Source organism: Kitasatospora sp. NPDC056531 (assembly GCF_042794375.1).
Lineage (GTDB): Bacteria > Actinomycetota > Actinomycetes > Streptomycetales > Streptomycetaceae > Kitasatospora.
Genome location: NZ_JBHTTU010000040.1, coordinates 1 through 55,891, shown reverse-complemented (window position 1 = coordinate 55,891; position 55,891 = coordinate 1). Strand labels below are relative to the sequence as shown.

Annotated in this window: 51 protein-coding genes and 1 pseudogene; 19 read left to right on the top strand and 33 right to left on the bottom strand. The window is 73.2% G+C overall.

Annotated elements, in window-relative coordinates; translation table 11 throughout:
- Nucleotides 1-29 precede the first annotated feature (29 nt).
- The 5 genes from ACFQ87_RS28285 (at nucleotide 30) to ACFQ87_RS28265 (ending at nucleotide 9,540) form a co-directional block, all read left to right on the top strand.
- Complete coding sequence (locus ACFQ87_RS28285) at nucleotides 30-1,121, top strand: patatin-like phospholipase family protein (RefSeq protein WP_380613664.1); 1,092 nt, start codon at nucleotides 30-32, stop codon at nucleotides 1,119-1,121.
- Between the two features lie 107 nt (nucleotides 1,122-1,228).
- Entirely contained in the window at nucleotides 1,229-1,738 is a 510-nt protein-coding gene (locus ACFQ87_RS28280; protein WP_380613663.1) for a DUF6912 family protein, read from the top strand.
- 116 nt (nucleotides 1,739-1,854) lie between these two features.
- Nucleotides 1,855-2,511: an HAD family hydrolase gene (locus tag ACFQ87_RS28275; protein WP_380613662.1), complete on the top strand. Its 657-nt coding sequence runs from the start codon at nucleotides 1,855-1,857 to the stop codon at nucleotides 2,509-2,511.
- A 171-nt stretch (nucleotides 2,512-2,682) separates the two neighbouring features.
- Nucleotides 2,683-4,308 carry an L-glutamate gamma-semialdehyde dehydrogenase gene (gene pruA, locus ACFQ87_RS28270; RefSeq protein WP_380613681.1) on the top strand — a complete coding sequence of 542 codons (1,626 nt, stop codon included), beginning with the start codon at nucleotides 2,683-2,685 and terminating at the stop codon, nucleotides 4,306-4,308.
- A 285-nt stretch (nucleotides 4,309-4,593) separates the two neighbouring features.
- Nucleotides 4,594-9,540, top strand: a complete 4,947-nt coding sequence (locus ACFQ87_RS28265; RefSeq protein ID WP_380613661.1) for an NAD-glutamate dehydrogenase — start codon at nucleotides 4,594-4,596, stop codon at nucleotides 9,538-9,540.
- A gap of 290 nt (nucleotides 9,541-9,830) precedes the next feature.
- Here the strand turns inward: ACFQ87_RS28265 and ACFQ87_RS28260 are convergent, their stop codons facing one another.
- The 3 genes from ACFQ87_RS28260 to ACFQ87_RS28250 all read right to left on the bottom strand — a co-directional run bounded on the left by ACFQ87_RS28260 (nucleotide 9,831) and on the right by ACFQ87_RS28250 (nucleotide 13,761).
- Entirely contained in the window at nucleotides 9,831-11,987 is a 2,157-nt protein-coding gene (locus ACFQ87_RS28260) for an RICIN domain-containing protein (protein WP_380613660.1), read from the bottom strand.
- Nucleotides 11,988-12,494: 507 nt separating this feature from the next.
- The gene (locus ACFQ87_RS28255) at nucleotides 12,495-12,932 is read right to left on the bottom strand and encodes a hypothetical protein (protein ID WP_380613659.1); all 438 of its coding nucleotides are present in this window, start codon (nucleotides 12,930-12,932) and stop codon (nucleotides 12,495-12,497) included.
- Between the two features lie 64 nt (nucleotides 12,933-12,996).
- The gene (locus tag ACFQ87_RS28250) at nucleotides 12,997-13,761 is read right to left on the bottom strand and encodes a sigma 54 modulation/S30EA ribosomal C-terminal domain-containing protein (protein ID WP_380613658.1); all 765 of its coding nucleotides are present in this window, start codon (nucleotides 13,759-13,761) and stop codon (nucleotides 12,997-12,999) included.
- A 345-nt stretch (nucleotides 13,762-14,106) separates the two neighbouring features.
- On the opposite strand from ACFQ87_RS28250, the gene ACFQ87_RS28245 reads away from it, so the two are divergent.
- Nucleotides 14,107-16,626: a cytochrome P450 gene (locus ACFQ87_RS28245; RefSeq protein ID WP_380613657.1), complete on the top strand. Its 2,520-nt coding sequence runs from the start codon at nucleotides 14,107-14,109 to the stop codon at nucleotides 16,624-16,626.
- Between the two features lie 43 nt (nucleotides 16,627-16,669).
- Here the strand turns inward: ACFQ87_RS28245 and ACFQ87_RS28240 are convergent, their stop codons facing one another.
- Nucleotides 16,670-16,813, bottom strand: coding sequence for a DUF6126 family protein (locus ACFQ87_RS28240; protein WP_380613656.1), 144 nt, complete (start codon nucleotides 16,811-16,813; stop codon nucleotides 16,670-16,672).
- 73 nt (nucleotides 16,814-16,886) lie between these two features.
- Nucleotides 16,887-17,231 carry an ArsR/SmtB family transcription factor gene (locus ACFQ87_RS28235; RefSeq protein WP_380613655.1) on the bottom strand — a complete coding sequence of 115 codons (345 nt, stop codon included), beginning with the start codon at nucleotides 17,229-17,231 and terminating at the stop codon, nucleotides 16,887-16,889.
- Nucleotides 17,232-17,660: 429 nt separating this feature from the next.
- On the opposite strand from ACFQ87_RS28235, the gene ACFQ87_RS28230 reads away from it, so the two are divergent.
- Nucleotides 17,661-18,377 carry a polysaccharide deacetylase family protein gene (locus ACFQ87_RS28230; protein ID WP_380613654.1) on the top strand — a complete coding sequence of 239 codons (717 nt, stop codon included), beginning with the start codon at nucleotides 17,661-17,663 and terminating at the stop codon, nucleotides 18,375-18,377.
- Between the two features lie 137 nt (nucleotides 18,378-18,514).
- On the opposite strand, the gene ACFQ87_RS28225 is transcribed toward ACFQ87_RS28230, so the two are convergent.
- Nucleotides 18,515-19,534, bottom strand: coding sequence for a glycoside hydrolase family 3 N-terminal domain-containing protein (locus ACFQ87_RS28225; protein WP_380613653.1), 1,020 nt, complete (start codon nucleotides 19,532-19,534; stop codon nucleotides 18,515-18,517).
- A 346-nt stretch (nucleotides 19,535-19,880) separates the two neighbouring features.
- Entirely contained in the window at nucleotides 19,881-21,359 is a 1,479-nt protein-coding gene (locus ACFQ87_RS28220; protein ID WP_380613652.1) for a PLP-dependent aminotransferase family protein, read from the bottom strand.
- A 28-nt stretch (nucleotides 21,360-21,387) separates the two neighbouring features.
- Here ACFQ87_RS28220 and ACFQ87_RS28215 point away from each other — a divergent pair, with 28 nt between their 5' ends.
- On the top strand, nucleotides 21,388-22,218 hold the full coding sequence (locus ACFQ87_RS28215) for a methyltransferase domain-containing protein (protein ID WP_380613651.1): 831 nt from the start codon (nucleotides 21,388-21,390) through the stop codon (nucleotides 22,216-22,218).
- Here ACFQ87_RS28215 and ACFQ87_RS28210 read toward each other — a convergent pair.
- Together ACFQ87_RS28210 and ACFQ87_RS28205 are read right to left on the bottom strand one after the other, a co-directional pair.
- Nucleotides 22,208-22,729 (bottom strand): hypothetical protein, encoded by a 522-nt coding sequence (locus ACFQ87_RS28210; protein ID WP_380613650.1) that lies wholly within the window; start codon nucleotides 22,727-22,729, stop codon nucleotides 22,208-22,210. The two genes, ACFQ87_RS28215 and ACFQ87_RS28210, sit on opposite strands and share 11 nt — an antisense overlap.
- Before the next feature lie 52 nt (nucleotides 22,730-22,781).
- Nucleotides 22,782-23,279 carry a MarR family winged helix-turn-helix transcriptional regulator gene (locus ACFQ87_RS28205; RefSeq protein WP_380613649.1) on the bottom strand — a complete coding sequence of 166 codons (498 nt, stop codon included), beginning with the start codon at nucleotides 23,277-23,279 and terminating at the stop codon, nucleotides 22,782-22,784.
- A gap of 111 nt (nucleotides 23,280-23,390) precedes the next feature.
- On the opposite strand from ACFQ87_RS28205, the gene ACFQ87_RS28200 reads away from it, so the two are divergent.
- From ACFQ87_RS28200 to ACFQ87_RS28190, 3 genes are all read left to right on the top strand, one after another.
- A complete protein-coding gene (locus tag ACFQ87_RS28200) occupies nucleotides 23,391-24,311 on the top strand; it encodes an EamA family transporter (protein ID WP_380613648.1) in 921 nt (306 codons plus the stop codon).
- Between the two features lie 47 nt (nucleotides 24,312-24,358).
- Entirely contained in the window at nucleotides 24,359-24,997 is a 639-nt protein-coding gene (locus tag ACFQ87_RS28195; protein WP_380613647.1) for an NAD(P)-dependent oxidoreductase, read from the top strand.
- A 160-nt stretch (nucleotides 24,998-25,157) separates the two neighbouring features.
- Entirely contained in the window at nucleotides 25,158-26,696 is a 1,539-nt protein-coding gene (locus ACFQ87_RS28190; RefSeq protein ID WP_380613646.1) for an alpha/beta hydrolase, read from the top strand.
- Between the two features lie 12 nt (nucleotides 26,697-26,708).
- On the opposite strand, the gene ACFQ87_RS28185 is transcribed toward ACFQ87_RS28190, so the two are convergent.
- Together ACFQ87_RS28185 and ACFQ87_RS28180 are read right to left on the bottom strand one after the other, a co-directional pair.
- Nucleotides 26,709-27,047: a hypothetical protein gene (locus tag ACFQ87_RS28185; protein WP_380613645.1), complete on the bottom strand. Its 339-nt coding sequence runs from the start codon at nucleotides 27,045-27,047 to the stop codon at nucleotides 26,709-26,711.
- Between the two features lie 92 nt (nucleotides 27,048-27,139).
- On the bottom strand, nucleotides 27,140-27,526 hold the full coding sequence (locus ACFQ87_RS28180) for a hypothetical protein (protein ID WP_380613644.1): 387 nt from the start codon (nucleotides 27,524-27,526) through the stop codon (nucleotides 27,140-27,142).
- A 573-nt stretch (nucleotides 27,527-28,099) separates the two neighbouring features.
- On the opposite strand from ACFQ87_RS28180, the gene ACFQ87_RS28175 reads away from it, so the two are divergent.
- The gene (locus tag ACFQ87_RS28175; protein ID WP_380613643.1) at nucleotides 28,100-29,572 is read left to right on the top strand and encodes a lytic transglycosylase domain-containing protein; all 1,473 of its coding nucleotides are present in this window, start codon (nucleotides 28,100-28,102) and stop codon (nucleotides 29,570-29,572) included.
- 88 nt (nucleotides 29,573-29,660) lie between these two features.
- On the opposite strand, the gene ACFQ87_RS28170 is transcribed toward ACFQ87_RS28175, so the two are convergent.
- Nucleotides 29,661-30,176: a GbsR/MarR family transcriptional regulator gene (locus ACFQ87_RS28170; protein WP_380613642.1), complete on the bottom strand. Its 516-nt coding sequence runs from the start codon at nucleotides 30,174-30,176 to the stop codon at nucleotides 29,661-29,663.
- A gap of 96 nt (nucleotides 30,177-30,272) precedes the next feature.
- On the opposite strand from ACFQ87_RS28170, the gene ACFQ87_RS28165 reads away from it, so the two are divergent.
- Nucleotides 30,273-31,199, top strand: coding sequence for an ABC transporter ATP-binding protein (locus ACFQ87_RS28165; protein ID WP_380613641.1), 927 nt, complete (start codon nucleotides 30,273-30,275; stop codon nucleotides 31,197-31,199).
- Nucleotides 31,196-32,848 (top strand): ABC transporter permease, encoded by a 1,653-nt coding sequence (locus ACFQ87_RS28160; RefSeq protein ID WP_380613640.1) that lies wholly within the window; start codon nucleotides 31,196-31,198, stop codon nucleotides 32,846-32,848. Before ACFQ87_RS28165 ends, ACFQ87_RS28160 begins: the two co-directional genes overlap by 4 nt.
- Nucleotides 32,849-32,930: 82 nt before the next feature.
- Here ACFQ87_RS28160 and ACFQ87_RS28155 read toward each other — a convergent pair whose 3' ends face one another.
- From ACFQ87_RS28155 to ACFQ87_RS28110, 10 genes are all read right to left on the bottom strand, one after another.
- Nucleotides 32,931-33,518, bottom strand: a complete 588-nt coding sequence (locus ACFQ87_RS28155) for a TerD family protein (protein ID WP_380613639.1) — start codon at nucleotides 33,516-33,518, stop codon at nucleotides 32,931-32,933.
- A gap of 183 nt (nucleotides 33,519-33,701) precedes the next feature.
- On the bottom strand, nucleotides 33,702-34,358 hold the full coding sequence (locus ACFQ87_RS28150; RefSeq protein WP_380613638.1) for a hypothetical protein: 657 nt from the start codon (nucleotides 34,356-34,358) through the stop codon (nucleotides 33,702-33,704).
- Nucleotides 34,355-35,002: a class I SAM-dependent methyltransferase gene (locus ACFQ87_RS28145; protein ID WP_380613636.1), complete on the bottom strand. Its 648-nt coding sequence runs from the start codon at nucleotides 35,000-35,002 to the stop codon at nucleotides 34,355-34,357. The genes ACFQ87_RS28150 and ACFQ87_RS28145 overlap by 4 nt, the downstream gene beginning before the upstream one ends.
- A 276-nt stretch (nucleotides 35,003-35,278) precedes the next feature.
- Nucleotides 35,279-35,848: a membrane protein insertion efficiency factor YidD gene (gene yidD, locus ACFQ87_RS28140; RefSeq protein WP_380613635.1), complete on the bottom strand. Its 570-nt coding sequence runs from the start codon at nucleotides 35,846-35,848 to the stop codon at nucleotides 35,279-35,281.
- Between the two features lie 130 nt (nucleotides 35,849-35,978).
- A complete protein-coding gene (locus ACFQ87_RS28135; protein ID WP_380613633.1) occupies nucleotides 35,979-36,749 on the bottom strand; it encodes a hypothetical protein in 771 nt (256 codons plus the stop codon).
- 114 nt (nucleotides 36,750-36,863) lie between these two features.
- The gene (locus ACFQ87_RS28130) at nucleotides 36,864-37,775 is read right to left on the bottom strand and encodes a hypothetical protein (protein ID WP_380613632.1); all 912 of its coding nucleotides are present in this window, start codon (nucleotides 37,773-37,775) and stop codon (nucleotides 36,864-36,866) included.
- A gap of 297 nt (nucleotides 37,776-38,072) precedes the next feature.
- The gene (locus tag ACFQ87_RS28125) at nucleotides 38,073-39,479 is read right to left on the bottom strand and encodes a family 2B encapsulin nanocompartment shell protein (protein ID WP_380613630.1); all 1,407 of its coding nucleotides are present in this window, start codon (nucleotides 39,477-39,479) and stop codon (nucleotides 38,073-38,075) included.
- A 555-nt stretch (nucleotides 39,480-40,034) separates the two neighbouring features.
- A complete protein-coding gene (locus tag ACFQ87_RS28120) occupies nucleotides 40,035-40,547 on the bottom strand; it encodes a hypothetical protein (RefSeq protein WP_380613628.1) in 513 nt (170 codons plus the stop codon).
- Nucleotides 40,548-40,721: 174 nt separating this feature from the next.
- Complete coding sequence (locus tag ACFQ87_RS28115) at nucleotides 40,722-42,176, bottom strand: PLP-dependent aminotransferase family protein (RefSeq protein WP_380613627.1); 1,455 nt, start codon at nucleotides 42,174-42,176, stop codon at nucleotides 40,722-40,724.
- Between the two features lie 160 nt (nucleotides 42,177-42,336).
- Nucleotides 42,337-42,750 carry a universal stress protein gene (locus ACFQ87_RS28110; protein WP_380613680.1) on the bottom strand — a complete coding sequence of 138 codons (414 nt, stop codon included), beginning with the start codon at nucleotides 42,748-42,750 and terminating at the stop codon, nucleotides 42,337-42,339.
- Nucleotides 42,751-43,034: 284 nt separating this feature from the next.
- Between ACFQ87_RS28110 and ACFQ87_RS28105 the strand changes: the two genes are divergently transcribed.
- The gene (locus tag ACFQ87_RS28105; protein WP_380613626.1) at nucleotides 43,035-43,469 is read left to right on the top strand and encodes a GNAT family N-acetyltransferase; all 435 of its coding nucleotides are present in this window, start codon (nucleotides 43,035-43,037) and stop codon (nucleotides 43,467-43,469) included.
- A gap of 7 nt (nucleotides 43,470-43,476) precedes the next feature.
- On the opposite strand, the gene ACFQ87_RS28100 is transcribed toward ACFQ87_RS28105, so the two are convergent.
- Together ACFQ87_RS28100 and ACFQ87_RS28095 are read right to left on the bottom strand one after the other, a co-directional pair.
- Entirely contained in the window at nucleotides 43,477-44,064 is a 588-nt protein-coding gene (locus tag ACFQ87_RS28100) for a pyridoxamine 5'-phosphate oxidase family protein (RefSeq protein ID WP_380613625.1), read from the bottom strand.
- A 107-nt stretch (nucleotides 44,065-44,171) separates the two neighbouring features.
- On the bottom strand, nucleotides 44,172-44,606 hold the full coding sequence (locus ACFQ87_RS28095) for a CBS domain-containing protein (RefSeq protein ID WP_380613624.1): 435 nt from the start codon (nucleotides 44,604-44,606) through the stop codon (nucleotides 44,172-44,174).
- 312 nt (nucleotides 44,607-44,918) lie between these two features.
- On the opposite strand from ACFQ87_RS28095, the pseudogene ligD reads away from it, so the two are divergent.
- Nucleotides 44,919-45,797 (top strand): annotated as a pseudogene (ligD, locus tag ACFQ87_RS28090) (non-homologous end-joining DNA ligase); the annotation flags it as partial.
- Nucleotides 45,798-45,935: 138 nt separating this feature from the next.
- Nucleotides 45,936-46,790, top strand: a complete 855-nt coding sequence (locus tag ACFQ87_RS28085; protein ID WP_380613679.1) for a DNA ligase — start codon at nucleotides 45,936-45,938, stop codon at nucleotides 46,788-46,790.
- Nucleotides 46,791-46,801: 11 nt separating this feature from the next.
- Here the strand turns inward: ACFQ87_RS28085 and ACFQ87_RS28080 are convergent, their stop codons facing one another.
- The 4 genes from ACFQ87_RS28080 to ACFQ87_RS28065 form a co-directional block, all read right to left on the bottom strand.
- On the bottom strand, nucleotides 46,802-47,389 hold the full coding sequence (locus tag ACFQ87_RS28080; RefSeq protein ID WP_380613623.1) for a type 1 glutamine amidotransferase domain-containing protein: 588 nt from the start codon (nucleotides 47,387-47,389) through the stop codon (nucleotides 46,802-46,804).
- 3 nt (nucleotides 47,390-47,392) lie between these two features.
- Nucleotides 47,393-47,689, bottom strand: coding sequence for a PRC-barrel domain containing protein (locus ACFQ87_RS28075; protein WP_380613622.1), 297 nt, complete (start codon nucleotides 47,687-47,689; stop codon nucleotides 47,393-47,395).
- Nucleotides 47,690-47,703: 14 nt separating this feature from the next.
- A complete protein-coding gene (locus ACFQ87_RS28070) occupies nucleotides 47,704-48,105 on the bottom strand; it encodes a hypothetical protein (protein WP_380613621.1) in 402 nt (133 codons plus the stop codon).
- Between the two features lie 66 nt (nucleotides 48,106-48,171).
- Nucleotides 48,172-48,615, bottom strand: coding sequence for an HAD family hydrolase (locus ACFQ87_RS28065; protein WP_380613620.1), 444 nt, complete (start codon nucleotides 48,613-48,615; stop codon nucleotides 48,172-48,174).
- A gap of 339 nt (nucleotides 48,616-48,954) precedes the next feature.
- On the opposite strand from ACFQ87_RS28065, the gene ACFQ87_RS28060 reads away from it, so the two are divergent.
- The gene (locus tag ACFQ87_RS28060; protein ID WP_380613619.1) at nucleotides 48,955-49,341 is read left to right on the top strand and encodes a VOC family protein; all 387 of its coding nucleotides are present in this window, start codon (nucleotides 48,955-48,957) and stop codon (nucleotides 49,339-49,341) included.
- 91 nt (nucleotides 49,342-49,432) lie between these two features.
- Here ACFQ87_RS28060 and ACFQ87_RS28055 read toward each other — a convergent pair whose 3' ends face one another.
- From ACFQ87_RS28055 to ACFQ87_RS28045, 3 genes are all read right to left on the bottom strand, one after another.
- Nucleotides 49,433-50,041, bottom strand: coding sequence for a GNAT family N-acetyltransferase (locus tag ACFQ87_RS28055; protein ID WP_380613618.1), 609 nt, complete (start codon nucleotides 50,039-50,041; stop codon nucleotides 49,433-49,435).
- Nucleotides 50,042-50,181: 140 nt separating this feature from the next.
- On the bottom strand, nucleotides 50,182-50,823 hold the full coding sequence (locus tag ACFQ87_RS28050; RefSeq protein WP_380613617.1) for a TNT domain-containing protein: 642 nt from the start codon (nucleotides 50,821-50,823) through the stop codon (nucleotides 50,182-50,184).
- 223 nt (nucleotides 50,824-51,046) lie between these two features.
- On the bottom strand, nucleotides 51,047-52,360 hold the full coding sequence (locus ACFQ87_RS28045; protein WP_380613616.1) for a geranylgeranyl reductase family protein: 1,314 nt from the start codon (nucleotides 52,358-52,360) through the stop codon (nucleotides 51,047-51,049).
- Between the two features lie 466 nt (nucleotides 52,361-52,826).
- Here ACFQ87_RS28045 and ACFQ87_RS28040 point away from each other — a divergent pair, with 466 nt between their 5' ends.
- Complete coding sequence (locus ACFQ87_RS28040) at nucleotides 52,827-53,831, top strand: LPXTG cell wall anchor domain-containing protein (RefSeq protein ID WP_380613615.1); 1,005 nt, start codon at nucleotides 52,827-52,829, stop codon at nucleotides 53,829-53,831.
- A 298-nt stretch (nucleotides 53,832-54,129) separates the two neighbouring features.
- On the opposite strand, the gene ACFQ87_RS28035 is transcribed toward ACFQ87_RS28040, so the two are convergent.
- Both ACFQ87_RS28035 and ACFQ87_RS28030 read right to left on the bottom strand, forming a co-directional pair.
- Nucleotides 54,130-55,233, bottom strand: a complete 1,104-nt coding sequence (locus ACFQ87_RS28035; protein WP_380613614.1) for a calcium:proton antiporter — start codon at nucleotides 55,231-55,233, stop codon at nucleotides 54,130-54,132.
- A gap of 91 nt (nucleotides 55,234-55,324) precedes the next feature.
- On the bottom strand, nucleotides 55,325-55,891 hold a 567-nt coding region (locus ACFQ87_RS28030; protein WP_380613613.1), incomplete at its 5' end, for a transglycosylase SLT domain-containing protein.

Sequence of the window (55,891 nt, the reverse complement as noted above, 5' to 3'; positions counted from 1 at the left end):
TCCGTTCCCGACGACGACGGGCGGCCGGGATGACGACAACCGGAATCACGACACGGACGGCGGCGGCCCCGACCGCCACCGCCGGGGGTGCGCCCCGGCGCGGCCTGGTGCTGGGCGGCGGCGGGATGCTCGGCGCGGCCTGGACGGTCGGCGCGCTGTGCGCCGTCGAGGAGGTCACCGGACGGCCGCCGGGCGGGGCGGACGTCCTGCTCGGCACCTCGGCGGGCGCGATCCTGGCCGCGATGCTGACCGGCGGCGTGCGCCCCGAGCAGCTGCGCGCCCACCAGTGCGGCCTGCCGATCACCGAGGGCCCGCTGGCCGGGGTGGCCTTCGACTACGGCACGGCGGTCGGCGGGCCGCTGCCGCCCCGCCCGCGGGCCGGGATCGGCTCGCCGGACCTGCTGCGGGACGCCGTCCGGCACCCGCGCGAGTACCCGCTGCTGACCATGGTCTCGGCGATGGCGCCGCACGGCCGGGGCTCGCTGGCGCCGGTCGGCGAGCTGGTGCGCGACCTGCTCGGCCCGGGCGGCTGGCCGGCCCCGGGAACGGCCGAGCCGGGCCCGGCCGCCTCGCCGCTGCGCGTGGCCGCCGTGGACTACCGCAGCGGCCACCGGGTGGTCTTCGGCGACCCGGACGCCCCGGCCGTCGCCGTCGCCGACGCCGTGATGGCCTCCTGTGCGATTCCCGGCTGGTTCGCGCCGGTCCGGCTGAACGGTTCGGCGTACGTGGACGGCGGCTGCTGGTCGGCCACCAGCGCCGACCTGATGCTCGGCCGCGGCCTGGAGGAGGTGTACGTGCTCGCCCCGATGGCCCTGCGGCTGGACCCGCGCGCCGAGCGCTCCGAGCGCGGCACCCTGACCGCGCTGCGCGAGTGGCGGGACCGGGACCGCCCGCGCGGCGTGCTCGCCCAGCTGGTCAGCCGCTACCGACGGGCCGTCACCCGGCAGCTGCTGCGTGAGGCCGCGCTGTTGCGGGCCGAGGGCGTGCGGGTGCGGCTGCTCGCACCGACCCTGGCCGACCTCGCGGTGATGGGCCCGAACATGATGGACCCGGCCCGTCGGGGCGAGGTGCTGGAGAGCGGCCTGCGGACCAGCCGGGAGGCTCTGCGGGCCGCACGCTGATCGGGGTGGAGGGTGATCACGGCCGGCCCGGCTGAGCTTATTCTTGGGGCGCTGGAGAAGCTGTGCCGCTGGACGAACCCCGCTGGACGAACCGGAGAGTGCCACCGATGCGCGTGTACGTGCCCACCACCCTGACCGGCCTGGCGGCGGCGCACGAGGGCGGCGCCCTGGAGCAGTCCGCGGCGTACGCCGTGACCCCCGCGCTGCGCGAGTGGTACGTCAGCGACGACCTGGAGGAGCTGGAGTACGCGGCGCTGAACCGGGCCGCCCAGTCCTCGCTGCGGCTGCTGGCCGCCGACCCGCAGGCCCCGCGCCGGCGGGTCGTGGTGGCGCTGGACGTGGCCGACTCAGCCGTGCGGCCCTTCCCCGGTGACGAGTACCAGGACCAGGCCTCGCTGGGCCGGGTGGTGCTGGCCGGCCCGCTGAAGCTCGCCAAGGCCGCCTCGGTGCACGCGGACGTCGCCGACGACGAGGTGGTCGCGGACGTCACGGCGGCGGTGGCGGCGGTGGCCGCGGCCGACGCGGGCGACCAGGACGCCCAGTTCACCGTGGACGGCGCCGAGGACCACGACCTGCTCTGGTTCGCGACCCAGGAGATCCCCTCGCTGCTGGCCTGAGTGAGCGAGCGAAGCATGGGGGTCCCCCCGGCCGAAGGCTGGGGGAGAACCACCGAGAGGTGCGCGTGAGCCCGGTCCTACCGGTGTGTCGTCCGTCCGGGTTACCGTTTGAACCCGTGCGCACTCACATTGTTTGGGACTGGAACGGCACCCTCTTCCACGACATGGACGCGGTCCTCGGCGCGAGCAACGCCGCGTTCGCGACCATCGGCGTCGGGCCGATGACCATGCAGCAGTACCGCGAGCAGTACGAGATCCCGATCCCGCGCTTCTACCAGCGGCTGCTCGGCCGGATGCCCTCCCAGGAGGAGTGGCTGAAGCTGGACGACGCGTTCCAGGACCGCTACCGCGAGCTCAGCCCGGCCTGCGGTCTGACCGACGGCGTGCTGGAGCTGCTGGAGGGCTGGCAGTCGGCCGGGCACAGCCAGTCCCTGCTGTCGATGTACACGCACGACAAGCTGGTCCCGCTGGTCGAGTCCTTCGGCCTGACCGGCCGCTTCCTGCGGGTGGACGGCCGCAGCGGCCCGTCCGGCGGCCAGAAGGCGGAGCAGCTGAGCAGGCACCTGACCGCGCTCCGGAAGCGGGTGGACCCGGCCCGTACGGTGCTGATCGGCGACGCCGCGGACGACGCCCTGGCGGCGCTGAGCGCGGGTGCCCACGCGGTGCTCTACACCGGCGGCTCGCACACCCGGGAGAAGCTGGAGCCGGTCGGCGTCCCGGTGGTGGACAGCCTGGCCGAGGCGGTCGAGCTGGCGGGCCGGTTGGCGGGCTGAGCCGCCGGCGGGCCGGACGGCCGAGCCGCTGTTCCGACGGCGGACGTGGCGGGCGCCACGTCCGCCGTCGGCGTGTCTGGACGGGCGGATCCGCCGGGCCCTGGTCAGGCTGGGGGTGACACCAGTGGAGAGACAGCCCGCAGCAGCCAGCAGGACGGAGCGGCCATGCCCATCGACGCAGTCACCGAGGTGCCGACCCCGGTCAACGAGCCCGTGCTGGCGTACGCGCCCGGCAGCCCGGAGCGGGAGCGGCTGGTCCGGCGGCTGGACGAGCTGGCGGCCGAGCAGATCCCGCTGCCGATGACCGTCGGCGGCGAGCAGCGCTTCGGCAGCGGCGAGCGGATCGACGTCGTTCAGCCGCACCACCACGCCGCCAAGCTGGGGGTGCTCGGCAACGCCACCCGGGAGGACGCCCGGGTGGCGGTGGACGCGGCGCTGGCGGCCGGGCGGCAGTGGCGCTCGCTGTCCTTCGACGACCGCGCGGCGGTCTTCCTGCGCGCCGCCGACCTGCTGTCCGGGCCCTGGCGGGAGACGCTCAACGCGGCCACCATGCTCGGCCAGTCCAAGACCGTGCAGCAGGCCGAGATCGACTCCGCCTGCGAGCTGATCGACTTCTGGCGGTTCAACGTCCACTTCGCCCGCCAGATCCTGGCCGAGCAGCCGAGCTCCTCCCCGGGCGTGTGGAACCGGGTGGACCACCGGCCGCTGGAGGGCTTCGTCTACGCGATCACCCCGTTCAACTTCACCGCGATCGCCGGGAACCTGCCCACCGCCCCCGCGCTGATGGGCAACACCGTGCTCTGGAAGCCCGCGCCGACCCAGACGCTGGCCGCGCACCACCTGATGCGCCTGCTGGAGGCGGCCGGCCTGCCGCCCGGGGTGATCAACCTGGTCACCGGCGACGGCCTGCAGGTCTCCCCGGTGGCGCTCGCCGACCCGGCGCTGGCCGGGCTGCACTTCACCGGCTCCACCGCCACCTTCCAGTCGCTGTGGCAGACCGTCGGCGCGAACATCGGCGGCTACCGCAGCTACCCGAGGATCGTCGGCGAGACCGGCGGCAAGGACTTCCTGCTGGCCCACCCCTCGGCCGACCCGGAGATCCTGAAGACCGCCATGATCCGCGGCGCCTTCGAGTACCAGGGCCAGAAGTGCTCGGCGCTCTCCCGCGCCTACCTGCCGCGCAGCGTCTGGCTGAGGATCAAGGACGACTTCCTGGCCGAGGTGGACGCCCTCACCGTGGGCGACGTCACCGATCTGTCCAACTTCATGGGCGCCCTGATCGACAAGCGGGCCTTCGAGAAGAACCGCATCGCGATCGAGCGGGCCAAGGCCGACCCGACCGTCGAGCTGGTGGCCGGCGGCCAGTACGACGACGCGATCGGCTGGTTCGTCCGCCCGACCGTCCTGGTCTCCTCCGACCACCGGGGCGAGATCTTCCGCACCGAGTACTTCGGCCCGATCCTCGCGATCCACGTCTACGAGGACTCCCGCTGGGAGGACGTGCTCGGCCGGGTCGACTCCGGTGCCCCCTACGGCCTGACCGGCGCGGTGATCGCACAGGATCGTTACGCCATCGCCCAGGCCGTGGAGGAACTGCGCTTCACCGCCGGAAACTTCTACATCAACGACAAGCCCACCGGCGCCGTCGTCGGCCAGCAGCCCTTCGGCGGCTCCCGGGCCTCGGGGACCAACGACAAGGCGGGTGCCGCCCAGAACCTGCTGCGCTGGACCTCGGCCCGCGCGATCAAGGAAACCTTCGTCCCGCCGACCCACCACGGCTACCCGCACATGGGCTGAGAGTGAACATGAGACTCCGGTTTGGACATGCTGTCCAGGACGGACCCGACATCCTTCGGGTTTGCGCCTCCCTGTCCCTGTGCACCTTCGATTGATCCGGTTAGGCTGGCTGGCGTCGTCGGGTGGCTTGCAGGACGAATGGGTCGTCCTACCCACTGTTAGGACGTTTCATGCGTGCCATGAGCCCCTTTCAGTCGGATGGTGCGGCAGGATTGCGGTGACCCGTCGGTGTACATCCACACACCACCGAGTCACGCAACGGCGCGCGACAGGAGCCAAGAAGTCATGCAGACCAAGCTGGACGCAGCCAAGGCCGAACTGCTCAAGAAGGCAGCCGCAGCCGCTGAGAACAGCCAGGTGGGGGGAGCGGCGCCGGGGGAGGGTCTGAGCAACGGTGCTCTGACCGCGTACCTGCACCACTACTACCTGCACACCGCGCCCGAGGACCTGGTCGACCTCGACCCGGTCGACGTGTACGGCGCGGCCGCCTCCCACTACCGCCTGGGCCTCAAGCGCCCCCAGGGCACCGCCGAGGTGCGGGTCTACACCCCCTCGGTCGAGGAGAACGGCTGGTCCTGCGGCCACACCGTGGTCGAGGTCGTCACCGACGACATGCCCTTCCTGGTGGACTCGGTCACCAACGAGCTGTCCCGCCAGGACCGCGCGATCCACATCGTCATCCACCCCCAGCTGGTCGTCCGCCGTGACATCACCGGCAAGCTGCTGGAGATCCTGGACGTCGACGCCTGCTCCCGCAGCCAGGCCGCCGGCACCGAGTGGCCCGCCGACGCGACCGTCGAGTCGTGGATGCACATCGAGATCGACCGCGAGACCGACCGCGACGACCTGCGCTCCATCGAGACCAACCTGCGCCGCGTGCTCGGCGACGTCCGCGAGGTCGTCGAGGACTGGGGCAAGATGCGCGAGAGCGCGCTGCGCCTGGCCGACGAGCTGGCCGAGGAGCCCCCGGGCGGCCTGCCCGAGCAGGAGGTCGGCGAGGCCTGGGAGCTGATGCGCTGGCTCGCCGACGACCACTTCACCTTCCTCGGCTACCGCGAGTACGACCTGGTCGAGCACGAGGGCGAGGAGGTCCTCAAGGCCGTCGCCGGGACCGGCCTCGGCATCCTGCGCTCCGACCCGCACAGCCACGACGACCGCCACCACGCGGTCTCCGAGGCCTTCGGTCGCCTCTCCGCGCCGGTGCGCGCCAAGGCCCACGAGAAGAAGCTCCTCGTCCTGACCAAGGCCAACAGCCGCTCCACCGTGCACCGCCCGGCCTACCTGGACTACGTCGGCGTCAAGAAGTTCAACGCCGCCGGCGAGCCGATCGGCGAGCGCCGCTTCCTCGGCCTGTTCTCCTCCGCCGCCTACACCGAGTCGGTCACCCGCATCCCGGTCGTGCGCCGCAAGGTCCAGGAGGTGCTGGACGGCTCCGGCTTCTCCAGCGAGAGCCACGACGGCCGCGACCTGCTGCAGATCATGGAGACCTTCCCGCGCGACGAGATCTTCCAGACCTCGGCCGCCGAGCTGCTCTCCATCGCCACCAGCGTGCTCTACCTGCAGGAGCGCCGTAAGCTGCGCCTCTTCCTGCGCCAGGACGAGTACGGACGCTACTTCTCCGCGTTCATCTACCTGCCGCGCGACCGCTACACCACGCGCATCCGGCTGCTGCTCACCGACATCCTCAAGGAGGAGCTGAACGGCGCCACCATCGACTACACGGTGTACGCCACCGAGTCGGTGCTGACCCGCCTGCACTTCGTGGTCCGGGTCGCCCCGGGCACCGAACTGCCCCAGCTCACCGACACCGACATCGAGCGGATCGAGAACCGCCTGGCCGAGGCCGCCCGGTTCTGGATGGACGGTTTCCACGACCAGCTGCACCTGGAGCTGGGCGAGGAGAAGGCCGCCGAGCTCGGCCACAAGTACGCCAACGCCTTCCCCGACGGCTACCGCGCCGACTTCCCGCCGCGCACCGCCGTCTCCGACATCAAGCAGATCGAGTCGCTGCACGGCGAGGGCGACTTCCGCCTGAACCTGTACCAGCCGGTCGGCGCCGGCGACGACGAGCGCCGCTTCAAGATCTACCGGGTCGGCGGCCCGATCTCGCTCACCGAGGTCCTGCCGGTGCTCCAGCGCATGGGCGTCGAGGTGCTGGACGAGCACCCGTACGCGCTGCGCCGCTCCGACGGCACCACCGCGTGGGTGTACGACTTCGGCCTGAAGCTGCGCGAGGCCACCGGGCTCACCGACGAGGCCCGCGAGCGCTTCCAGGAGACCTTCGCGGCCACCTGGACCGGCAAGGCCGAGAACGACGGCTTCAACGAGCTGGTCCTGACCGCCGGGCTGAACTGGCGCCAGGCGGTGGTGCTGCGCGCGTACGCCAAGTACCTGCGCCAGGCGGGCTCGACGTTCTCCCAGGACTACATGGAGGACGCGCTCCGCAACAACACCCACACCACCCGCCTGCTGGTCAACCTGTTCGAGGCCCGGCTGAGCCCGAGCCACCGTTCGGGCGCCCTGGAGCTGACCGAGGCCGTCCTGGAGGAGCTGGCCGGCGCGCTCGACGAGGTCGTCTCGCTGGACGAGGACCGCATCCTGCGCTCCTTCCTGAACCTCATCAAGGCCACCCTGCGGACCAACTTCTTCCAGCACGACGGCTCCGGTGAGTGGCACTCCTACGTGTCGATGAAGTTCGACCCGAAGGCCATCCCGGACCTGCCGGCCCCGCGCCCGGCGTTCGAGATCTGGGTCTACTCGCCGCAGGTCGAGGGCGTGCACCTGCGCTTCGGCAAGGTCGCCCGCGGTGGTCTGCGCTGGTCCGACCGGCGCGAGGACTTCCGCACCGAGATCCTCGGCCTGGTCAAGGCCCAGATGGTCAAGAACACCGTCATCGTCCCGGTCGGCGCCAAGGGCGGCTTCGTCGCCAAGCAGCTGCCGGACCCGTCGGTGGACCGCGACGCCTGGCTGGCCGAAGGCATCTCGTCCTACAAGACCTTCATCTCGGCGCTGCTGGACATCACCGACAACCTGGTGGCCGGCGAGGTCGTCCACCCGGCCGACGTGGTCCGCCACGACGAGGACGACACCTACCTGGTCGTCGCCGCCGACAAGGGCACCGCGACCTTCTCCGACATCGCCAACGGCGTCGCGGAGTCGTACGGCTTCTGGCTCGGCGACGCCTTCGCCTCCGGCGGCTCGGCCGGCTACGACCACAAGGGCATGGGCATCACCGCCCGCGGCGCCTGGGAGTCGGTCAAGCGCAACTTCCGCGAGCTCGGCGTCGACACCCAGACCGAGGACTTCACCGTCATCGGCATCGGCGACATGTCCGGCGACGTCTTCGGCAACGGCATGCTGCTCAGCGAGCACATCCGGCTGGTCGCCGCCTTCGACCACCGCCACATCTTCCTCGACCCGAACCCGGACGCGGCCGCCTCGTACGCCGAGCGCCGCCGACTGTTCGACCTGCCCCGCAGCTCCTGGGACGACTACGACAAGTCGCTGATCTCGGCCGGCGGCGGGGTCTTCCCCCGCAGCGCCAAGTCGATCCAGGTCAGCGCGCACGTCCGGGCCGCCCTGGGCATCAAGGAGAGCCGCCTGACCCCGGCCGACCTGATGAAGGCGATCCTGCAGGCGCCGGTCGACCTGTTCTGGAACGGCGGCATCGGCACCTACGTCAAGGCCTCCACCGAGACCAACGCCGAGGTCGGCGACAAGGCCAACGACGCCATCCGCGTCAACGGCGAGCAGGTCCGGGCCCGGGTCATCGGCGAGGGCGGCAACCTCGGCTGCACCCAGCTCGGCCGCATCGAGTACGCGGCCTCCGGCGGCCCCGAGGGCACCGGCGGCTGGATCAACACCGACGCCATCGACAACTCGGCCGGTGTGGACACCTCGGACCACGAGGTCAACATCAAGATCCTGCTCAACCAGGTCGTCACCGAGGGCGACATGACGGTCAAGCAGCGCAACGTCCTGCTCGCCGAGATGACCGACGAGGTCGGCCACCTGGTGCTGCGCAACAACTACGCGCAGAACGTGGTGCTGGCCAACGCCGTCGCCCAGGCGCACAGCATGGTCAACGTCCACGCGCGGATGATCAACCGCTTCGAGGCGGCCGGCCAGCTCGACCGGGCCCTGGAGTTCCTGCCCGGCGAGCGCCAAATCCGCGAGCGCCAGCAGAACGGCCGCGGGCTCTCCCAGCCCGAGATGTCCGTGCTGCTCGCCTACACCAAGATCATCCTGGCCGACGAGCTGCTGGCCACCGACCTGCCCGACGACCCGTACTTCCGCACCGCGCTGCACGAGTACTTCCCGAGCGCGCTGCGGGCGAAGTTCGCCGACGCGATCGACAACCACGCGCTGCGCCGCGAGATCATCACCACGCTGATCGTCAACGACACGATCAACCGCGGTGGCTGCACCTTCGCCTTCCGCCTGAAGGAGGAGACCGGCGCGACCTACGAGGAGATCGCCCGGACGCACACCGCCGCGCGGGCCGTCTTCGGCCTGGAGGAGATCTGGGCCGAGATCGAGGGCCTGGACAACAAGGTCCAGGCCCGGATCCAGACCAAGATGCGGCTGCACTCGCGCCGCCTGGTCGAGCGCGCCACCCGGTGGATGCTCAACAACCGCCGCCAGCCGCTCGACATCGCCGGCACCATCGAGTTCTTCCACGACCGGGTCAACCAGGTCTGGGGCTCGCTGCCCAAGCCGCTGCGCGGCGAGGACCTGACCTGGTTCGAGTCGATCTACAACGAGCTCGCCTCGGCCGGGGTCCCGGAGGAGCTGGCCACCCGGATCGCCGGCCTGTCCTCGGTCTTCCCGACCCTGGACATCACCGAGGTCGCCGACCGCTCCGGCAAGGACGTCGCCGACGTCGCCGAGCTGTACTACGACCTGGGCGACCGCCTGCAGATCTCGCACCTGCTCGACCGCATCATCGACCTGCCCCGCACCGACCGCTGGTCGTCGATGGCCCGGGCCGCGATCCGCGAGGACCTCTTCGCGGCCCACGCGGCGCTGACCGCCGACATCCTGGTCTGCGGCCCCGAGGGCGCCACCCCCGAGGAGCGCTACAACGCCTGGGCGGACCTCAACTCCACCCTGCTGAACCGCGCCAAGAGCACCCTCGACGACATAAGGGGTTCGGACAACTACGAGCTGTCCAGCCTCTCGGTCGCGATGCGCGTCATCCGCACCCTGCTGCGCACCGGTTCGATGCGCTGAGGCTGACGGCTCCTCGACGGTGGGCCCGCGTCCTTCCCGGACGCGGGCCCGCCGCTTTTCCACGGGGGCGTCAAGGGCGATGGGCGGGAGCGCTGCGAGGCGATGGTTTCGGCGGCCCCGGCCGTCCTCGGCCGGGGCCGCCAGCGCACTCCCGGTTTCGGGAGGGGTGGGGGGCGCCCCCCGTCCGGGGGGGGGGTGGGGGTGGGGGTTTTTGGACACGGTGCTTCTGTGTTCTCCCCTTTTTGGGTTCCCCCCCCCCCCGCACCCGTGTTGTGCGGGTTCGAGCGTGCTTACGTGGTCTTCAGCAGCGACCAGTTCTGGTACGGCCGGCCGTTCGGCTGCTGCAGTTCCAACAGCCAACCACCGTAGTACCAACGGTCACTGAGCCCGAGCACCAGGGTGGAGCCGTCCGCCGTGACGGTGAACCCGCCCTCGGTGGCGTTGAGTTGCCACTTCTGCGCGGCGGCGTCGCCGCACGGCTGCTGCGCGACGTACTGTCCGGCGACGGGCGTACCGCCGAGCTGCAGGCACTTGCCGGAGCGCACGGACTTGATCCGCACCGCGCCGTTGCCGGCATCATCGAAGACCCACTTCTGGTTGGCGTAGCCGGTGCGCTGGTAGGCGATGGCGACGGTGCCGTCGTTCATCGAGCTGCCCCACAGGTCGGCGGCCTGGCCGGTGAGGCCGTTGACCATGGTGTAGTGGGTGCTGGGCTGCGGGCGGCCCGCGTCCGCGAGGGTCTTGAAGGTGGTCGCGCGGCCGGGCTTGCCGACCGTTCCGGCGGCGTCGTGGACGGCGACGGCCACGGTGTAGGAGGTTCCGGGGGCCAGTCGGACCACGCCGACCACGGTCGAGCGGACGGTGCCGATGGTCTGGCCGTTCAGCTGGACGTCGTAGCCGGTCGCGGCCGGGACGGCCGTCCAGCTCAGCATCACCGAGTTCTGGGTGACCTGACTCGTCGTGACGTCAGGGGCGTTGCCTCCCGTGGTCGGGGTCGCGGTCGGCGACGGGGAGCCGGTCGGCGTGGCGGTGGGGCTGCCGGTGGGCGTCGGGGACGGCGAGGGCGTGCGGGTGGGCGATCCCGTAGCCGTCGGGGTGGACGTGGGCGTGGACGTGGCCGTGGGCGTGGGCGTGGGGTTCGGGCCGGTGCCGCTGCCCGCGATGAGGAAGCGGTTGTTGGCGACGTTCCAGTGGGTGGCCAGGTAACTGCCGGGCGCGGGGTTGGTGTTGTAGTAGTCGTCGTGGCCGCAGTCCAGCCGGTCGTCATGGGCGCGGTCCGGGCAGACGATCTGCATCTTCGGGTAGTAGGGGGCGTCCGAGTAGCACATGAGGTCCCACTCGTCCGTACAGTGGCCGGCCTTGCTGGAGTGGGGTGCGCTGTTGTTCACCGCGCCCAGGTTGTGGCCTAGTTCGTGCGCGGCGGTGGAGCCGCTCCAGCAGCCGGAGTCGGTCCGCCCGTACGAGGGGCCGAAGTTGCTGATGTTGTCCTGGCCGGGGCGCTCGTCGCCGGCGAAGGTGCCGATGCCGCAGTACACCTTGGCGTCGGTGAACATCATGTACTTGCGGTCCTTGCGGTTGAACCCCTGTGCGGCGAGGGCCCGGTTGCTCGCGTTGAAGTCCTGGATCTCGGAGTCGGAGATCTGCACGTTCAACACCGAGGCGGTGCAGTCGGATTCGGTGACGAAGCGGACGTGCCGGACGCCTCCGGTCTCCTGGGCGCTGGCGTTGTAGATGACGTCGACGTCCGCGGCCCACTTCTTGAACGAGGACAGGTACTGGGCGAAGCGGTCGTTGCCCGGGGTGTGCACGTACACCACCTGGACGCGGTTGCCGCTGCTGCCGTCACCCTCGCAGACCAGGCCCGAGCCCCCTGCCGGGGCCTGGGACGGGGCGCCCTGCGGGGCACCGGCGGTGCCGGAGTCGCTCAGCAGCGCCTTCTGCGTCGCGTCGAGGACCGGCGCGCCGCCCTTCAGCAGGTCGGCGGCGGCGGGCGGTTGGGCGTTCGCCGCCGGGGTGAGCGCGGGCGCCTGGGCGGCCGGGGCGGCCACCGGCTGGACGTCCTTGTGGATGTCCACGTCCTTGGGCGGCACGTCCGGGCCGTGGCTGCACTGGGTGCTGCCGGTGACCTCCAGCATGTTGCCGCAGCGGTCGCTGCTCGGCAGGTTCAAACCCGTGTAGACCAACCCTCGTTCCGGCTCGTCCTTGGGTATCGCCTTGGGCGGGGCGGCCTTCTCGTCCCGCTTCGGGGCGGCGGGCGCCTTGGTACCGCCCTCGGCCGTGCCGGTCTCGCCGGGACCGCCGTCGTCGCCGCCGTCGGCGACCGCGGCGACCCGGTCGGCCGGAGCGTCCGCCACCGCCACGGCGCTGTGCGCGGCCGGCTCCAGCGCGGTGCGCAGGCCCAACGTTCCCGCAACAAGTGCGGCTGCCACCGCCGCGGCGACAACCACGCTCCTACGGGTAAGCCTGCGGCGCCTGCGCCGACGCAGCTCGCTGCTCCGGTGTCCCATCGCGTTCCTTTCCTCGTGCGACGGCCCGGGCGCCCTGTGGTGAGGGACGCTCAGGCCTTCCGACACTCCGGAGAGCGGCTGGGACGGGTGGGAATAACAGAAACCTCTTGCGAAATTCTTCGACGCGTTCGAGATGTCGGGTGGCGGGCGTGCGGGGGCGCGACGGTGCGGGCACGAAGGCAACGGCACAAAGATGCGGGCGCAGCGGATGCGGGCCCAGAGGTGCGCACATGAGGGTGCCGGGGAGCGCACTCGGGGGGTGCGTGCTCCCCGGCAGGGGGTGTCGGCGGCCACCCGGCCGGAGTCCCGGGGCCGGTGACTCCGACAGCCGTGACGGAGCGCTAGACCTGTCGGCGGGCCGTGCCCAGAGCTCTGACCGGGCAGGCTTGCGCCCCGAACATGCCGGCGCCGCCCGTCACACGACGGCCGGTCACCCCTGTTCGCCGCTCACGCGGCGGCCCCGATCCGGGCCGGTTCGACAGCCGGCGCCCCGGCGGCGGCGCAGCCGCCGTGCAGCCGGGCCAGTCCGGCGGCGAGCACGGCGCGGTCCCCGGCGAGCCAGAGCCGCAGGGCGGCGGAGAGCGCGGCGCTGGCCGGTCCGGCCGCCGGCCCGCCGGTGCGTGCCAACCGCTCGCCCAGCAGCGGCAGCAGGTCCGCCACCGGGGCGGGCAGCCAGAGGGTCAGCGCGCAGGGCGCCGGCCGGGCGAGGACCCGCAGCAGCGGCAGGACGGAGGCGTCGTCGTGCAGCGCCGGGACGACCTCCAGCAGGCCGTCGACCGCCACTTCGGAGACGTCGCCGCCGTGGCCGCGCGCGAGGTCCCGCAGCAGCGCCCGCTCGGCGGCGGTGATCCGGACGGTCAGCATGACCTCGTCGTCGCAGTCCATGGTCCCGGTCCCCTGTCGTGGCGTCGGTGGAGTCTTGGGTCTTGAGTCGGTGGAATCTCTCTGATCAGTCCTGCGCCGAGGGGATTCCTGCCCCGCTGCGGCGCTCCGACACCGGCGTTATCAGGCCGTAGTGGCCGTCATAGCGCCGGTAGAGCACCCGGGCACGGCCGTCACCGGGGTCGGTGTGGCAGACGAAGGGGCGGCCGGTGAGCCAGAGCCGGCGGGCAGCCTCGGCGAGGCCGAGCGGGGGCGTCGGGTCGGTGTCCACGGTCCACCGCTCCACCGCACCGCTCAGCGGGCAGCGGTGCACCAGGCTGTCCCGTCCGGTCGCGGCGTCCGCGAACAGGTGGAACCGCCGGTCCAGCGCCAGGAGGTCGCACGCGGCCTGTTCGGGCGTCCGGCGGGCGAGCACGACCGTCTTGCGCCGGGCGATCCGCCGCTCGGCCAGCGGACGGTCGGCGTACTGCGGGCGGTAGGCGCTCTCGTACACGGCGGCGAGGCCGATGTCGCCCTGCTCGCGCAGCCGGACGGCTCGACCGGCGAGTGTGCCGAGCACCAGGTCGACGGCCTCCCGGGCGGTGCCGGTGGCCAGCTGCACCCGGACCGGGCCCGCGTCGGCCAGCTGCACGCCCGCCTGGGCGAGCGCGGGCCGGGTGACCGAGCGGTCGCGGGTGCGGGTGAGCCGCAGGCGCAGCGCGTGGGCGTCGGGGCCGAGGACGGCGGCGGTGTCGTGCGCCCGGGCCCGGGCGTACTCGGCGTCCTCGCGCGGCAACTGACCGCGGATCTCCACCCTGACGTCGAGGGCTGGCCGGCGGCGCAGACGGGTCATCAGGTTCCTCCTTCTCCGCGTACCATGTTGGCCGTCGCCCGACCGGGCGGCGAGGGTCCAAAGACCCTGCCTCCAGGGCCCGCTACAGGCCTCGGGGACGGTGAAGTCCGCGCAGGTCAGACGCGTCCTTCGGAGCGATCGACGGGACCTCGGCCCGATCGACCGTTGGAGTGATCCACCCGCGCTCGGCGCAACGCCTATGGAACCGGCGCGTTTCCTATGACGTGCGCCCTCCCACAGTGGCTCACGCGGGCTCCGCGCTCACCGGTCCCCCGGTTCCCAGCCGGCCCGCCGGTACCCTCCCCCGGTACCGCCGCACCGTCCCGTCCGATGAGAGGTAGTGTCATGACCCTGCTGACAGACGCCCTGCTGACAGAGACCCGGAAACGAACCGTCCGGCCGAGAACCGCGCCACCACCCACCCCCACGACCCGCTCGGCCGTCCCCCCGCTCGCGCCCGGCGCGCTCCCCGGCCTCGGGCACGCCGCAGCCCTGCTGCGCGACCCGCTCGGCTTCCTCGGCTCCCTGTCCCGCTACGGCGGCGTGGTCCGCATCCGGCTCGGGCCGCGCACCGTCTGCGTGGTCACCGACGCCCGGCTGGTCCACACCCTGCTGGTCGCGCTCGCCTACGACTGTCCGCGCGGCGCCGTCCAGGACACCCTGAAGACGGCCTTCGGCGACGGCCTGCTGATGTCCGAGGGCCAAGCCCACCGCGACCGCCGCCGGATCATCCAGCCCGCCTTCAACCCGGACCGGATGGCCGAGTACCTGACCGTCATGCACCAGGTCACCGAGGAACGCGCCGGACGCTGGCGGCCCGGCCAAGTCCTGGACGTGGCCAAGGAGATGAACCACCTGGCGCTGGAGATCGTCACCCGCTCGCTGTTCGACGCCCGGCTCAGCGAGGACGCCACCCTCGCCTTCCACCGGGCGCTGCCGGACCTGGTGAAGGGCCAGATCGTCCAGTCCCTGTACCCGCACCCGGCGCTCGCCCGGGTGCCGCTGCCCGTCAACCGGCGCTTCGACGCCGCCGTCCGGGTGCTCAACCGGGTCGTCGACCAGGCCGTCAACGGCCGCTCGGGCCCTGCCGGTTCGCAGGCCCGGCCGGAGCGCCGGGGCACCCTGCCCGCCCTGCTGAGGGCCGCCACCGACCCGGCCACCGGCCGTCCGCTCACCGAGGCCGACGTCCGCTCCGAGGCGATCACCATGTTCGGCGCCGGGACGGAGACCGTCTCCACCACCCTGACCTGGCTACTGGACGAACTCCTGCGCCACCCCGAGGTCGAGGCCCGCCTCCTCGCCGAACTCGACGAGCACCTGCCCGTCGGCGCCGCCCCCACCCCGGAGGCGCTCGCCCGGCTCAGCTACACCCGCAGCGTCACCCAGGAGGTGGTACGGCTGCACGCGCCCAACGCCTTCCTGATGCGCACCGCCCAGGTACCGGTCGAGCTCGGCCCGTACCGCGTCCCCGCGGGCACCGAACTGCTCTACAGCCTCACGGCCCTGCACCGCGACCCGGTCCGCCACCCCGAGCCGCTCGCCTTCCGACCCGAGCGCTGGCAGGACGGCGGCGGGGCCGGGCGGCCGTCCTTCCTGCCGTTCGGGGCGGGCAAGCACAAGTGCATCGGGGAGGCCTTCGCCTGGGCCGAGCTGACCGTCGCGGCGGCGGCGATCCTGCGCCGCTGGCGGCCGGTCGCGGTGCCGGGGGCGCGGGCCCGGGAGGTGGTGTGGACGACGGTCCAGGCACAGGGGCTGCGGGTGCGGCTGGCGCCGCGCTCGGCGGCCGTGGCGGGCGCTACAGCGGCCTCGGCGGGTGCTCCGGCAGGTGCTCCGGCGACCTCGACGGCCTCGGTGGCCTCGCCGGGCGACGCGGCGGGTGCCGAGCGGACGGCGGCCGGCGGCTGCCCCTTCACGGGCGCCACAGCCGCGCCGGCCGCTCCGTCCCGGCACCGCCCGCCCGCCGAGCTGCGCGCCTCCGCCGACCGGCACGCCGACTGGGCGGTCCGCCACGGCCTGCTCACCCCGGCCGAACTGCCCCGATATCGGACCTACGCGCTGCACGAGCTGATCGGCCTCGCGTTCCCGACCACCCGGGGCGGCGAGCTGGACCTGCTGGTCGACATGCTCGGCTGGTTCACCATCCTGGACGACCGGTTCGACGGCCCGCCGGGACGCCGCCCCGTCGAGGCCCGTGCCCTGGTCGACCCGCTGGTCTCCGCCCTCGACAGCGGCGCCCCCGCCGGCACCGCCGACGACCGGCTCCTCACCGCCTGGCGGGAACTCTGGGACCGCCAGACCGAGACGATGTCCCCCGCCTGGCGCGCCCGGGCCGCCCGCGAGTGGCGGGCCTGCCTGGCCACCTTCCCCGCCGAGGCCGAACACCGCTCCCGCGGCACCGTGCCCGCGCTCGGCCTGAGCCTCACGGAGACCATGCGGCTGCGCCGCCACGGCAGCTGCGCCTACCCGTTCATGAACATACTGGAACGGGTCCACGGCGCCGACGCCCCCGCCGCCCTGCACGCGGAGCCCGCACTGCACCGCCTGCGCGCCAACACCGCCGACGCGGCCACGCTGATCAACGACCTCTACTCGCTGGAGCGGGAGGAACGCCAGAGCGCCGCCGCCTTCAACACCGTCCTCACCCTGCAACGGGTCCGCGGCTGCACCCGCAGCCGCGCCGTCCGCGCGGTGCGCACCCGGGTCTCCCGACTGCGGCAGGAGAACGAGGAACTGCGCCGCGAGCTGGGCCGCCGCCACCCGGCCGGGCGCTGGTACCTGGACGGAACCCGGGAGCTGGTCTCCGCCGTGCACGCCTGGACCAGCACCAGCGACCGCTACCTGGTGCCGGACGCACAGCCGCGCTGAGCCCTGCTGCGGTCCTCGTGACGGCCGCTACTCGCGACCGCCCCTACTTGCGGTTGCCGAGCGCGAACAGCAGCAGGACGAAGCCCGCGAACAGGTGGGTGGCGAAGACGTAGATGCCCGCGCGGATCAGCATCGCCTTGCGGCGGCGCTTCTCCTCACTCGTGCTGTCACTGGCACTGTCGCTCATGGTGCGGGTCTCCTCGGGTCGGCCGGTCGGGGCGGGTCGGGCGCGCGCGCAGGTGCGGGTAAGGGCTGCGGACTCAGCGGGGCGACCGGCCGCCGCTCGCACGCAGCTCGGTGAGCAGCGCGCCCTGGTCGGTGATCAGCTCGGTCAGGATCCGACGTGCCGCGCGCAGCAGCTCGGCGACGTCCGGGGTGCTGAGCGCGTACACCACCGTGTTGCCCTCGCGGGTGGCCGTGACCAGCTGGGTGCGGCGCAGCACCGCGAGCTGCTGGGAGAGGTTGGACGGCTCGACCTCGATCTCCGCCAACAGCTCGCGCACCGGCCGGGGGCCGTCCTGGAGCAGCTCCAGCACCCGGATCCGGACCGGGTGGCCGAGGGTGCGGAAGAACTCCGCCTTGGCCTGGTACAGCGGGACCGGCATCGTCCGCTCCCTCTCTCGGATCCGGCTCGGTTGTCGTCCGACCGGGCGGGGTCCGTGCCGCGGCCGGTAGGCATCATCGCGACAGATGAAGATTTCTTCAAGTCGTCACAGCAGGAGGTGACCTCCCCCACACCGCGACCGGATTCCCGGCAAGCCGGGGCCGAGCCCGGGACGCTGCCAACTCCCGGGCTCGGCAGTCAGGATGACGAGAAGTCAGCCACCTACAGGCAGACTCGGGGCGTCCAGGGCCGGACCTCTGAAGCTCCCCGCCACGGCGAAGGAGCCGTGCACGTCCGACCCGCACGGCACGGCGGCGCCGACGCGGCACGGGCGACGTCTCGCCTTCCCGGACGTCCCGGCCCCCCAGGCCGTCCCGCCCGGACGGACGAACCTTCGCACCGCCCCGGGCGTCGCCGCGTTGAACCCGGGGTGAACCGCCTCCGCACCGCCGTCGCGGCCCTGGCCGCCCTCGCCTCGCTCCTCGGCTTCGCCCCGGCCCCCGCGCCGCTGCTCGGCGCCGAGATCCGCCGGATCCCGACCGAGGAGCGCGTCCTCGCCCTCACTTTCAACGCCGCCTGGAACGAAACCGGGCTGAACACCGTCCTCGCCGTCCTGCGCGACCGCGCCGCCCCGGCCGTCTTCTTCCCCACCGGCGACTTCGCCGACCGACACCCCGGCGCCGTCCGCGCCATCGCCGACGCAGGACACGGCCTCGGCAACCACTCCTACAGCCACCCCGACTTCACCACGCTCACCCCCGACGAGGCCCGTGCCGAGGTGCGCCGCGCCGACACCGCCATCCGCCGCGCCGCCGACGCCGACCCGCTGCCGTTCTTCCGCTTCCCGTACAGCGCGACCACCCCACAGGCCGTCGCGACCGTCAACGGGCTCGGCTACGCGGACCTGGAGTACACCGCCGACACCAACGGCTACCTCGGCCCCGGACACGGCATGACCACCGACCGCGCCGTCGACCGAGCCCTCGCCGCCCTGACCCCGGGCGCCGTCCTCCAGCTCCACGTCGGCGCCAGCGACGAGGGCGGCCCCGACACCTGCCTCGACGCCGAGGCCCTCCCCCGGATCATCGACGCCGCCCGCGCCCGCGGCTACCGCCTCATCGACCTGCGCACCCTGCTCAACCGGTAGCCGGCCGCGTCATCCCCGGCTGTCGGCGGCGAGGACCCCTCGCGCAGGGGTCCTCGCCGTCGCTTCCCCTTCGTGCTCCCCCAGCTGATCCGGCGGCTTGTGTGGAGGGCGATGTAGTGGGGAGAAGGCCGACTGAATCAGCGCAGCGCGTCCCTCAGGGCGTCCACGCGGGTGACGGCCTCCGCGAACGCCGCGCGGTCGAGGCGGCCGGAATCGAGGGCGGCGGCGAGGGCGGCGGTAGCGTCCTCGGCCTGTTGCGGGTCGCGGGCGGAGCAGAGCAGCAGGTCCATGCCGGCCGAGGCGGCGGTGACGGCACGGGTGCCGGTGTCGCCGTAGGGGGTGAGGGCTCCGGCTTCGAGGGCGTCCGTGATGGTGACGCCGTCGAAGCCGAGGCGGCCACGGAGTTCGCCCTGGATGACGGTGGGTGAGAAGCCGGCCGGGCGGTCGGGGTCGAGGGCCGGGTAGATGGCCCAGGAGGCCATCACCAGACGCACGCCCGCCGCGATGGCGGCTCGGTACGGGGCTTCGCCGCGGGTGCGGAGCTGGGCCAGCGGGACGGGAAGGGTGACCGGGCGGAGGTCGGTGTTCTCGTCGCGGGCGGCGGAACCGAGACCGGGGAAGTGCTTGGCGGTCGCGGCGACCCCGAGGCCCTGTTGGGCGGCGAGGAAGGCGCTGCCCAACTCTCCCACCCGGGACGGGTCCTGGCCGTAGGAGCGCTCGGAGTGGTCGATGAAGTTGTCCGGGGTGTCGTAGACGTCGAGCACCGGCGCGAGGTTGACGTTCAGCCCGGCGCCGGTGAGCGTCGCGGCGGCGCCGGTGCCGGAGTCCACGGCGGCGGCGAGCGGGTCGGGGGCCGATCCGGTGCCGCGGGCGGAGAGTTCGGGCGCGCCGGGCAGGCGGCGAACCTTACCGCCCTCCTGGTCGGTCATCAGCAGCAGCGGGCGCGCATGCGGCGCCTCGGCCGCTGCCTGCTTCAACTGGGTTACTACCTCAGCGAGTTGCGACGGTTTGGTGATGTTCTCGCCGAACAGGATCACCCCGGCGGCCCGGCCCTCCCGGATGGCCTGGAGCACTCCGGGCGGCGGCGTCGGGCCCGGGTAGGAGAGCACGATCCGGCGCCCGGCGAGCTGACGGGAGTCCTGGTCCTGGCCGATCACTGTTGCGGTCCTCTCTGCGGGAGGCCCGCCGCTACGCGTCGTCGACCCGGCCGGGACCGGCCCGAGCACGGCCCCCAGCACCAGCAGCACCGATCCGAGCTGGGCAACACGCCGGAACGGGGCCATCACGCCTCCAGGGTGAGCAGCGGCCTACGGTTCGCCAGCGTACCCAGGGATGGGCGGTCCGGCAGCCCAAAGAGCGCCGCGACCGCCCGCGCCGGCAGCACCCAGGGTGATCGAACGGTCGATCGGCTGGACATCCAGGTACCGACGCCGGGCCGCCCCTGGCCCCGGGTACGGCTTCGGGTCAACGGCGAGGAACCCTCGCTCCCCCGAGGAAGCCCGGCTACCCCGCGCGCCGGACCAGCTGCCCCAGCACCGCCACTCCTTCCTCGATCTCACCCGGCGAACCTGCCGCGTAGCCGAGGACCAGGCCCGGTGGACAGGGGAGCCGGGCATGCCAGGACAGCGGCTGCACCTTCACGCCCGCCGCCAACGCCGCCTCAGCCAACTCGGTGTCGTTGCAGCTAAGTTCCTCCGGCAGGGTCAACATCAGGTGCAGGCCCGCGGCGGCGCCGTGCACCGTGGCGCCGGGCAGGTGGGTGCGGACGGCGGCGATCACGGCGTCCCGGCGGCGACGGTGGCGGCGGCGCAGCAGCCGGAGGTGGCGGTCGAGTTCACCGGATTCCATCAGCCGCGCCAGCACCAGCTGGGGCAGCACCGGGTTTCCGAGGTCGGCGAAGCGTTTGGCGTCCAGGACGGCGTCGCGCAGGCGCGGGGGCACCAGCAGCCAGCCGGTACGCAGGGCGGGGGCGAGCAGTTTGGAGATGCTGCCCGCGTAGCAGACCTGGTCCGGCAGGGCGGCCCGGAGGGCGGGGACGGGCGGGCGGTCGTAGCGGTGTTCGGCGTCGTAGTCGTCCTCGATGACGAGCCCGCCTTCGCTCGCCCAGCCGAGGAGTTCGCGGCGCCGGTCGCCGCCGAGGACGACGCCGGTCGGGTACTGGTGGGCGGGGGTGAGCAGGACGGCCGGGGCGCCCGTGGCACGCAGGGCGTCGACCCGGATGCCGTGCGCGTCGACGGGCACGGGCGGGGTGGCGGCGAGCCAGTGGGCGAGGTGTTGGCGGGCGCCGAGCGAGCCCGGGTCCTCGACCGCGACCTCGGTGATGCCCAGTTGCCCGAGGGCGCGGCCGAGCAGGGCCAGGGCCTGGGCCGTCCCGGCGACGACGAGCACCTCCTCGGGGTCGGCCCGGATGCCCCGGTTGCGGGCGAGCCAGTGGGCGACGGCCTCGCGCAGGGCGGGCGCGCCCCGGACGTCGCCGTAGCCGAGGTGGTGGGCGGCGAGGCCGTCGAGGACGGCCCGCTCGGAGCGCAGCCAGGCGGCGCGCGGGAAGGCGGCCAGGTCCGGGACTCCGGGGGTGAGGTCGATCCGGGCGGGGGCGCCGCGCAGGTGGTCGAAGACCTCGGGGCCGGGGTCCGCCCGGAAGATGACGGGCTCGGGGCGGGGTCCGGGCGGTGCGGAGGCCGGGGCCGGGGTCGCGACCACCACCGTGCCACCCCTCCCCCGCCCCACGACCTGCCCGGCCTCGGCGAGCCGACGGTAGGCGTCGGTCACCACCCCTCGGGAGACGCCGAGTTCGGCCGCGAGCACCCGGCTGGCGGGGAGCCGGGCGCCCGCCGGGAGGCGCCCGTCGGCGACGGCCTCGCACAGTCGGCGGGCGAGCCACTGGGTGAGACCGCCGGGCGGGGCGTCGGCGGCGTCGAGCTGGAGGAAGTCCGCGCCGAGCTCTTTGGACCTGTCGACCGCCTCACCTTTGGACCTGTTCACCGGTCCATGGTGGCGTGAGGGTGGAGCCGTGACCAGCCGAACGAGCACACACCACAACCACTACGTCCACGGCTACTCCGACACCGAGGCGCAGCGCCTCGGCAACCAGGCCGACACCCTCGCCGAGCTGCTCCACGCGGGCACGGCCTACCCGGCGGGCAGCCGGGTGCTGGAGGCGGGCTGCGGGGTGGGGGCGCAGACGGTGCACCTGCTGGCCGGGAGTCCTGGGGTACTGCTGACGGCGGCGGACCTCTCGGCGGACTCGCTGTCCCAGGCCCGGGCCCGGGTGGCGGCCGAGGCGCCCGCCGCCCAGGTCGCCTGGCACCACGGCGACCTGTACCGACTGCCCTTCGCCGACGGCGCGTTCGACCACGTCTTCCTGTGCTTCGTACTGGAGCACCTGCCGGACCCGGCCGCCGGTCTGGCGGCGCTGCGCCGGGTGCTGCGGCCGGGCGGGACGATCACCGTGATCGAGGGCGACCACGGCTCGGCCTTCTTCCACCCGGAGAGCGCGCCGGCCCGCCACACCGTCGACCACCTGGTCCGGCTCCAGGCCGAGGCGGGCGGCGACGCGCTGATCGGGCGACGGCTGTACCCGCTGCTCACCGCCGCCGGCTTCGCGGACGTCACGGTCCGCCCCCGTACGGTCTACGCGGACGGCGGCCGCCCGGCGCTGGTGGAGGGCTTCACCAGGCGGACCTTCGTCGCGATGGTCGAGGCCGTGCGGGCGGAGGCGCTGGCCTCCGGGCTGACCACTCCGGAGGCCTTCGACCACGGCATAGCGGACCTGCGCCGCGCGGCCGAGCCGGGCGGGACGTTCCACTACACCTTCTTCAAGGCGGTGGCGGTCAACCCGTAGCCGGAACCCCGGGCCCGCCCTCCCGGGCGAAGTGGAACGGCACGCCCAGCCGGGCGGCCACCTCGCGGCCGACGGACTCCGCCTCCGCTTCCTCGGGCCAGGGCGGGACCTCGCCGTTGAAGATCCGGATGTCGCCGCCGTGACGGATCGTCGCGAGCACGTGTCCGCCGGGGTGCCCGGCGGTCACCGCCCGCAGGTCCACGCACCAGCCGAAGGTGTCGCCGTCCCACTCGGCGCGGATCGACTCGACGTGCTCCCGCAGCGCCTCGGCCTTGGCGACCAGGTCGGTCGGGTCCGCCGGGCCCACCGGCGGGGTCGGTCCGCGACCGTCCAGGCCGAGCTCCACCCGCCGGACCGTGATCACGTCCATACAGGCGGGCAGGCCGGGCACCGGATCCGGCGACGCGTCGCGGATCGCCTTGATCGCGTACACATTGCGCGAGGCGGCGAGGTGCTCGTCCACCGTGCGCCGGGCACCGGTGGACAGGGCCTGCCAGATCGGGTCGTCCATGGCCGCCATCCAAGGGGCGGGCGGCCGGGCCGGCAAACGGTTAATCAGGTGGTCAGTCGGAGCTGTCGCCGAGGTCCGCGAGCAGGGCGCGCATCGCGTCGATGAGCGCGGCCTTCTGCGCCTCGTCGAGGCCGGCCAGCATGCGGTGCTCGTTGGCGACGTGGTCGGGCAGGGCGCGGTCGATCAGGGCGTGACCCTCGGGGGTCAGTTCGACGTCGCGGCTGCGGCCGTCCTGGTCGCTGCGCGTGCGGGTGACCAGTCCTCGGGCCTCCAGGCGGTCCAGGCGCTGGGTGATGGCGCCGGAGGTGACCATGGCGGACTGCATCAGGCCGGTGGGGGTGAGGCGGTAGGGCGGGCCGCTGCGCTTGAGGGTGGCGAGGACGTCGAAGGAGGCCGCGTCCAGGCCGTGTTCGGCGAAGGTGCGGTTGAGCCCCGCGTCCACCAGACGGTAGACGCGCTTGAGCCGGCCGAACACCTCCATCGGGGAGGTGTCCAGCTCAGGCCGCTCGGCGGCCCATTGCGCTACTACGCGGTCCACATGATCTGCCACAGGTCCAGGGTAGGGGACGCCCAGGAAATCCCTTAGCGGTGAGGTGACTGTGAGCCACGTCACCGGCCGATTTCGATGAACGATGCCTTAGCACTGAGATACATTGGCTTAGTGCTAAGAAATCGCCTCGCCATGGTGCTGGTGACGGCCCTGGCCCCCGCCATCTGGGGGACGACCTACCTCGTCACCACCGAAATGCTCCCGCCCCACCGACCGCTGCTGGCCGCCGTCATCCGCTGCCTGCCAGCCGGACTGCTGCTGATCGCCCTCACCCGCACCCTGCCCAAGGGTGACTGGTGGTGGCGCGCGCTGGTCCTCGGCGCGCTCAACATCGGCGGCTTCCAGGCCCTGCTGTTCATCGCCGCCTACCGCCTGCCCGGCGGCATCGCGGCCACCGTCGGCGCCGTCCAACCGCTGATCACCGCCGCACTCTCGGCCGCACTGCTCGGCGACCGGCTCACACTGCGCACGGTGCTGTCCGGCATCGCCGGCGTGGGGGGCGTCAGCCTGCTGGTGCTGCGCGCCAACGCCCGGCTGGACGCGATCGGCGTGTTCGCCGCACTCGGCGGCGCGGTGGTGATGGCCTTCGGTGTGGTCCTCTCCAAGCGCTGGGGCTCCCCCGCCCCGCTGCTGGCCACCACCGGCTGGCAACTCACCGCCGGCGGCCTGCTGCTGGTGCCGGTCACCCTGCTGACCGAGGGCGCCCCGCCCACCCACTACACCACCGACAACGTGCTCGGCTACGCCTACCTCTGCCTGATCGGCGCGGCCCTCACCTACGCGATGTGGTTCCGCGGACTGCGCGCCCTGCCACCGACCTCGCTGTCCTTCCTCTCCCTGCTCAGCCCGGTGGTCGCCACCGTGACCGGCTGGCTGGCGCTCGACCAGGACCTCAGCCCGCTCCAGGCGATCGGCGCGGTGGTCGTGCTCGGCTCGCTGATCGTCGCCCAGACCCAGCGGCCCCGCACCGCCGCACCCACGCCCACCACGCAACCGGCGCCCACCACGCCGCCCGTGCGCGAGACGGCCTGACCCCGCACCCCCGAAAACCCATGAGTTCCGTCCAAGGAGAAACCTTCATGCGCATCACCGTGTTCGGTGCCACCGGCAACGTCGGCAGCCGCGTCGTGGCCGAGGCGCTCGCCCGCGGCCACGAGGTCACCGCCGTCGTACGGGACCCGGCCAAGCCGCACGGCCTGCCGTCCACCGTCGCCCTCGCCGTCGGCGACGCCCGCGACCCCGGGGACGTCACCCGGATCGCCGCCGGGCATGACCTGGTGATCACCGCCACCCGCCCCGCGCCCGGTAGCGAGCACGAGCTGACAGCCGCGACCCGGGGCCTGCTGGACGGCCTGGCCGGTACCGGTGTGCGTCTGATCGCGGTCGGCGGCGCGGGCAGCCTGACCGTCCCGGGCAGCGAAGGCACCGTCCTCGTGGAGTCCCCCGGCTTCCCCGACGAGATCCGGCCGATCGCGCTGGCCTGCGGCGAGCAGCTGGACCTCTATCGCGCGGACGGGAAGGTCGACTGGACGTACCTGAGCCCCGCCGCCCTGCTCGAACCGGGTGTGCGCACCGGCCGTTTCCGGCTCGGCCTGGACGAGCTGCTGGTCGACGCCGAGGGCAACTCGGCGATCTCCATGGAGGACCTCGCCATCGCTCTGCTCGACGAGGCGGAGAGCCCGGCCCACCGGCGCGCCCGCTTCACCGTCGGCTACTGAGGCGCCGGGTACCGGGACGCCGACCGTTCAGGAACCGGCCGCCGGGGCGCCCGCCGCTGGGTACACCTCCCTCCAGGGAGGGAGGTGTACCCAGCACCACCTCAAAGACGGTGTTCAGCCTCATCGTGCGTCAGGTTCCCCGTCGGACACGATCGTTCCTGTGAACACCACCGCATCCCGCACCCGTCGCGCGGCCGCCGTTGTCGCCACCGCGGTCCTGGCCTCGCTCGCCCTGCCCGCCACCGCCAACGCCGACTCCGGCCGCAACCCGGGCGACGCCGATCCCGCGCCCGCCCGCTACGCCCACCAGACCCTCAACTGGCAGCCCTGCGAGGGGCAGCCGGCGCTCGACTGCGCCACCATGGCCGTCCCGCGCGACTGGCACCGTCCCGGCGTCGGAGCCGACCTGACCATCGCCGTCTCCCGGCACCGCGTCGCCGACCCGGCGAAGCGGAAGGGAACGCTGATGGAGGCCGCGGGCGGTCCCGGCGGGCAGGGCCTGCTGCGGCCGATGGACCTCGCCCAGGGCGCCCCCGCGGTCGCCGCCGCCTACGACATCGTCAGCTTCGACCAGCGCGGTGTCGGCCGGAGTACCCATGCCCAGTGCCAGAGTCCGGAGGAGTTCCAGGAGTTCCTGGCCGGGGACTACCGGGACCAGTCCCCCGAGGCGATCGACCGGGTCATCGCCAACTCACAGAAGCTGGTCGCCGGTTGCGAGGAGCACAGCGGCGATCTGCTGCCCTACCTGACCACCGAGCAGACCGTCCACGACATGGACCTGTTCCGCTCCCTGCTCGGCGAGAAGAAGATCAGCTACTACGGCGCCTCCTACGCCACCATGATCGGCGCCTACTACGGCACGCTCTTCCCGCACCGGGTCGAGCGGATGGTGCTGGACAGCAACATCGGCTTCGAGGGCACCTGGGAGCAGTTCCAGCTGGGCCAGCCGATGAGCTTCCAGCGGCGCTTCGAGGAGGACTTCCTGCCCTGGATGGCGGCCCGCGACGCCACGTACCACTGGGGCTCGACCCCGGAGGAGGTCAAGGCGCACTGGGAGCAGCGCCGCGCCGCCCTGCACGACCAGCCCATCACCGACGGGTCGTTGACGCTCGGCCCCAACCAGCTGGACAACGGCACGATCAGCGCGATCTACAGCGACAAGGCCTTCCCCCTCCTCGCCCGGGCCCTGACCGCCCTGGACGACTGGCAGGACGCCGATCCGGCCGCCAAGCAGACGGCCCGCCAGCTGTTCGGCCAGTACCTCAGCCCGGAGTTCCTCGCCGAGTACTTCTCGGTGACGTGCGGCGACACCCCGTGGACCAAGGACATGGACACCTGGATCGAGCGCGGTGCGCAGAACACCGCCCGCTACCCGCTCGTCGGCGCCCGTACGCTCGCCTTCAGCTCGGTCTGTGCGGCCTGGCCGACGGACCCGGCGCCCAAGGTCAAGGTCACCGGCGCCCATCTGCCCCCGGTGCTGATGCTCAACTCGCTGCACGACCCGGCGACGTACTACGAGGCGGCGCTCGGCGCGCACCGCGCGCTGCGCGGATCGAAGCTGGTCACCGTCACCGGGAACGGCAACCACGGCCAGTACCCGGGTTCCGATCCCTGCGTGACCGACACGGTCGAGCGCTACCTGCTGGACGGCAAGGCGCCCGAGCACGACCTCACCTGCCCGTCACCGCAGGCGGGTTGAGCCGCCGAGCGGTCAACTCCCTGAACTCCTCGAACGTGAACTCAGCTTGGTCCGGATCCAGGCGGCAGCCATCGCCAGCCCGGCGAAGCCGCCGACGGCCAGCTTGATCCCGGCCTTGGCGACGATCCAGCCCACACCGGGCACGCTCCAGCCCAGCCAGTGGAACATGGCCAGCATCACCGCGCAGCCACACAGGACGGCCAGCACGGTGGCCCCGACGGCGGCGGCCCGCGACAGCTCGCGCGGACCGCCATCGGCCGCGGCGGTCGAAGTGGCACCGCCCGCGGTGCCGTTGGCCGATTCCGCCCCGGTGCCACCGTCAGCCATGTCGCTCGTACCCCCATCACCCATGGGCCGATGATACGACCTCAAGACTCGGGCCTCAGCCCTCCGACCACGGAAGGCCAAAGAACGCCGCATAGCGCCGCGGGACTCAGCGGGACTCAGCGGCAAGCGTGATGGGTGTCGCCGGGATGCTCGCCGGTCTCGTCGTCGGGGAAACTGACGGCCATGGTGATCCGGTACTCGTGGACGCCCTCCCGGTGCCCCGGCACCCGGGCCCAGGCCAGCGAGTGGACCTCGGCGTCCGGGGCCTGGCAGCACCAGGCGGCCGCCTCCTCCAGCGCACGGGCGGCCGAACGGCCGGTGCACACCACCGCGGTGTAGGCGGCGACCGCGACGTCCCCGCCGGTGGAACGGCCGGACCGCGACACCGCCCGGACGGCGGCGGCGGCCTGGGTCAGGTCACGGGCCAGGTCGTCCACCACCCTAGGGGGTGCCGGCAGGACAACCGTTCCTTCAGCGACGGTCTCCGGCAGGTTCGCGCTCACGGTTTCGACCTCCATCCACATGGTCACGCGGCACAGCATGCCGGACGGGAATTCCTGGCATGCCCACTTTCACCTGAACGTCATCCTTCCAGGGCCGAGTTGGGGACGCCCCCTGGTGCCGACCGGCCCGCCCTGCTAGGGGTCGCCGGGGTCGGCGCCGGACATCCCGGCAGGTCAGAGCGGTCGACCACGGGCGCCGCCGGGGAGCCCGACGCGACGCCCACGCACCACCCCCGCACCTCGAACCGCCGCCCCGAGCGCCTGGGCGCCCGGGCCCCCGCTGTTGGGCTTACGGCCAACTCCCCTTAGCAGTAGGGCAGATCGGGCGCGCGGCGGTTTCCGATCGGGTGCGCGGCGGTTTCCGCAACGGCGGTTCGGGCCCGCCGAAGCCTCGCTGAAGTGCCGCGTTCGCCCCTCGGAAGGCGCCGGGTCGCCTCCCGGCCATCCTGTCCCTGTCAGATCGTCGTGATACTAATCGTCGCGGTGGCGGCCGCCTTAAAGCGGCGGGCGGGCACGATGACGAGGGCTCAACCGTTCCGGGATGGTCCGGACGGCGACGGGGAGGGGCAACAGATGGCGGCGGGGTTCGGCAGCGCTCAGGGCGGGCAGAAGGTACGACTCGGCAAGCGGGTCACGGGGACGGCGGCGACGCTCGCCGCACTGGCCGCGCTGACCGGCTCTCAGGTGTCGGGTCTCGCCTCGGTCGCAGCCGCCGACACCAACCCGGCGCAGGGCAGCGCCACCGCGCAGGGCGCCGATGCTTCCGACACCCCGGCCTCGCCGTTCGGCGGCACCACGGCCGGCGCCCCCGGCACCGGCCGCCCGGCCGACGGCGGCGGCACCGTCCAACTGCCCCAGCCGTCCGGCATGCTGCCGGGCCTGCCCTCGGCCGGTCCGTTCGCGGCCACCGGGGCCTCGCTGCCCGCCACCGTCTTCGCCGCCTACAAGCAGGCGGAGGCCTCCCTCGCCCAGCGCACGCCCGGCTGCCACCTGCCCTGGCAGCTGCTGGCGGGGATCGGCCAGGTCGAGTCCGGCCAGGCCAACGGCGGCCAGGTGGACGCCTCGGGCACCACCCTGACCCCGATCCTCGGCCCGGCGCTGGACGGCAACGGCTTCGCCGCGATACCCGACACCGACGGCGGCCGCTACGACGGCGACCCGCGCTGGGACCGCGCCGTCGGCCCGATGCAGTTCATCCCGTCCACCTGGGCATCCTGGGGCGTGGACACCACCGGCAAGGGCAAGGCCGACCCGAACAACATCTTCGACGCCGCCGAGACCGCAGCCCGCTACCTGTGTGCGGGCGGCCGCGACCTCTCCGACCCGGCCCAGCTCGACCGGGCGATTCTCAGCTACAACAACTCCACGGAGTACCTGCGGACGGTCCGCAACTGGATGGCCCACTACGGCAGCGGCCTGGTGACCAGCGTCCCGGACCTCCCCGGCACCTCGACCGTGCCGGGCACGCTGCCCACGCCGTACCTCCCGCCGTCCGGCACGGGCGGCAGCACCACCGGGACCACCGGCTCCGGCACCACGAGCCAGACCCCGAGCGCCCAGCCGACCACGCCCGCCCCCGAGCCGCAGCCGACCACGCCGCCGGCAGTGACGCCGACACCGACGCCGACTCAGACGACGGCCCCGCAGCCGACCACCACCCCGAGCACCCCGACCCCCAGCGGCTCGCCGTCGTCCTCCGCGAGCCCCTCAGCCACGCCGACCACCGGCACCCCGTCCCCGACGGCCACCCCCACGGGTACGCCGACCGGCACCCCGACGGGTACGCCCACCTCCTGCCCGAGCCCGACGACGACCGCGACGCCCACCGGTACCGCCACGCCCGCCGGTACCGCCACGCCGACCACCGGCACCCCGTCCCCGACGGCGACCCCCACCAGTACGCCGACGGGCACCCCGTCCGGCTCCCCCACCGCCCCCGGCTGCCCGACGCCCACGCCGAGCGGCGCCCCCAGCACCACCCCGTCCGCCGGGCCGAGCAGCACGCCGAGCGCCTCGCTCTCGCCCTCGGCGACCCCGACCAAGTAGTAGCCACACCCACTCGGAGCCCCCGGCGGCAGGACGGCCCATCAGCCGTCCTGCCGCCGAGCCGTTTCCCAGCCCGCCGGGCCGCCCGCTACTCCCCCTCCGCCCCTACTCCCCCCGCCGCCAACCCTGCCCGGTGCTCGCGCCAGCGGCCGAGCATGCCGTGCAGCTCGTCGATCATGAACTCGAAGAAGGCCGCGCTCTCCGCCAGCCGTTCCCCCGCGACCGTACCCGTGCCGACGGTCGCCTCGCCCTCCTTCAGCACCCGGATCCAGCGCAGCAGGATCTCGTCCCGCCGGGTCAGCGACTCGAACCAGACGTCGTTGAGCACCCGGTAGCGGTCCCGCCGCGACCCCGGCTCGCGCTCCTTGGCGACCAGGCCGACCTGGATGAGGTAGCGCATCGCGCCGGAGACCGCGGCCGGGCTGATCTGCAGCCGCTCGGAGAGCTCTGCGGAGGTCAGCACGCCGCTCTCCTCGGCCATCAGGCAGGAGAAGATCCGCGAGGGCATCCGGCCCATGCCCGCGACCACCAGCTCGGCCGCGAAGCGCTCGACGAAGTCCGACACGGCCCGGTCGTCGCGCCCCTGCTCCGACTGCCGTTCCACGGCCGCCCCCTTTCCAGTGATCACCCGTCCCCCCGGTCGAACTTTAACGCCTTCCCAATATTCACGTTTTTCTGAAACTACGGTACCTTCAAAAGCATGACCAAGGCCATCACCCTGTCCGGCCTGCGCAAGACCTTCGGCCGGACCACCGCGCTGGACGGCCTCGACCTGACCGTCGAGACCGGCGAGGTCCACGGCTTCCTGGGGCCCAACGGCGCCGGGAAGTCCACCACCATCCGGGTTCTCCTCGGTCTGCTGCGAGCGGACAGCGGCAGCGCCCGGCTGCTCGGCAGGGACCCGTGGAGCGACGCCGTCGAGCTGCACCGCCGCCTCGCCTACGTCCCCGGCGACGTCGAGCTCTGGCCCAACCTCACCGGCGGCCAGGCCATCGACCTGCTCTCCCGGCTGCGCGGCCGGCTCGACCGACGCCGCCGGGACGAGCTGATCGAGCGGTTCGACCTCGACCCGACCAAGAAAGGCCGCAGCTACTCCAAGGGCAACCGGCAGAAGGTCGCCATCGTCGCCGCGCTCGCCTCCGACGCCGAGCTCCTGCTGCTGGACGAGCCGACCTCGGGCCTGGACCCGCTGATGGAGGTGGTCTTCCAGGACGTCGTCCGCCAGGCCAAGGAGCAGGGCCGGACCGTCCTGCTCTCCAGCCACATCCTGGACGAGGTGGAGAAGCTGGGTGACCGGGTCAGCATCATCCGGCACGGCCGGGTGGTGCAGACCGGCACCCTCGGCGAACTGCGCCACCTCACCCGCACCACCGTCGAGGCCGAGACCAGCCGCCCGGTCACCGGGCTGGACGCCCTGGACGGCGTGCACGCCCTGCGCACCGACGGGCTGCGCGTCCACTTCGCCGTGGACGGCGCCCAACTCGACGCCGCCGTACGGAAGCTGAGCGAGGCCGGGCTGCGCAGCCTGGTCAGCCACCCGCCCACGCTGGAGGAGCTGATGCTGCGCCACTACGGCGACGAGCTGGCCGCCAACGGGCACCGCCTCGACGGCGACGCCGTGCGATGACCACCACCGCCGCGCCCACCGCCCACCGCACCGAACCGGGCCGCGCCGACGAGGGCGCCACCCTGACCGGCACCGCCGTCCTGCTGCGCTTCGCCCTGCGCCGCGACCGGGCCCGGCTGCCCGTCTGGGTGCTCGGCCTCGGGCTGCTCGCCATCGCCTCCGCCAACAGCGTCCGCACCGTCTACCCGACCGCCGCCGACCGCGCCTCGATCGCGCACGGCTCGGACAACCCGGCCCTGCTCGCCATGTCCGGTCCGGCGCACTACCTGGCCGACTACAGCTGGGGCGCGATGCTCAGCCACCGGCTGCTCGGCCTGCTGGCCGTCCTCGCCGGCCTGATGAGCGTCCTGATCGTCACCCGGCACACCCGGGCCGAGGAGGAGGGCGGCCGCGCCGAACTGGTCCGCTCCGCCGCCGTCGGCCGACACGCCCAGCTCGCGGCGGCGCTCGCCACCGCCGCCGTCGCCGACCTCGCGCTCGGACTGCTGCTCGCCGTCGGTCTGCCCGGCCTCGGCATCCCCGGTCTGACCACCGGCGGCGCGCTGCTCTACGGCGCCGCGACCGCCGTCGGCGGGCTGCTGTTCGCCTCGGTGGCCGCCGTCGCCGTCCAGGTCACCGCGCACACCCGGACCGCCTCCGGACTGGCCCTCGCCGCCCTCGGCGCCGCCTACGCGCTGCGCGCCGCCGGGGACGCCGCGGAGAACGGGCTCTCCTGGGCCTCCCCGATCGGCTGGTTGCAGCGCACCTATCCCTTCGTCGACGACCGCTGGTGGCCGCTGCTGCCCGCGCTCGCGCTGACCGTCGCCACCGCGGCGGCCGGGTTCCTGCTGAGCACCCGCCGCGACCTCGGCGCCGGGCTGCGCGCCACCCGCCCCGGCCCGGCCACCGGCAGCCCGTTCCTCGGCACCTCCCTCGGCCTGGCGCTGCGGCTGCACCGCGGCCTGATCGGCGGCTTCGCGGTCGCCCTGCTGCTGCTCGGCGCGATGTACGGCTCGCTGCTCGGCAACGCCGACTCGATGCTCAAGGACGTCGACCAGATCCGGGAGGCGCTGGCCCGGCTCGGCGGCCACACCCTCGCCGACTCCTTCGCCGCGCTGACGATGCTGGTCGTCGCGGTGGTCGGCGGCGTCTACGCGGTCCTCGCGACGCTGCGCCCGCGCGCCGAGGAGAGCGCCGGTCGGGCCGTGCCGGTGCTGGCCACCGGGGTGTCGCGGTCCGGCTGGCTGGGCGGACACCTGGCGGCGGCCCTGCTGGGCTCCACCGCCGTGATGCTCGCCGCGGGCGTCGGATTCGGCCTGGCCGGTGCGCTGTCCACCGGCGACGCGGGCGTGTTCCTGCGGCTGGCCGGCGCGGCGCTGGCCTTCACGCCCGCCCTGTGGGTGACGGTGGGTTTCGCCGCCGCCGTCTACGGCTGGCTGCCCAGGGCGACGCCGCTGGCCTGGATCGTCCCCGCCTACGCGTTCGTGATCGGCTACCTGGGCCCGCTGCTGAAGCTGCCCTCGGGCCTGGACGGGCTCTCCCCGTTCGGCCGGGTGCCCCGGCTGCCGGCCGCCGCGATGGACTGGACGCCACTCGCCGCGCTCACCCTGGTCGCGGCCGCGCTGATCGCCCTGGCCCTGGCCGGGTTCCGGCGCCGGGACGTCGAGTGACGCCCCCGGAGCGTGTCCTGCGGATCCGGGCCGGGTCCGACCAGACCCGCAGGACGCGCTCGGGCGCCGGCACCTGACCGGCTCACAGGTGCTTGGCCAGCTCCGGCATCAGGTCCTGGAAGGTCCGCCCGTTGGCCGGCTGCCCGATCGCGGTCATCTGCCAACCGCCCGGCGTGCGCTGCACCTTGGCCATGATCTGCGCGGTGTACGGGCCGCCGCCGGTGAGCGTGTAGCGGGCCAGCTCGACGCCGGTGGTCTCGTCCACCAGACGGCAGAAGGCCGCCTCGACCTCCTGGAAGGTCTGCCCGGTGAAGGAGTTGACGGTGAAGACGATCTGGTCGACCTCGGCCGCGATCCTGGAGAGGTCGACCGTGATCGACTCGTCGTCGGTCGCGTCACCGGCGCCACCGACCAGGTTGTCCCCGCTGTGCCGGACCGAGCCGTCGTTGCTGGTGAGGTGCTGGAAGAAGACCACGTCCAGCGCCTGCCCCCGGGAGAACAGCACCGCCGAGGCGTCCAGGTCGATCTCCTGGCCGGCGGAGAGCAGCTTGGCCAGGAAGCCCTTGCGCTGCACGGCCTTCCAGCCCAGGCCCATCCGGACCAGGCTCAACTGCCCACCGTCCGGCTTCTCCAGGCTGATCTTCTGCCCCTTGGCCAGCGAAACGGTCATCGTGCCCTCCTCGTTCCTGCCGCCGCCCGTGCCGCGAATCTATCGCACCGTAGGGAAACCTATGATCATCGGACGGCATGCTTCGGGGGCCCCTACCCAGCAGTCCCCCGGGCCTCACTTCCGGCGGTGCTCCGCGCACTGAGGGATCCGCCGCTGGACGTCCGGCGTACGAGCTCAGGCGGATCAGGCGTCGCCGTCCAGCAGGTGCTGGCGCACCTCCTGGAAGGTCCAGGCCCCGCCGGCCGGCCGGGAGAACACCCAGACCAGGTCGAACCGGTCCGGCCAGGTGCCCGGCACACCGCTGCCGGACGCGCCGAGCGCCTCGACGATCCGCGGGATCCGGGAGTGCTCCCAGCAGATCAGCACCGGCTGGGTCCCGGCGAGGGCGGCGCCGGCCAGCTCGGACTCCTGGGACTCGGCGTACGTGGTGTCCACGGTCAGCCCGAGCTTGGCGGCCAGGGGTGTGACGGTCTGGCGCATCCGGTGTGCCCCGGCCATCGGGCCCTGGTCGGTGGCGGCGTAGATCCGGACCGGAGTGCGCAGGCCGGTCGCGGGCGGGGCGAACAGGGTGGGCAGCGCCTTGGCGCGGTCCCAGCCGCGCTGGGTGAGCGACTTGCCGTCGTGCTTGCCGTTCTCGTCCAGGCCCGGCTGGTTGCCGTCCGGCTTCTCACCGTGCCGGATGATCATCACGAAGGCCGCGCCACCCGGGTCGCTGGCCCTGGCCACCGGGCCGGTCTTGTCGGCCTTGTCCTTCTTGCCGGAGGAACAGCCCGCCAGGACCAGCGGGGCGGCCACGGCCAGGCCGGCGAGCAGCGTGCGACGGGAGGTCGTGATCGTCACTCGGCACCCCGCTCCAGCCGCACCAGCGCGTCGATCGCCACGCCTGCACCGCCGCCCGTACCGCCGCCCTTGTGGCCGGGCTCGGCGCCGACCGTCCGGTGGACACGCTCCGCACGCACGGTGCGCAGGCCGTATTCGGCGAGGTCGGCGAGGACGTCGTCCGGGGTGAAGAGCACCGCCGGGTCCTGCGGGCCGCCGACGCCCTCGGTGAGGTTGCTCAGGTCGTGTCCGACCACCAGCAGGGTGCCGCCGGGGGCGAGCGCGTCGGCGGCGCGGCGCAGCGCGGTCCGGCGGTCCTCGGCGGGCAGCTGGAGGTAGGCGACCAGAACGAGGTCGTAACCGGCGGCGGGCGAGTCAAACGTGCGCGCGTCGCCGTGGCGCCAGGTGAGGCGGTCGGCGACCTCGTCGGGCAGGTCGGCAGTGAGTCGTTCGGCGCGCTCCAGGGCGACGGCGGAGAAGTCGAGGCCGGTGACCTCCCAGCCCTGGACGGCCAGCCAGATGGCGTTGCGGCCCTCGCCGGCGGCCAGGTCCAGGGCGTGACCGGGGGTGTGCCCGGTCAGTTCGCGGACCACCCACTGGTTGGGCGCCGCGCCCCACACGAGTTCGCTCGCGGCGTAGCGGGCGTCCCAGCCCTGACTGTCCATGGCGCTCCTCCGTTCGACGGCCTGTCCGGTACCGGCCAACCTACCGGTCCGCCGCCCTGTACGGCCCGGGGCGGTCCAGCGGGTGGACACCCTTGACGAGGTCACCACCCGGCCGACGTCACGATCACCAGGGTCACCTCCGGCGCCGCCACCATGCTCAACTGGACGAACGGCAACTTGCACTGACTTACCGTCAGGAAAAAACCGGCCCGCGTGGATTCCACGCGGGCCACTCGCCCTACTCGGAGCAGCGGGCTGCCCTCCGCGCCCAGAGGATCAGCGCGGCACCTGGTCCGCCCCGCCCCGGCCCGGGCGGCAGCGCAGCAGCCGCCCGACCGTCAGCCGGGCCCCGCGCAGCGCGCCGTGCCGGTGCAGCGCCTGCACCGCGTAGGTCGAGCAGGACGGCGTGTACGGGCAGCAGGCCGGGCGCCGGGGGCTGACCTCGGTGCGGTAGTAGCGCACCGCGCCGTACATCACCCCGGCCGCGAACCCGCGCGGTGCGGGCGCGGACGGGTCGGCCGTACGGCGCCCGCGCGCCCCGGTGAGGGCGAAGCGGACACCGGAGGCCATCATCACCGGGATGAGCGCGATCAGGCAGGGGTCGGCGATGTCGCAGCAGCCGTCGCCGCAGCAGTCCAGGCAGTCGTCGTCGCGCTTGCGCTTGCCGCCGTCCTCGTCCTTGCGGTTGCGCCGCTGGTACGCCTGGTAGGCCTCCCACTCCTTGCGCTGCTTCTTCCGCCGCAGCCGCTCCGACTCGGGCAGCCACCACCAGGCACGCTCCGGGCGGGGCGGCGGGACGGGAGCGGCGTCCGGTGCCCACGGGAACTGGCCACCGGGATCCGGCATCGGCGGATAGGACACTGCTGTGGTTCCCCTCGATCCCTCGGCCGAGGGCCGACCCCCGACAATCCGGGCAAGGTTATCCGATGATCACCTGCCCGGATCCCCGGAGGTCAGAGGGCTTCCGAACCCTTGGTCAGCTCTTGAGGTTGAGCGAGGGGAAGAGGTCCACGAACGGCTGCGTGGTGACCGAGACGCTTCTGGCGAACGGATCGTCGAAGTCCCAAATCATGAACAACAGGAAGGCGATCAACGCGCTGAAGCAAGCCGCCAGGATCAACTCCCTCGGCGTGCGCCGGATCTGCAGCGCGAACAGCATGCCGATGGTCACCACGGCGCCGCCGAGCAGCCCGAACCAGACCACGCCCGGCATGCCCGGTCCGGCGTTCTGGCCGCGCTGGTTGCGGGCGTCGGAGGCCTGGCTGATCCGGTCCATGATCGGCTGGTAGGCCTGGGACTCCAGGTCCGAGGCCGGCGACCGGGTGGCCACGTCGTTCTGGAGCTTCTCCAGCAGCTCGGTGCCCTTGTCGGTGATCTCACCGTGCTTGGCCATGTAGTCCCACTCGACGTTGACCACGTACGTGACGTAGCCGTCCACGTCGGCCCGGACCTGGTCGCGGAACTCGGCCGGGTAGACCACCGCCCGGTCGCTCACCTCCCGCAGCGACTGCGCCTCGCGGAACAGGTCGTCCTGGGCGGCGCCGCGCGCCTCCCAGACACCCGCGATGGCGAGGCCGAGAACGATCGCGTAGACCACGCCGATCATCATCGTGATGTACTCGATGACGTCGGGCGTCTCGTCGACCTTCTTCTCGGTGCCCACCCGACGGTGCCTCAGCAGCACCACCGCCACCACGACGGCACAGGCCGCCGCCATGGCGATGACCAGCGCCACCCACTCGGACATGGGAACTCCCTTCTCTGGCTTGGCTTGTGACGTGAACGGGGTAATCGGGAACTCGGGGCCCGGCGACCACGGGGTCGCGGGCCCCGTGCCCGGGGGTCCTACGGGCGAGTGCCGTCAGGACCCGGAGCGTCCGCCGCCTCGGTTGCCACGACCCGGCCGCAGGGCCGCCGCCGCCAGCACGGCGGGGACGGTGACCAGCAGCATCGTGGTGGTCGCCGGGGCCGTGTGGTGGTTCCGCGCGACGGGCAGCGGCTGGGCCGGCCGGACGTGGAACACCGGCTGCGCCGAGGGGGTCGGCCACAGCGGACTCGGGCTCGCCGGGCTCGACGCCGCGGGGCTGGGCACCACGGCGGGTGGGGCCGCTTGGGGGGCGGGCGCGGCAGGCGCATGTGGGGCGGGCGCGGGCGCCGGCGGCGCAGGGGCGCGCGGGGGCGCGGGCGGGGTGCGCACCGGGGTCGGGCTGGGCGGCGGCGGGGTCGGAGACGGCGTTGGGGTCGGCTTGGGGGTGGGAGTCGGCTTGGGGGTGGGGGTCGGGGTCGGCGTGGGAGTCGGACTGGGCGTCGGGGTCGGGCACGGGTGGTGATGGTGGTGGTGATGCCCGTGCCCGTCGTGGTCGCCCTGCCCGTCGCGGTCGCCCCGCCCGTCGTGGTCACCGCGGTCATCGCCGTCGCCCTGCTCGTCGTCCGGCCGTCCCGGCTGGTGCCCGTGCGTCGGCTTGGGCCGGTGGTGCGTGGCGTCGGGGGCGACGGTCACGCCGACCTGGACGTCCACATCCACCCCGACGTCCACTCTGCCGCCAGGACCCACCGTCATCGACACGTCCGTCTCACTGCACACCCAGGTGTCGACCAGCGGACCGTGCGGGTGTCCGCCCGGGCGCTCGGCGCCGGAGGCGGTGGCGCCGCCGGCCAGCGCGCACATGGCCACCACGCCGACCGCAGCGCCGATCAGTCGCACCCGCCGCCCGGGGGTCGCAGTCCCACCACCGTGCTGCGGTATCCATCGGAACTGTCGACGCTGCGCCATGGGCTCCACACACCTCTCGGGTCAAATGGGGAACGGCAGGGGCTCGGGCTGATCAGCCACGGCGTAAGAGACAGAGTCAGTCGAATCCGGAACGGGCAATCGATCGGATACGACCAGGCGCCTTCAAACGTGATCAGGCGGACGGCCCGCCCTCGCGAGCGGCCGTCCGCCATCAGGTCAAACGATCTTCACGCCGGCCGGTTACGGCCTGCGCGCACTGTTCTCCGCCTCGGCAGAGCGCTCGGCACTCGGCACTCAGCGCCAAGTGCTCAGCGCCCAGCACTCGACACCCGACACTCAGTGCCGGCGGTGCGCGATCTCGACGTTCTCCAGCACACCGACCGCGTCCGGCACCAGGATCGCGCAGGAGTAGTAGGCGCTGACCAGGTAGGAGATGATCGCCTTCTCGTCGATCCCCATGAAGCGCACCGACAGCGAGGGCTGGTACTCGTCCGGGATGCCGTTCTGATGCAGGCCGATGACGCCCTGGTTGTCCTCACCGGTACGGATCACCAGGATCGAGCTGGTGTTCTCCTTGGTGATCGGGATCTTGCTGCACGGCAGGATCGGCACACCGCGCCAGGCCGGCACCTGCTGCCCGCCGAGGTCGACGTGGTGCGGGTAGATGCCCCGGGCGTTGAACTCGCGGCCGATCGCGGCGATGGTCCGCGGGTGCGCCAGCAGGTAGTCGGGGTCGCGGCGGCGGTTGAGCAGCTCGTCCAGGTCGTCCGGGGTGGGCGGGCCGGAGTGGGTCTGGATCCGCTGGTCGAAGTCGGCGTTGTTGAGCAGGCCGAACTCCGGGTTGTTGATCATCTCGTGCTCCTGGCGCTCGCGCAGGGCCTCGATGGTCAGCCGGAGCTGGTGCTCGATCTGGTTCATCGGCTGGTTGTACAGGTCCGCGACACGGGTGTGGACCTTGAGGATGGTCTGGGCGACGCTCAGCTCGTACTCACGCGGCTTGAGCTCGTAGTCCACGAAGGCGCCGGGGAGTTCGTACTCGCCGTGGTGGCCGGCCGACATGGCGATCTCGGCCTCGCCGCGCTCGTTCTGAGCCTGCAGCGGCAGGGCCAGGAAGGACTCCAGGTGCTCCTGGAGGCTGGGCGAGTTGTCCCGGATGCGGGAGAAGTCGGCCCGGCTCAGGGTCAGGGCGACACCGGAGGTGGCGGTCTTCGCGGTGTACTCCCAGACGGCGTCCTCGTTGAGCAGCGAGTCGTCGCCGAAGCGGTCGCCGTCACCGGCCACGCCGACCACGGTCTCGTCGCCGTACTTGCCGGTTCCGATCTTGTTGATCTTGCCGTGGGCGATCAGGAAGATCTTGTCGGCCGCCTCGCCCTGGGCGGTGAGGACCTCGCCGGGGCCGAAGTTGACCTGCTGGCAGCGGTCGGCGAGGGCGGTCAGCACCTCCTCGTCCTCGTAGCCGCGCAGCAGGGCGAGCTCGCCCAGCTCGGCCGGGATCACACGAACCTGGGAGCCGGTCTTGATGAACTCCACCACACCGTTGCCGACGGTGTAGGTGAGCCGACGGTTGACGCGGTAGGCGCCACCGTTGGCCTGCACCCAGGGAAGCACCTTGAGCAGCCAGCGGGAGGTGATCTCCTGCATCTGCGGCGCGGACTTGGTCGTGGTGGCGAGGTTGCGGGCAGCTGCCGTCGCAAGGCTCTGCTGCCGGTCCTGCTGTGTCTCCGGGTTCGTGTCCACGGGCATCGGCAGGGTCTCCATTCGTGTGGTCGGATCACGCGGCCTGGGCCGTACCGCACCGCCCGGGCACGCGAACCGTGGCGGATCATCAGATCCGCTTACTGGTGGGGAAGTTGGCGGGGCAACGAGAGAGCGGCCACCGTCTCGCGGCGGCCCATCCGGAACCCTAGATCACCAGAACCCGACCAGGCCCATACGGAGGGCGACTACCCCCCGATAGGGTGAATCTCCCCCGATCCACCCCACACGGCCCCACTCGCCGCAGGAACATCCGTTCCCACCTTCGGTCCCCGTCCTGCCAACGCCTCCCGTCCCTTCCTCCGCCCCACCGGTCGCCCGGACCCGGGCCCGCGGACGTCAACCCGGCACATCGCTCAGGCCATCTCGCACCAGACCCGGACCCGGTCCAGCCGGCCCGCCGCGAGGTCCTCGCCGGGAATGCGCGGGGGCCGACGACACGAAAAGCCCGTCAGGTGCCGGTACGGGGGCGGCCGGCACCTGACGGGGGTACGAGGGATGCGCAGAGGGTGTGCGCCGGGGAGAGGCGGTGCTGCCGACGGGTCAGGCGCAGGCGACCTGGGTGCCCGGGATGCCGATGATGCCCGAGTTCCTGGCCTCACCGGCCTGGTACTCGTAGTACAGGTAGGAGTAGAAGTCGATCCTGGTCTCCGCGCCGCAGGCCGAGTCGGGGGCGATGGTGTAGGTGACCGTGAAGGTGCTGCTGGCGCCCGGGGCCAGCGGCACGTTGTAGCGGGCGATGCCGCCGTGGACGTTGTCGCTGCAGCCGTTGGTCTGGGTGCCGCAGGCCGTGGCGGTGAACTTGAGGCCCTTCTCCAGGCTGGTGTCGTAGGTCTGCTGGACGCTCTGGTAGACGAACTGGATCGCGGTGTCGTACGGGTTGTTGAGCGTCATGGTGAGCGTGAACTCGCCGCCGCGCACGGTCGTCTGACGGTCGGAGACCGCCGTGAGCGGCAGCTGGCTGTCGGCCCGGGCCGGCGCGGCGGAGAGGAGCAGACCGACGGCGACGGCCGGACACACGGCGAGCGCCGCCCGGCTCGGATGTGTTCTGCGCATGCCCAAGGAGCGTAGGCGGCGGTGCCGCTCCGCTTGTCCTCCTCGGCCCGAAGCCGTACCGACGCAGGACCGGCGAGCGGACACCGGGGACCGGTCGAACGCCGAAACGGCCCGGCAGGGTGTTCGCAGGCCCTATGCTTCGCCGCCCGCCGCCGGTCACCGGCCGCGCTTGGCTCAGATGGACGGCGGCAGGATGTCGCACAGTGCGGCGAGTGCCGCCGGGTAGGCGTGGTCGGCTGGGGTGGCGTAGCCGACGACCAGGCCGTCGGCCGGAGGCGTGGCCTCGGAGGTGACGGCCGGGTGGCGGTAGTCGGCGAGGCCGTCGAGGGCGAGGCCTCGGTAGGCGGCGGCCTTCAGCACCGACCGCTCGGTGCCCGGCTCCAGGCGCAGCACCGCGTGCAGGCCCGCCGCGATGCCGGAGACCTGGATGTGCGGGGCGTTCGCGGCGAGCGCGGCCACCAACTGGTCGCGGCGGTCGCGGTAGCGGCGCCGCATCCGACGGACGTGGCGGTCGTAGCCTCCGGAGTCGATGAACTCGGCGAGGGTCAACTGGTCCAGGGCGCTGGCCCAGCCCTCGCGTTCGCCCTTGACCGCGAGCACCCGGTCGACCAGGTGGTCCGGCACCACCATCCAGCCGAGCCGCAGCGCGGGGCTGAGGCTCTTGCTGGTGCTGCCGAGGTAGAGCACCCGCTCGGGGTCCAGCCCCTGGACGGCGCCGACCGGTTGGCGGTCGTAGCGGAACTCGCCGTCGTAGTCGTCCTCCAGGAGGAGCCCGCCGCGTCCACGCGCCCAGTCGATCACGGCGGCGCGGCGGCCGGCGTGCAGCGGGCCGCCGGTCGGGAACTGGTGGGCGGGGGTGAGCAGCGCGGTACGGACGTCCGAGAGGTGCGCCAACGCGCCGACCCGGGCGCCCTGTTCGTCGATCGGCAGCGGCACGGTGGTGACCCCGGCGGCGGCGAGCAGCCCGCGGTGGAAGCCCAGCCCGTACGCCTCGACGGCCAGCGGCCCCCGCTCGGCGGGCGGCAGGACGGGCGCCGAGCCGTCGAAGAGCAGCCGTAGCGCGTGGGCGAAGCCGGAGCAGACGACGATCCGGTCGGGGTCGGTGCGCACCCCGCGGGCGCGGGCGAGGTAGTCGGCGAGGGCGGTGCGCAGTTCGCGCCGGCCCTGCGGATCGCCGGGCCCGAAGGCCTCGTTGGGCGCGGCGGTGAGGGCTCGGCGGGCGGCGGCCAGCCAGGCGGTACGAGGGAAGGAGGCGGCGTCGGGCTGGCCCTGGCGCAGGTCGTGGACGGGACCGGGCCGCGCCGAGGGGCGGCGGGCCCGGGCGGACGGGACGGGCGCGGCGCGTTCGGCGACGGTGGTGCCCGAGCCCTGACGGGCGGTCAGCCAGCCCTCGGCGACGAGTTCGGCGTAGGCCTCGGCGGCGGTGTTGCGGGCCAAGCCGAGATCGGCGGCGAGGGCGCGGTACGGGGGCAGTCGGGCGCCGGGCGCGAGTCTGCCGCTGCGGATCGCCTCGCGCAGCGCGGCCATCAGCGCGGCGCGGCGAGCGCCGGCGGCGGGGAGGTCGAGGTGCAGGTCGTTGCCGGTCGGGTGGGCCGGCTCGGTAGGGTGCGCGCCCGGCGTTTCCGTCATGGTTCCGCACCCTACCCGCCGCCTCCGCGCGCTCCTGCGGGCGGTCGGCCCTGGCAGTAGGGGCTCGCCCGGCCGTAGTCCCCGTACGGGTCGGGCCGGTTGGGCCTGTTCGGCCGCCGGGCCCGACGACTCGCGCCCGGCGGGGATCGTCGGACAGGCCTCAGGGGACGACGGTCACCGGCCAGCGTCCGGCCTTGACCAGCCGGACGGCCACCGAGCCGATCACCTTGTGCCCGGCCTGTTCGGAGACGCCGACCACGACGGCGTCGGCGCGCAGCTCGTCGGCGAGCTTGGCCAGGCCGGTGTACGGGTCCCCGCGCATGGTCAGGAAGCGCCAGTCCACCTTCCACACCTCGCGGACCTGGTGCTCGGCCTCGCGCAGCGCGGCCAGCAGTTCATCGGCGATCTCCCGGGTCGTCTCCTCCACCGCGGCCCCGGCCAGCGCGGTCGCGGCGCCGAGTATCGGCTGGATGTACGCCACGGCGAGGACGGCGCCCTGGCGGCGGGCCAGTCCGGCGGCGTAGGCGGTGGCTCGCCAGGAGGAGTCGGACCCGTCCAGGCCCGCCAGGATCATCTTGGGCCCGTCGGTCCCCAGTTCGAAGCCTGCGGGCGCGGCCGCCACCTCGTGGTCCTCGTCGCCGACCGCCCCGGTGTCCGCTGCATCGCTCTCTTTGCTCATGGGCCGAAGGCTATGCCCGCCGCTGCGGGTGAGTGCGAGGGGCACTCCGGTCGAGGGCCGTGGTGCGGGCCACCCGGGAAGCCGCCGCACCCCGCTGAAGGGTGCGGCGGCTTCGTCGGTGTCCACGGCCCGGTCTCTGCCGCCATCGGGCCCTCGTCAGGTCACTAACATGGCGCCACATGATCACCACTCGCCAGGACGGCTACCGGCTCTCCACCGACCCCGACCTCCTCGACCTCGACCTCGTCCACCACTGGCTCTCCACCGACGCCTTCTGGGCACTCGGGCGCAGCCGGGAGGTGGTGGAGCAGTCGGTGCGCGGGTCGGTGGTGTTCGGGGTGTACGAACCCGGGGGCGGGCAGGTGGCGTTCGCGCGGGTGGTCACCGATCACGCGACCTTCGCCTGGCTGTGCGACGTGTACGTCGACCGGGGGCAGCGGGGGCGGGGGCTCGGCACCTGGCTCGCGGAGGAGGTGGTGGCGCACCTGCGGCCCTACCGGCTGAAGCGGGTGCTGCTGTCGACGGTGGACGCCCACGAGGTGTACGCCAAGGCCGGGTTCGTGCCGTTTCCCGACCCGCAGAAGCTGATGGTCCTCGGCGGGCCGGTGAGCTGACGCGACATCAGGCCGCTGGCCGGGGCGGGAGCGGCAGCGGGACGCCGGGCAGGCCGTCGATGCTGTTGGCGACCAGCGGCTTGCGCTCGCAGTAGGCGCTGAACTCCGCCTCGCCCTTGCGGTCGAAGTACTGGGCGTGCAGGTCCCGGTCGGCGCGGTAGTCCATGAACGGCACCGCGTAGCCGCAGGAGTCACTGACCCGGTCGGCCTTCACCAGCACGATCGCGCGCAGGCCTGAGCCGTCCGCGGTGGGCTCGAAGCGGCCGAGCAGGTCGGCGAAGCGCGGGTCGTCGCGGAAAACGGGCTCGCCGCGGCCGTGCACCCGCACCACGGTGGGTGGGCCCTCGAAGGCGCACCACATCAGCGTGATCCGGCCGTTCTCCCGCAGGTGGGCGACGGTCTCGGCCTGCGAGCCGCCGAAGTCCAGGTAGGCGAGGGTGAGTTCGTCGATCACCACGAGGGTGCCGGAGCGGCCTTTGGGCGAGATGTTGACGTGTCCGTCGGCTGCCAGCGGCGCGGTCGCGACGAAGTAGACGGGCTGACGTTCGATGAACTGCCGCAACCGGCCGTCGATGCATTCGTACTGCTTTCCCATGTGCGCAATTGTGCCCGCATCTCGGCCTGCGAGAAAGGAAAATCCATCCGATGAGACGGCAGCCAGCCGCCCCGGGACCTGCCCGGGGCGGCTGGTCGCCGGCAGGGTCAGCGCTTCATGTAGACGCTGTCCATGAACTCGATGATCTGCTGATCCGTCAGCCGGTGGCCGTTGCGGTGGCCCATCGCCAGGTCGGCCTCGCTGATCATGCCGACCAGCCGCTCCCCGTCGATCACCGGGATGCGGCGGATCTGGTGCTGCTCCATCTTCTTCAGCACCACGTCCATGGTGTCGTCGGCACGCACGCAGTGCAGGTGCCCGGCCAGCTCGATCGCCGTCATCTTGGCCGGGTCCTTGCCCTCGGCGAGACAGCGCATCACGATGTCACGGTCGGTGATGATGCCGTGCAGCTTCTGGTCGTCGCCGCAGATCGGCAGCGCGCCCACGTTCTTGTCGCGCATCATCCGCGCGGCCTCGTCCAACGTCTGATGGGCGCCGATGCACTGGGCGCCGGTGTGCATGATGTCTCGGGCAGTGGTCACGGGGACTCCTTCGTCGGTGCTTCCCCCCGACGGCTCTCCCCCTCATGGTCGACACCCGCGATCGCGGAGTGACCGTGCCATCACCATAGGCAACACCGCGCCCACTCGCGACCGCGAGGGCCGACGCCGCAGCTCCGGCCACCGGCAGCGCGGCCCGGCCCCGGCTGTGCACCGCGGTCTCCCCTCCGGCCGACCACGGGCGGTACGGACCTCGGGCGGTGGAGGCGCCAGCGGTGAGGGCCCCCAGCGGTCGTGCCCGCGGCGCGGCAGACTGGCTGCGGGGGCCACCGCAGGACGCTTCGGAGACGGCCCATGCCGCAGATGACGGTGGACGGGCGCACCCTCGCCCTCTCCCACCTCGACAAGGTGTACTACCCGCGCACCGGCACCCCCAAGGGCGAGGTGCTGCGCTACTACGCCGCCGTGCACACCGCCCTGCTCCCCCACCTGCGCGACCGCCCGGTCTCCTTCCTGCGCTGCCCGGACGGCGTCGAGGCCGAGGTCTTCGTCGCCAAGAACCCACCGCCCGGCACCCCGGACTGGGTGCGCACGGTGGAGGTGCCCAGCAGCGGCGGCGACCTGCGCCAGGTGGTGCTGGAGGACGGCGCGGCGCTGCTCTCGGTCGCCAACCTGGGCTGTCTGGAGCTGCACGTCCCGCAGTGGCACGCGGCCGCGCCCGGCCTGGCCGACCGGCTGGTGCTGGACCTCGACCCGGGCGAGGGGGCGGACGTGCTGACCTGCCGAGCGGTCGCGCTGCTGCTGCGCGAGCGGCTGGCCGCGGACGGCCTCTCCGCCTGGGTGAAGACCTCCGGCTCCAAGGGGCTGCACCTGCTGGTGCCGATCGAGCCCACGCCCAGCGCCGAGGTCTCCGGGTACGCGAAGGCGCTGGCCGCCGCCCTGGAGGCCGAGCACCCGGAGCTGGTGGTGCACACCATGGCCAAGGCGCGGCGCCGCGGCCGGGTGCTGGTCGACTGGTCGCAGAACAACGCCAAGAAGACCACCGCCGCCCCGTACACCCTGCGGGCCCGGCCGCTGCCGACGGTCTCCGCCCCGGTCTCCTGGGCCGAGCTGGAGCGGGCACGCGGGGAGGCGGACCTCGTCCTCACCCTCGCCGAGGTCCCCGACCGGCTGGCGGCCGAGGGCGACCTGTTCGCGCCGCTGTTGGACCCGGCGCAGGCGCGGCCGCTGCCCGGCGCGCCCGGGCCGACCGTCGCGCCCGCGCCATCAGGCGCACCCGGGCCCTCGGCCGCACCCGAGTCGTCAGGCGCGCCGAGGACGTCCGCCCCGCCCGGACAGCCCCGCCAGGTGCTGCACCCGCCCGTCGAGGTGATGCGCCCCGCCGCCGTCACCGCCGTCCCGCCCGCCGACGGGTTGGGCGGGGGCGGGGTGCAGTACGAGCTGAAGCTGGACGGCTTCCGCTGCGTCGCCTTCGCCCGCGGTGACCGCCCCGCCGTCCTGCAGTCCCGCTCCGGTCGCGACCTCGCGCCGGAGTTCCCGCCGATCGCCGCCGCCGTCGCCCGGCTGCCCGAGGGGCTGGTGCTGGACGCCGAACTGGTCGCCTGGCACGCGGGCCGGTTCGCCTTCGAGGAACTGCTGCACACCCGTCAGGCCCGGGCGGCCGCCCCGGACGTCGCCCTCGGGCTGATCGCCTTCGACCTGCTCGCCCTGCCCGGCCGCGACGTCCGGCGCCTCCCGTTCACCGACCGGCGCCGCCTACTGCTCGCCGCCCTGGCCGACGTCCCGCCGCCGATCCAGCCGGTGATGGCCACCACGGACCGGGCGGAGGCTATGGAGTGGATGGCCCGACTCGCCGACATCGGCGTGGAGGGCCTGGTCTGCAAGGCCGTCGGCTCCCCCTACCGCCCCCGCGGCGCGGGCCGCGCCTGGGTCAAGTACCGCCGCAGCGACACCGTGGACGCCACCGTCCGCGCCCTCACCGGGCCGGCCGCCCGCCCGCACGCGCTGGTGGTCCGACTCGACGACGACCGGGTCCTGTTGACCACCCCCCGGCTCACCCCCGTACAGTCCCGCGAGATCGCCGAGGCCGCCGCCCCGCTCCTCGGCCCGCCCGCAGCCGACCCCGACCACGGCGCGGTCCACCCCCTCACCACCCCCCTGCGCGCCGAACTCACCCTCACCGGCCGCCCGCCCACCGCCACCTTCGTCCGCCTGCGCGGGGACTGAGCGCGGACGCCTCAGGTCGGGTACCGCTTCGCCGTCGCGTGCGCGAACTCGGTGACCAGGGCGTCGTTGAAGACCGGCAGGTCCCCCGGTCTGCGGCTGGTCACCAGGACGCCGGGCCCGTCGTGGCAGACGTGCACCTCCTCGTCCACCCAGTGGGCGCCCGCGTTCACCAGGTCGGTGCGCAGACTGGGCCAGGAGGTGAGGGTGCGGCCGCGGACGGCGTCGGCCTCGATCAGGGTCCACGGCGCATGGCAGATCGCCGCGACCGGGCGGCCGGAGGCGCAGCAGCCGTGCACGAAGGCGACCGCCGCCCGGTCCAGCCGGAGCCGGTCCGGGTTGGCGACGCCGCCGGGCAGCACCAGTGCGTCGTAGTCGGCCGGGTCCGCCTCCGCCACCAGGGCGTCCACCGCGAAGGTGTCCCCGAGCGCGCGGTGCCGAACGGCCTGGACCCGCCCCGCGGCGGTGGAGAGCAGCCGCGGGGTGCCGCCGGACTCGGCGACCGCCTGCCAGGGCGAGGTCAGTTCCTCCTGCTCGACGCCGTACGGGGCGACCAGGAGGGCGATCGTCCGGCCGGTGAGGGTCGTGGACGGCCAGGGCATGGCTCAGCGCGTGCGGGGAGCGGCCAGGCCCTCGGCGGTCGGCGGGGCGGAGCTGAGCCGGGCCCGCGGGCAGTCGAGGTGGACGGCGAGGTCCAGGTGGTCGATCCGGGCGACCAGGCCGACCGGGACCAGCACCCGGTTGCCCGGCACCCAGGCCGAGGCGTCGACCAGCAGATGGCCCCCGGCGTCCTGCTCGACCCGGCCGAGCGGGCCGTCGGTGGCGTGCACCTCGTACCCGACCAGAGTCAGGTCGGCGGCGGGATGGGAGCCCGGGCGGTACTCCCACAGGTCAGTACTCATCAGCTCACGTCACCTCACGCCTCCGGCCGGTCCCAGGGGCGGCGTTCGCGCCGCTCATCCCGGTCCGGGTCGACCGGCTCGGGCCCGCTCGCGCCCCGGCGACGGCGCCGCAGCAGCTCCGCGGTGGCGACCGCGGCCGCCACCGAGGCCGTCCAGACCACCCCGAGGGCGATCAGCACGGCCGTGGTCGGGGTCCGTACGCCGATGCTGAGACAGATCGCCGTCATCACCAGCGTGGTCAGCACCACCCCGGCCGAGATCCGGCGCCCGGCGCTGCGCAGCGCGCCCAGGACCCGGCTCGACCGTTTGGCACCCATGGTGCTCAGTTTCCGGTCGAGGCGTGTGTCCTGGCGCAGATCGGACTCGATCTCCTCGAGGAGCCGCCGCTCCCATCCGCTCAACGCGGGTCCGTCCATCTCGGTCACCTCCGACACTTCCGGTGACGTGCTCGCACCCGGGCGGTTGCCCGGTACGGGCGGGCGCTAACCGTTCCGGGGACCGCCTGTTCCGACGCCCACGCGGCCGAAGGCGCGGGGGCGGGCGAGCAGACTGTCGTCCAGGACACGCAGCAGCGCGGCGGCGTCGCGGTGGACCTCGACCGCGCCGGCCGCCCTCAGCTCGGGACCGGCGTCCCCGCCGGTCTCCAGGGCGACGCAGGGCACCCCGGCCCTCCGCGCCGCCAGCACCTCGCGCACGCTCCCGGCGACGGCCACGGCGTGCGAGGGTAGGCCGTCCACCAGCTGCAGGCCTGCCCCTACCGGGTCGCTACCGGGAGCGGCGACGGTCAGGGCGCGCGCCCCGGCCGGGCCGGGCCCGGTCAGCACGACCGTCCAGCCCCGGGCGGCGCACTCGCGCAGCAGCTCGGCACCGCCGGGCAGCCGGGGCCGCCAGTCGGTACCGAACAGAGCCGCCGAGATCACCGTCATGGCCACCGCTTCCGTGCTTCCGTTCCGCAGGCCACACGCCGTATGCGCCCTTCCAGGTTAGGACGCCGCACGGCCGCGCGCGCTGCCTGCCGGGGAGGGGTCCGCGGGCCTGCGGCAAACCGCTCGGCGGGCGGTTCACGGGAAGGGACACTCCGGTTGTCCGCGAGGGGGAACGGGTGGCGCTGCCGTCGCGCCCGCGGATGCTCTTCGAGCCCGACCGGCGTCTGCCGCCCCACCGCCTCGCCCGGCGGCCCGCCGTCCGGCAGCCGTGGCCGCGCGCGATCTACGATCGGCTCGGCGACGGCCGCCAGTACCAGCGCACACCGAAGGGCACATCCCGTGAGGATCAACCTGACCACCGTGTTCGTCGACGACCAGGACAAGGCGCTGCGCTTCTATACAGAGATCCTGGGCTTCGTGAAGAAGACCGAGGTCCCGCTCGGCGAGTACCGCTGGCTCACGGTGGTCTCCCCCGAACAGCCCGACGGCACCGAACTGCTGCTGGAGCCCGACACGCACCGCGCCGTCGGACCGTACAAGACCGCCCTGGTCGAGGACGGCATCCCGGCCGCCCAGTTCGCGGTGGACAACGTGCACGCCGAGTACGACCGCCTGCACCGCCTCGGGGTGCGCTTCACCCAGGAGCCGCTGGCGACGGGCCCGGTCACCGTCGCCGTCCTGGACGACACCTGCGGCAACCTCATCCAGCTCGCCCAGTACCACTGACGTCGGCCTCGCCGTAGCGGTGCCGGAGCGTCATCGCCCGTTCCGCACGTTCCGCCGGACGCCTTGAGGGCGATCGCGATCCCGGGGCGTGTCAGCCGAGTCCCACCTCCGGGTCGGTGGCCAGGCGGGCGTGCAGGTGCTCGTTCGTGTAGGGGCCGTCGCCGTGGCGGTAGGAGGCCCGCAGGGTGCCCTCGTACGGGAAGCCGGCGCGGGTGGCGACGTGGCAGGAGGCCTGGTTGTCGACGTCGTGGTAGAGCTCGATCCGGCGCAGGCCGGCGGTGCGCACGCCCCAGCGGGTCACGGCGGTGGTGGCGCGGGTGGCCAGGCCGCGGCCGCGGGCGGCGCGGAGCAGCCAGTAGCCGACCATGGCGACGCCGTCGGCCTGGTCGGTCCAGAGCAGGGCGACGTTGCCGCAGAGGGTGCCGTCGGCCGTATCGGTGATGGCGAAGGAGGCCGTGCTGCCCTCGGCCCAGCGGGCGTCGGAGCGGTCGAGGTAGGCCTCGGCGCCGGCCGGGTCGGTGGCGTCCAGCAGCGGGTTCCAGCGGGCGATCTCCGGATCGACCGCGGCCGCGATCACGGCGGCGACGGTGCCGCCGGTCAGGTCCAGGGCGCGGCCCCACGGGCGCAGCTGGACGTCGCCCAGGTCGACGACGGCGGGGCGGAAGTGGCGCTGGTCGGTCGCGGTGTCGCTGATGGTCACCCGACCTTCCTATCCCCTGTCCGCCCGCGCCCGCCAGCGAATTACCCGGTTCCGGGCGGGCTCCCCGAGCGCGAGGATCCGGCCGTGATCGAGCCGCTGACGGCCCGTACGGCCGACGGGACGCCGCGCGCGGCGCGGGGTCAGATCCGGGCCAGGTAGCCGTTCTCCACCAGCCACAGCACGTTCAGCCTGGCCGGGCCGCCGGGCAGCAGGGAGGCGTCGAGCTGGTACTGCAGGCCCCAGCCGGGCTGGTTGAACCAGGGTGCGATCGGGCCGGCGTGCACCTTGAACGGCTTGACCACCTTGTAGTCGTGGTAGTTGCAGCCGGCCGCCGGGACGCTGTCGAGGCTCTGCGGCGGGATGGCGCGGTTGGCGTAGGGCAGGCCCTCGGGGGCGAGGAAGGCGCCGTACTCGCTGCCGTACCGGTCGATGTTCTGGTTCGGGTAGAGCGTGATGTCGAACTCGATGGGGGTGCCGTCGGGCAGGGTGGCGTAGCCGTCGGACGGCGGGTAGATCCAGCCGCCCTTGCCGCCGCTGGCGGTCGGGTCGTAGTACTTGGCCAGGAAGTCCTGGTCGCTGGCGCCGCCGGTGCGCTGGTAGTCGATGAGCTCCCGGCCGACCGGGCCGGTGCTCGGGAGGTCCTCGGGGCCGAGGCGCGAGTCGCCGTCGAAGAACGTCGCGGAGCACTGGTCGGACGGGGTGGCCGCCCTCGTGTCGGCGGCAGCGGCGGGAATGCTCACGGCGGTCAGGGCGGCGGCTGCGGCGAGGGGCGCGACAAGCAAGCGAAGGCGCACGGTGTCTCCGTCGGACGAGGATCGGTGGAAAAAGGGAGCCACGGAGGGGGCGTTCTGCTCACCCTCCGTGGCCGGTTCGACACCAGGCAAGCGGATTCGCTGATCATTCGTCAACACGACTTGGCCGACGGTCGACCGAATTCCCCGGTTTCGGCCAAGACCGGGGCGCCGGGTCCGCTCACCCGGAAGAATGAGCGGTCCGACACCGACCTCACCGCCCCGGTGCGACCCGCCCGAGCAGGTGGAGCAGCCGGTCGAGGGCGTCCTTGGAGTTGGGCTCGGTCAGGTTGACCATCAGCCGGAACGCGATCTTCAACAGCGCCGGATGGCCGAGTCCGGCCACCCCCGCCGCGCCCAGCAGCTTGGGACGGCCGAGCAGGTCGGCCGCCAGCCGGCCGAGCGCGAAGTAGCCCGCGTACGCGGAGCGCAGCGCCTGCGGGTAGGCGCGCAGGGCGAGTTCGCGTCCGCGGTCGGTGCGGCGGGCGTGGGCCTGGACGATGGTCTCGGCGGCGTAGCGGCCGGACTCCATCGCGTAGGCGATGCCCTCGCCGGTGCCGGGGCTGACCGTGCCGCCGGCGTCGCCGATCAGCAACAGGCCGTCGGCGTAGTGGGGTTGGCGGTTGAGGCCCATCGGGAGGGCGGAGCCGCGGATGGGCTCGGTGACGGCCTCGGGGGTGTAGCCGTAGCCGGGCGGGAGGTCGGCGCACCAGCGGCGCAACAGGTCCCGCCAGTCGACGTCGGTCTTCGAGGTGTCCAGGACGCCGAGGCCGACGTTGGCGGTGCCGTCGCCCATGCCGAACACCCAGGCGTAGCCGGGCAGGAGACGGCGCGCGGGGTCGTTGGGGTCGCGCAGGTCGAGCCAGGCCTCCAGGTAGCGGTCCTCGTGGCGCGGGGTGGTGAAGTAGGTGCGGTAGGCCACGCCCATCGCGCGGTCGGTGCGCCGGTAGCGCTTCATCGCGACGGAGAGCCGGGTGGAGTTGCCGTCGGCGGCGACCACGATCGGAGCCCGGTACTCGACGGGCCTGCGGTCCTCGCCCAGCTTGGCGGTGACGCCGATGATCCGGCCGGTCCGTTCGTCCGTCAACGGGCCCGCCACGTTGGCGCGTTCGATCAGCCGGGCGCCGGCCGAGGCGGCCTTGCGGGCGAGCAGTTCGTCGAAGTCGGCGCGGCGCCGGACCAGTCCGTAGCCGGGGAAGGCGGACAGCTCGGGCCAGTCGAACTCCAGTGAGCGCCGCCCGGAGATCAGCCGCAGGCCGCGGTTGTGCAGCCAGCCGGCCTCCTCGGACACGTCGATGCCCATGTCGACCAACTGCTTGACGGTGCGCGGGGTGAGGCCGTCCCCGCAGACCTTCTCGCGCGGGAAGGCGGACTTCTCCAGCAACAGGACGTCCAGGCCGGTCCGGGCGAGGTGGTAGGCGGCGGTGGAGCCGGACGGTCCGGCGCCGACCACGATGACGTCGGCACTGTCCTCGGTCGGGCCGACCGCCTGTCGGTCCGGTCGCACCTGCTGCTCTGGGCCGGGCATCGTGCACTCCCCCTGGGTCGGATCGGCTGCGCATGACAACGGAACACACACCAGATCACCCAACGGAACGAGCGGACTGGGCGGTTCCAGACGGACGATAGAGAACCTCGACACCGGCCCGCCGCCCCGACACGCGACCCCGGCCCGCCGACCGGCCGAAACCGGCCACCCGCGCGGCCCGCCGGTTCACCCGTCGACGCGGAACCCGCCGTTGACCCGCACCTCGACCACCTACGACGCACACGAGTTGAACACAACCAGGTGATCGGATTGTTGTAACGGACTAATCGGATCTATCGCTCTCAGCGATGTATTTCGGCCAAACCTCCCTTGCGTCACGTTTCTGACTGCGGAACTTTTGTCCCCTCCCGCTCGTACGGCACCGGCCTCTGGTCCGGCGGCCGATCCGAGGGCTCCCTCCCACTGCGCAGGTTCGTCCCGACCTGCCGTACCCGATGGAACACGCATGCACATCCGCTCCACCGCCGCGCGCACCCTGGTGGCCGTCCCGACCGCCGCCGCCTTGATGCTGCTCGCCCCCGCCGCGCACGCCGTCGCCGGCGGCAACGGCAACGGCAAGGGCGCCCCCGGCAACAACGGCACGGTGAAGATCCACGACGCCGCCACCGGCCAGGAGGACGTGCGCAACGAGCCCAAGGTCTGCACGTTCTACCTGGACTCCTTCGGCTTCGACCCGAACCAGGACGTGCTCTGGGCGATCTTCGACATGAACGACATGTCCGAGCCGGTCGTCTACGGCGACATCCCGGTCGACGACCACGGCCACGTCCGCACCGAGGACATCAACCTGCCGGACGGTCACTACAAGCTGTTCTGGAAGGCCGTCCCGCTGGTCAACGGCGAGCTGCCGGAGAACCCAGACGTCAGCAACCCCAAGCACAAGGTCTTCAAGGTCGACTGCGGCGGCAAGACCCCGGCCCCGACCGGCAAGCCCTCGCCGACCGCCACCCCGACCAAGGCCCCGTCGGCCAGCCCGACCGCCGTGCCGAGCACCACCCCCTCGCACACCGCCACGCCGACGCCGTCGCACACCCCGGCGCCGACCCACACCCCCGAGCCGACCCACTCGGCCACCCCGACCACCACCCCGGCCACCCAGCCGCCGGCGACGACCCCGGCGACCCCCGCGCCGACCACCCCGGCCGCCGACGTTCCGACCGACGCCCCGAGCGACGCGCCCAGCACCGCCCCGAGCGCCGGCCCGTCCACCGCTCCGACCGCCACCGTGCCGGTGCACCCCGGAACCGGTACCACGGTCAGCCCGGACCAGCCCCTGGTCGTGCCCGCCAAGGTCAGCGTCCCGACCCCGATCCCGGGCGCCGCCTCGGACGGCAAGAAGCTGGCCACCACCGGTAGCGACGGCACCCTGCTGTACGCGGGCGCCGGCACCGCCCTGCTGGTCGCCGGCGCGGGCGCGGTGGTCTACACCCGCCGTCGCCGCACCTCCTGAGGCGTCCGAGCCTGAGGCCGCGGCTTCCGGGGGTCTGAGCCCTCCGGAGGCCGCACGCCGCGTCTGAGCCGCGGCACCACGGGGCCCCTGCCCGCGGACAACCGCGGGACGGGGGCTCCCCGCCGTGACCACGGCCGGCGCACCCTGCGGGGTCCGGCACCGGGGGCGCGGCAGCAGGGCCTGTCTTGTGGGTTTCGTCGGATCAGGCAAGGACCCGCAGGACAGACCCCAAAAAGCCCCTGGCCCGTACGGGGGGACGGGCCAGGGGCTTCCACCCGGGAGTACGGCGGACGGGCCCTCAGGGGTTCACCGCCAGCACCACGAATTCCGCCAGCACCCCCAGGTGCACCGCACCCTGGAGCATGGTCGCCCGGCGCGGGATGACCGTCAGGGTGCCGAGCACGACGGTCAGCGTCAGCAGCACCATGTACGCCGGGTCCAGGCCGAGGACGAGCGGGCCGGAGAGCCAGGCGGAGGCGATGGCGACCGCCGGGATGGTCAGGCCGATGCTGGCGAGCGCCGAACCCAGGGCCAGGTTGAGGCTGGTCTGCACCCGGTTGCGCAGGGCCGCGCGCAGCGCCGCGATGGTCTCCGGCAGCAGCACCATCATGGCGATCACCACGCCGACCAGGGCGTTCGGCAGCCCGGCGTCCTCCACCGCGGACTCGATGGTCGGCGAGACGCCCTTGGCCAGGCCCACCACCGCGACCAGCGCGACGCCCAGCAGCAACAGGCTGAGCCCGGCGGCCCGGAGGGTGGGCGGGCTCGCGTGCTCGTCGTCGTCCACCCGGATCTTGCCCTCGGCGGTGACCGGCAGGAAGTAGTCCCGGTGCCGCAGCGTCTGGGTCGTCACGAACAGCCCGTACACCACCAGCGAGGCGGTGGCCGCGTAGCTCAGCTGGGTGGTGGAGAACTGCGGGCCCGGCGCGCTGGTGGTGAAGGTCGGCAGCACCATGCTGAGCGTGGCGAGGGTCGCGACGCAGGCGAGCGCGGCGCCGGTGCCCTCGGCGTTGAAGACGGCGGTGCGGTACTTGATCGCGGCCACCAGGATGGACAGGCCGAGGATCCCGTTGCAGGTGATCATCACGGCGGCGAACACGGTGTCCCGGGCCAGGGTGGCGGACTTGTCCCCGCCGTCGGCCATCAGCGTCACGATCAGCGCGACCTCGATCACGGTGACCGCCACCGCGAGCACGAGCGATCCGAACGGCTCCCCGGTCCAGTGCGCGATGACCTCGGCGTGGTGCACGGCGGCCAGCACGGCACCGACCAGGAAGCACGCGACCACGCCCACCACCCAGCCGGGCAGGTTCTCGTGCCAGGTCAGGGCGAGGACGACGAACGCCACCACGGGGACGACGACGGTCCATTGCGCGGTGACCGCGCGGAGCTTCGTGATCATGCGGCCGAGGATCCCAGACCATGGGTCGGTCACCCGGGTGCCCGCGCCGGGATACGTATGGATGTGGCACGACTCATCCCGATATGGGCAGTCACCCGCCGTAGTCGGCAAGGTAACCGAGCACCTTGTCGACGTGCGGCCGGACCCGCTCCGGGACGCCCCCGGCGGCCGCCACGGTCTTGTCGCTGGTGCGGTAGGCGGCGGTGACCAGGGCGGGCAGGTCGCGACTGAAGCCGCGTCGCTTGAGCTGCTGGTCCAGCCAGCAGACGTAGTTGCCCATCGCGGCGATCGCGTCGCCCGGGTCCAGGTAGGACTTGGGACCGGGGTGGTTGGCGGCCTTGGACCACGCGTCGAAGACGGCGGGCGTCCACATCGCGATGCCGTACTCGCCGGTCTCCGGGCGGGCCGCGTTCGGGTCGAAGCCGCTCTCGGCCTTGAGCATCGCGGCCAGCAGGATCGGCGTGACCTCCGGCTCGGGGCAGCGCCGGGCCGTCTCCTCGATCATGCCGCGGTAGGCCGTCGGGACGTCCGAGTCGGCCGGGACCGCCCCGGGCAGCGGCGGCGCGGCCCGGTGGGCGTCCGGCCCGGCGGGCTCGGGGCCGCCGGTCAGCGCGAGCACGACGGCGGCGCAGGTCAGCAGGCCGAGGCCGGCCCGGGC

What these genes read in the sequence shown, in the direction of transcription:
- ACFQ87_RS28100 (WP_380613625.1), bottom strand. Translation starts at nt 44,064, where the DNA reads ATGGGAAAGCAGTACGAATGCATCGACGGCCGGTTGCGGCAGTTCATC.
- ACFQ87_RS28110 (WP_380613680.1), bottom strand. Translation starts at nt 42,750, where the DNA reads ATGATCCTGGCGGGCCTGGACGGGTCCGACTCCTCCTGGCGAGCCACC.
- ACFQ87_RS28285 (WP_380613664.1), top strand. Translation starts at nt 30, where the DNA reads ATGACGACAACCGGAATCACGACACGGACGGCGGCGGCCCCGACCGCC.
- ACFQ87_RS28235 (WP_380613655.1), bottom strand. Translation starts at nt 17,231, where the DNA reads ATGCCGGTCCCGCTGTACCAGGCCAAGGCGGAGTTCTTCCGCACCCTC.
- ACFQ87_RS28185 (WP_380613645.1), bottom strand. Translation starts at nt 27,047, where the DNA reads ATGGGTGATGGGGGTACGAGCGACATGGCTGACGGTGGCACCGGGGCG.
- ACFQ87_RS28255 (WP_380613659.1), bottom strand. Translation starts at nt 12,932, where the DNA reads ATGGACTGCGACGACGAGGTCATGCTGACCGTCCGGATCACCGCCGCC.
- ACFQ87_RS28240 (WP_380613656.1), bottom strand. Translation starts at nt 16,813, where the DNA reads ATGAGCGACAGTGCCAGTGACAGCACGAGTGAGGAGAAGCGCCGCCGC.
- ACFQ87_RS28075 (WP_380613622.1), bottom strand. Translation starts at nt 47,689, where the DNA reads ATGAGTACTGACCTGTGGGAGTACCGCCCGGGCTCCCATCCCGCCGCC.
- ACFQ87_RS28115 (WP_380613627.1), bottom strand. Translation starts at nt 42,176, where the DNA reads ATGACGGAAACGCCGGGCGCGCACCCTACCGAGCCGGCCCACCCGACC.
- ACFQ87_RS28070 (WP_380613621.1), bottom strand. Translation starts at nt 48,105, where the DNA reads ATGGACGGACCCGCGTTGAGCGGATGGGAGCGGCGGCTCCTCGAGGAG.
- ACFQ87_RS28085 (WP_380613679.1), top strand. Translation starts at nt 45,936, where the DNA reads ATGCGCCCCGCCGCCGTCACCGCCGTCCCGCCCGCCGACGGGTTGGGC.
- ACFQ87_RS28195 (WP_380613647.1), top strand. Translation starts at nt 24,359, where the DNA reads ATGCGCATCACCGTGTTCGGTGCCACCGGCAACGTCGGCAGCCGCGTC.
- ACFQ87_RS28245 (WP_380613657.1), top strand. Translation starts at nt 14,107, where the DNA reads ATGACCCTGCTGACAGACGCCCTGCTGACAGAGACCCGGAAACGAACC.
- ACFQ87_RS28105 (WP_380613626.1), top strand. Translation starts at nt 43,035, where the DNA reads ATGATCACCACTCGCCAGGACGGCTACCGGCTCTCCACCGACCCCGAC.
- ACFQ87_RS28250 (WP_380613658.1), bottom strand. Translation starts at nt 13,761, where the DNA reads ATGACCCGTCTGCGCCGCCGGCCAGCCCTCGACGTCAGGGTGGAGATC.
- ACFQ87_RS28145 (WP_380613636.1), bottom strand. Translation starts at nt 35,002, where the DNA reads ATGGACAGTCAGGGCTGGGACGCCCGCTACGCCGCGAGCGAACTCGTG.
- ACFQ87_RS28175 (WP_380613643.1), top strand. Translation starts at nt 28,100, where the DNA reads ATGGCGGCGGGGTTCGGCAGCGCTCAGGGCGGGCAGAAGGTACGACTC.
- ACFQ87_RS28120 (WP_380613628.1), bottom strand. Translation starts at nt 40,547, where the DNA reads ATGCGCAGAACACATCCGAGCCGGGCGGCGCTCGCCGTGTGTCCGGCC.
- ACFQ87_RS28165 (WP_380613641.1), top strand. Translation starts at nt 30,273, where the DNA reads ATGACCAAGGCCATCACCCTGTCCGGCCTGCGCAAGACCTTCGGCCGG.
- ACFQ87_RS28280 (WP_380613663.1), top strand. Translation starts at nt 1,229, where the DNA reads ATGCGCGTGTACGTGCCCACCACCCTGACCGGCCTGGCGGCGGCGCAC.
- ACFQ87_RS28035 (WP_380613614.1), bottom strand. Translation starts at nt 55,233, where the DNA reads ATGATCACGAAGCTCCGCGCGGTCACCGCGCAATGGACCGTCGTCGTC.
- ACFQ87_RS28045 (WP_380613616.1), bottom strand. Translation starts at nt 52,360, where the DNA reads ATGCCCGGCCCAGAGCAGCAGGTGCGACCGGACCGACAGGCGGTCGGC.
- ACFQ87_RS28130 (WP_380613632.1), bottom strand. Translation starts at nt 37,775, where the DNA reads ATGGCGCAGCGTCGACAGTTCCGATGGATACCGCAGCACGGTGGTGGG.
- yidD (WP_380613635.1), bottom strand. Translation starts at nt 35,848, where the DNA reads ATGCCGGATCCCGGTGGCCAGTTCCCGTGGGCACCGGACGCCGCTCCC.
- ACFQ87_RS28210 (WP_380613650.1), bottom strand. Translation starts at nt 22,729, where the DNA reads ATGGACGACCCGATCTGGCAGGCCCTGTCCACCGGTGCCCGGCGCACG.
- ACFQ87_RS28040 (WP_380613615.1), top strand. Translation starts at nt 52,827, where the DNA reads ATGCACATCCGCTCCACCGCCGCGCGCACCCTGGTGGCCGTCCCGACC.
- ACFQ87_RS28265 (WP_380613661.1), top strand. Translation starts at nt 4,594, where the DNA reads ATGCAGACCAAGCTGGACGCAGCCAAGGCCGAACTGCTCAAGAAGGCA.
- ACFQ87_RS28125 (WP_380613630.1), bottom strand. Translation starts at nt 39,479, where the DNA reads ATGCCCGTGGACACGAACCCGGAGACACAGCAGGACCGGCAGCAGAGC.
- ACFQ87_RS28065 (WP_380613620.1), bottom strand. Translation starts at nt 48,615, where the DNA reads ATGACGGTGATCTCGGCGGCTCTGTTCGGTACCGACTGGCGGCCCCGG.
- ACFQ87_RS28155 (WP_380613639.1), bottom strand. Translation starts at nt 33,518, where the DNA reads ATGACCGTTTCGCTGGCCAAGGGGCAGAAGATCAGCCTGGAGAAGCCG.
- ACFQ87_RS28080 (WP_380613623.1), bottom strand. Translation starts at nt 47,389, where the DNA reads ATGCCCTGGCCGTCCACGACCCTCACCGGCCGGACGATCGCCCTCCTG.
- ACFQ87_RS28160 (WP_380613640.1), top strand. Translation starts at nt 31,196, where the DNA reads ATGACCACCACCGCCGCGCCCACCGCCCACCGCACCGAACCGGGCCGC.
- ACFQ87_RS28135 (WP_380613633.1), bottom strand. Translation starts at nt 36,749, where the DNA reads ATGTCCGAGTGGGTGGCGCTGGTCATCGCCATGGCGGCGGCCTGTGCC.